48 protein-coding genes and 1 pseudogene are annotated in these 57,671 nt (G+C 72.0%); 21 read left to right on the forward strand and 28 right to left on the reverse strand.

Features of this window, described 5'->3' with window-relative positions:
• Positions 1-225: 225 nt before the first annotated feature.
• The 3 genes from NCCP_RS09910 to ybaK are packed head-to-tail and all read left to right on the forward strand — an operon-like array spanning position 226 to position 2,087.
• Positions 226-1,134 carry a sulfurtransferase gene (locus tag NCCP_RS09910; protein WP_149957085.1) on the forward strand — a complete coding sequence of 303 codons (909 nt, stop codon included), beginning with the start codon at positions 226-228 and terminating at the stop codon, positions 1,132-1,134.
• On the forward strand, positions 1,131-1,580 hold the full coding sequence (locus NCCP_RS09915) for a SufE family protein (protein WP_149957086.1): 450 nt from the start codon (positions 1,131-1,133) through the stop codon (positions 1,578-1,580). Before NCCP_RS09910 ends, NCCP_RS09915 begins: the two co-directional genes overlap by 4 nt.
• On the forward strand, positions 1,581-2,087 hold the full coding sequence (gene ybaK, locus NCCP_RS09920; RefSeq protein ID WP_149957087.1) for a Cys-tRNA(Pro) deacylase: 507 nt from the start codon (positions 1,581-1,583) through the stop codon (positions 2,085-2,087).
• Between the two features lie 41 nt (positions 2,088-2,128).
• Here ybaK and NCCP_RS09925 read toward each other — a convergent pair whose 3' ends face one another.
• Complete coding sequence (locus tag NCCP_RS09925) at positions 2,129-3,370, reverse strand: alpha/beta hydrolase family protein (protein ID WP_149957088.1); 1,242 nt, start codon at positions 3,368-3,370, stop codon at positions 2,129-2,131.
• A gap of 136 nt (positions 3,371-3,506) precedes the next feature.
• Here NCCP_RS09925 and msrB point away from each other — a divergent pair, with 136 nt between their 5' ends.
• The 5 genes from msrB to NCCP_RS09950 all read left to right on the forward strand — a co-directional run bounded on the left by msrB (position 3,507) and on the right by NCCP_RS09950 (position 8,355).
• A complete protein-coding gene (msrB, locus tag NCCP_RS09930; RefSeq protein ID WP_149957135.1) occupies positions 3,507-4,004 on the forward strand; it encodes a peptide-methionine (R)-S-oxide reductase MsrB in 498 nt (165 codons plus the stop codon).
• A 344-nt stretch (positions 4,005-4,348) separates the two neighbouring features.
• A complete protein-coding gene (locus NCCP_RS09935; RefSeq protein WP_149957136.1) occupies positions 4,349-5,731 on the forward strand; it encodes a DUF6421 family protein in 1,383 nt (460 codons plus the stop codon).
• Between the two features lie 9 nt (positions 5,732-5,740).
• Positions 5,741-6,496, forward strand: a complete 756-nt coding sequence (locus NCCP_RS09940; RefSeq protein WP_149957089.1) for an SDR family NAD(P)-dependent oxidoreductase — start codon at positions 5,741-5,743, stop codon at positions 6,494-6,496.
• 67 nt (positions 6,497-6,563) lie between these two features.
• Complete coding sequence (locus NCCP_RS09945; protein WP_149957090.1) at positions 6,564-7,634, forward strand: threonine aldolase family protein; 1,071 nt, start codon at positions 6,564-6,566, stop codon at positions 7,632-7,634.
• Between the two features lie 79 nt (positions 7,635-7,713).
• Entirely contained in the window at positions 7,714-8,355 is a 642-nt protein-coding gene (locus NCCP_RS09950) for a DUF3000 domain-containing protein (protein WP_149957091.1), read from the forward strand.
• Here NCCP_RS09950 and NCCP_RS09955 read toward each other — a convergent pair.
• Positions 8,352-9,344, reverse strand: a complete 993-nt coding sequence (locus tag NCCP_RS09955) for an IS481 family transposase (RefSeq protein ID WP_149957092.1) — start codon at positions 9,342-9,344, stop codon at positions 8,352-8,354. The two genes, NCCP_RS09950 and NCCP_RS09955, sit on opposite strands and share 4 nt — an antisense overlap.
• Before the next feature lie 198 nt (positions 9,345-9,542).
• Between NCCP_RS09955 and NCCP_RS09960 the strand changes: the two genes are divergently transcribed.
• Positions 9,543-10,802 carry an HRDC domain-containing protein gene (locus tag NCCP_RS09960; protein ID WP_149957093.1) on the forward strand — a complete coding sequence of 420 codons (1,260 nt, stop codon included), beginning with the start codon at positions 9,543-9,545 and terminating at the stop codon, positions 10,800-10,802.
• Positions 10,803-10,946: 144 nt separating this feature from the next.
• Here the strand turns inward: NCCP_RS09960 and NCCP_RS09965 are convergent, their stop codons facing one another.
• Positions 10,947-11,183, reverse strand: a complete 237-nt coding sequence (locus NCCP_RS09965; RefSeq protein ID WP_149957094.1) for a DUF6480 family protein — start codon at positions 11,181-11,183, stop codon at positions 10,947-10,949.
• 626 nt (positions 11,184-11,809) lie between these two features.
• Positions 11,810-12,880: a GTP-binding protein gene (locus tag NCCP_RS15445; RefSeq protein ID WP_149957095.1), complete on the reverse strand. Its 1,071-nt coding sequence runs from the start codon at positions 12,878-12,880 to the stop codon at positions 11,810-11,812.
• 258 nt (positions 12,881-13,138) lie between these two features.
• On the opposite strand from NCCP_RS15445, the gene NCCP_RS09975 reads away from it, so the two are divergent.
• Together NCCP_RS09975 and NCCP_RS09980 are read left to right on the forward strand one after the other, a co-directional pair.
• On the forward strand, positions 13,139-13,606 hold the full coding sequence (locus NCCP_RS09975) for a Rieske (2Fe-2S) protein (protein WP_149957096.1): 468 nt from the start codon (positions 13,139-13,141) through the stop codon (positions 13,604-13,606).
• A gap of 52 nt (positions 13,607-13,658) precedes the next feature.
• A complete protein-coding gene (locus NCCP_RS09980) occupies positions 13,659-14,075 on the forward strand; it encodes a QcrA and Rieske domain-containing protein (RefSeq protein WP_149957097.1) in 417 nt (138 codons plus the stop codon).
• A gap of 86 nt (positions 14,076-14,161) precedes the next feature.
• Here NCCP_RS09980 and NCCP_RS09985 read toward each other — a convergent pair whose 3' ends face one another.
• The 5 genes from NCCP_RS09985 to acnA form a co-directional block, all read right to left on the reverse strand.
• Positions 14,162-15,136, reverse strand: a complete 975-nt coding sequence (locus NCCP_RS09985; RefSeq protein ID WP_149957137.1) for an aldo/keto reductase — start codon at positions 15,134-15,136, stop codon at positions 14,162-14,164.
• Positions 15,137-15,244: 108 nt separating this feature from the next.
• Positions 15,245-15,817, reverse strand: coding sequence for a hypothetical protein (locus NCCP_RS09990; protein ID WP_149957098.1), 573 nt, complete (start codon positions 15,815-15,817; stop codon positions 15,245-15,247).
• Positions 15,814-16,509, reverse strand: a complete 696-nt coding sequence (locus NCCP_RS09995) for a ribonuclease FAU-1 family protein (RefSeq protein WP_225873779.1) — start codon at positions 16,507-16,509, stop codon at positions 15,814-15,816. Before NCCP_RS09995 ends, NCCP_RS09990 begins: the two co-directional genes overlap by 4 nt.
• Positions 16,506-18,494 (reverse strand): 1-deoxy-D-xylulose-5-phosphate synthase, encoded by a 1,989-nt coding sequence (gene dxs / locus NCCP_RS10000; RefSeq protein WP_149957099.1) that lies wholly within the window; start codon positions 18,492-18,494, stop codon positions 16,506-16,508. The genes NCCP_RS09995 and dxs overlap by 4 nt, the downstream gene beginning before the upstream one ends.
• Before the next feature lie 130 nt (positions 18,495-18,624).
• Positions 18,625-21,330 carry an aconitate hydratase AcnA gene (gene acnA, locus NCCP_RS10005; protein ID WP_149957100.1) on the reverse strand — a complete coding sequence of 902 codons (2,706 nt, stop codon included), beginning with the start codon at positions 21,328-21,330 and terminating at the stop codon, positions 18,625-18,627.
• Between the two features lie 251 nt (positions 21,331-21,581).
• Here acnA and NCCP_RS10010 point away from each other — a divergent pair, with 251 nt between their 5' ends.
• A complete protein-coding gene (locus NCCP_RS10010; RefSeq protein WP_225873780.1) occupies positions 21,582-22,076 on the forward strand; it encodes a MarR family winged helix-turn-helix transcriptional regulator in 495 nt (164 codons plus the stop codon).
• A gap of 17 nt (positions 22,077-22,093) precedes the next feature.
• On the opposite strand, the gene NCCP_RS10015 is transcribed toward NCCP_RS10010, so the two are convergent.
• Positions 22,094-23,485 (reverse strand): class I SAM-dependent RNA methyltransferase, encoded by a 1,392-nt coding sequence (locus NCCP_RS10015; RefSeq protein WP_149957101.1) that lies wholly within the window; start codon positions 23,483-23,485, stop codon positions 22,094-22,096.
• Positions 23,482-25,500, reverse strand: coding sequence for an APC family permease (locus tag NCCP_RS10020; RefSeq protein WP_225873781.1), 2,019 nt, complete (start codon positions 25,498-25,500; stop codon positions 23,482-23,484). The genes NCCP_RS10015 and NCCP_RS10020 overlap by 4 nt, the downstream gene beginning before the upstream one ends.
• 167 nt (positions 25,501-25,667) lie before the next feature.
• Here NCCP_RS10020 and NCCP_RS10025 point away from each other — a divergent pair, with 167 nt between their 5' ends.
• Positions 25,668-26,348 (forward strand): potassium channel family protein, encoded by a 681-nt coding sequence (locus NCCP_RS10025; protein WP_149957103.1) that lies wholly within the window; start codon positions 25,668-25,670, stop codon positions 26,346-26,348.
• A 58-nt stretch (positions 26,349-26,406) separates the two neighbouring features.
• On the forward strand, positions 26,407-27,111 hold the full coding sequence (locus NCCP_RS10030) for a potassium channel family protein (RefSeq protein WP_149957104.1): 705 nt from the start codon (positions 26,407-26,409) through the stop codon (positions 27,109-27,111).
• 122 nt (positions 27,112-27,233) lie between these two features.
• Here NCCP_RS10030 and NCCP_RS10035 read toward each other — a convergent pair whose 3' ends face one another.
• From NCCP_RS10035 to pxpA, 5 genes are all read right to left on the reverse strand, one after another.
• The gene (locus tag NCCP_RS10035) at positions 27,234-28,208 is read right to left on the reverse strand and encodes a 5-oxoprolinase subunit C family protein (protein ID WP_149957105.1); all 975 of its coding nucleotides are present in this window, start codon (positions 28,206-28,208) and stop codon (positions 27,234-27,236) included.
• Positions 28,198-29,103: a 5-oxoprolinase subunit B family protein gene (locus NCCP_RS10040; RefSeq protein ID WP_149957106.1), complete on the reverse strand. Its 906-nt coding sequence runs from the start codon at positions 29,101-29,103 to the stop codon at positions 28,198-28,200. Before NCCP_RS10040 ends, NCCP_RS10035 begins: the two co-directional genes overlap by 11 nt.
• Positions 29,100-30,452, reverse strand: coding sequence for an acetyl-CoA carboxylase biotin carboxylase subunit (locus tag NCCP_RS10045; protein WP_149957107.1), 1,353 nt, complete (start codon positions 30,450-30,452; stop codon positions 29,100-29,102). Before NCCP_RS10045 ends, NCCP_RS10040 begins: the two co-directional genes overlap by 4 nt.
• Positions 30,453-30,457: 5 nt before the next feature.
• Complete coding sequence (locus NCCP_RS10050; protein ID WP_149957108.1) at positions 30,458-30,697, reverse strand: acetyl-CoA carboxylase; 240 nt, start codon at positions 30,695-30,697, stop codon at positions 30,458-30,460.
• A gap of 94 nt (positions 30,698-30,791) precedes the next feature.
• Positions 30,792-31,553, reverse strand: a complete 762-nt coding sequence (pxpA, locus tag NCCP_RS10055; protein WP_149957109.1) for a 5-oxoprolinase subunit PxpA — start codon at positions 31,551-31,553, stop codon at positions 30,792-30,794.
• A gap of 98 nt (positions 31,554-31,651) precedes the next feature.
• Between pxpA and NCCP_RS10060 the strand changes: the two genes are divergently transcribed.
• Complete coding sequence (locus tag NCCP_RS10060) at positions 31,652-33,121, forward strand: PucR family transcriptional regulator (RefSeq protein ID WP_149957110.1); 1,470 nt, start codon at positions 31,652-31,654, stop codon at positions 33,119-33,121.
• Positions 33,122-33,267: 146 nt separating this feature from the next.
• On the opposite strand, the gene NCCP_RS10065 is transcribed toward NCCP_RS10060, so the two are convergent.
• From NCCP_RS10065 to dut, 4 genes and pseudogenes are all read right to left on the reverse strand, one after another.
• Positions 33,268-34,020, reverse strand: a complete 753-nt coding sequence (locus NCCP_RS10065; protein WP_149957111.1) for a DUF3159 domain-containing protein — start codon at positions 34,018-34,020, stop codon at positions 33,268-33,270.
• Entirely contained in the window at positions 34,017-34,361 is a 345-nt protein-coding gene (locus NCCP_RS10070) for a hypothetical protein (protein WP_149957112.1), read from the reverse strand. Before NCCP_RS10070 ends, NCCP_RS10065 begins: the two co-directional genes overlap by 4 nt.
• Before the next feature lie 5 nt (positions 34,362-34,366).
• Entirely contained in the window at positions 34,367-35,056 is a 690-nt protein-coding gene (locus NCCP_RS10075; RefSeq protein WP_149957113.1) for a DUF3710 domain-containing protein, read from the reverse strand.
• Between the two features lie 145 nt (positions 35,057-35,201).
• Positions 35,202-35,684: pseudogene (gene dut, locus NCCP_RS10080) on the reverse strand (dUTP diphosphatase); the annotation flags it as partial.
• Positions 35,685-35,777: 93 nt separating this feature from the next.
• Here dut and NCCP_RS10085 point away from each other — a divergent pair.
• Positions 35,778-36,278 carry a DUF3093 domain-containing protein gene (locus NCCP_RS10085; protein ID WP_149957115.1) on the forward strand — a complete coding sequence of 167 codons (501 nt, stop codon included), beginning with the start codon at positions 35,778-35,780 and terminating at the stop codon, positions 36,276-36,278.
• 99 nt (positions 36,279-36,377) lie between these two features.
• On the opposite strand, the gene NCCP_RS10090 is transcribed toward NCCP_RS10085, so the two are convergent.
• Complete coding sequence (locus NCCP_RS10090; RefSeq protein ID WP_149957116.1) at positions 36,378-36,677, reverse strand: DUF4193 domain-containing protein; 300 nt, start codon at positions 36,675-36,677, stop codon at positions 36,378-36,380.
• A 352-nt stretch (positions 36,678-37,029) separates the two neighbouring features.
• Between NCCP_RS10090 and sepH the strand changes: the two genes are divergently transcribed.
• Positions 37,030-38,220, forward strand: a complete 1,191-nt coding sequence (sepH, locus tag NCCP_RS10095) for a septation protein SepH (protein ID WP_149957117.1) — start codon at positions 37,030-37,032, stop codon at positions 38,218-38,220.
• A gap of 127 nt (positions 38,221-38,347) precedes the next feature.
• Here sepH and NCCP_RS10100 read toward each other — a convergent pair whose 3' ends face one another.
• The 3 genes from NCCP_RS10100 to NCCP_RS10110 form a co-directional block, all read right to left on the reverse strand.
• Positions 38,348-39,517 carry an alkaline phosphatase family protein gene (locus tag NCCP_RS10100; protein ID WP_149957118.1) on the reverse strand — a complete coding sequence of 390 codons (1,170 nt, stop codon included), beginning with the start codon at positions 39,515-39,517 and terminating at the stop codon, positions 38,348-38,350.
• A 3-nt stretch (positions 39,518-39,520) separates the two neighbouring features.
• Complete coding sequence (locus NCCP_RS10105; protein WP_225873782.1) at positions 39,521-40,183, reverse strand: DUF5998 family protein; 663 nt, start codon at positions 40,181-40,183, stop codon at positions 39,521-39,523.
• A 65-nt stretch (positions 40,184-40,248) separates the two neighbouring features.
• Positions 40,249-43,068, reverse strand: coding sequence for a bifunctional acetate--CoA ligase family protein/GNAT family N-acetyltransferase (locus tag NCCP_RS10110; RefSeq protein ID WP_149957119.1), 2,820 nt, complete (start codon positions 43,066-43,068; stop codon positions 40,249-40,251).
• Positions 43,069-43,195: 127 nt separating this feature from the next.
• Between NCCP_RS10110 and NCCP_RS10115 the strand changes: the two genes are divergently transcribed.
• Positions 43,196-45,889 (forward strand): DNA topoisomerase (ATP-hydrolyzing), encoded by a 2,694-nt coding sequence (locus NCCP_RS10115; protein WP_149957120.1) that lies wholly within the window; start codon positions 43,196-43,198, stop codon positions 45,887-45,889.
• Positions 45,890-45,932: 43 nt separating this feature from the next.
• Here the strand turns inward: NCCP_RS10115 and NCCP_RS10120 are convergent, their stop codons facing one another.
• From NCCP_RS10120 to NCCP_RS10130, 3 genes are all read right to left on the reverse strand, one after another.
• The gene (locus tag NCCP_RS10120) at positions 45,933-49,385 is read right to left on the reverse strand and encodes an ATP-binding cassette domain-containing protein (protein ID WP_149957121.1); all 3,453 of its coding nucleotides are present in this window, start codon (positions 49,383-49,385) and stop codon (positions 45,933-45,935) included.
• A 70-nt stretch (positions 49,386-49,455) separates the two neighbouring features.
• Positions 49,456-50,478: a cytochrome d ubiquinol oxidase subunit II gene (gene cydB, locus NCCP_RS10125; RefSeq protein WP_149957122.1), complete on the reverse strand. Its 1,023-nt coding sequence runs from the start codon at positions 50,476-50,478 to the stop codon at positions 49,456-49,458.
• 36 nt (positions 50,479-50,514) lie between these two features.
• Positions 50,515-52,101 (reverse strand): cytochrome ubiquinol oxidase subunit I, encoded by a 1,587-nt coding sequence (locus NCCP_RS10130; RefSeq protein WP_149957123.1) that lies wholly within the window; start codon positions 52,099-52,101, stop codon positions 50,515-50,517.
• Between the two features lie 259 nt (positions 52,102-52,360).
• Between NCCP_RS10130 and NCCP_RS10135 the strand changes: the two genes are divergently transcribed.
• On the forward strand, positions 52,361-52,735 hold the full coding sequence (locus tag NCCP_RS10135; protein ID WP_149957124.1) for a BlaI/MecI/CopY family transcriptional regulator: 375 nt from the start codon (positions 52,361-52,363) through the stop codon (positions 52,733-52,735).
• 26 nt (positions 52,736-52,761) lie between these two features.
• Positions 52,762-53,703: a M56 family metallopeptidase gene (locus NCCP_RS10140; RefSeq protein WP_149957125.1), complete on the forward strand. Its 942-nt coding sequence runs from the start codon at positions 52,762-52,764 to the stop codon at positions 53,701-53,703.
• Between the two features lie 18 nt (positions 53,704-53,721).
• On the opposite strand, the gene NCCP_RS10145 is transcribed toward NCCP_RS10140, so the two are convergent.
• Positions 53,722-55,824, reverse strand: a complete 2,103-nt coding sequence (locus NCCP_RS10145; RefSeq protein WP_149957126.1) for a DNA gyrase/topoisomerase IV subunit B — start codon at positions 55,822-55,824, stop codon at positions 53,722-53,724.
• Between the two features lie 215 nt (positions 55,825-56,039).
• On the opposite strand from NCCP_RS10145, the gene NCCP_RS10150 reads away from it, so the two are divergent.
• Complete coding sequence (locus NCCP_RS10150; protein ID WP_149957127.1) at positions 56,040-56,264, forward strand: DUF7455 domain-containing protein; 225 nt, start codon at positions 56,040-56,042, stop codon at positions 56,262-56,264.
• Positions 56,265-57,671 lie beyond the last annotated feature (1,407 nt).

Below are 57,671 nucleotides of genomic sequence, written 5' to 3' on the forward strand. Positions count from 1 at the left end.
GGGGGGGGGGCCGGGGGGGGGGGGGGGGGGGTGGGGGCCGGGGGGGGGGGGGGGGCCGGGGGGGGGGGGGGGGGGGGGGGGGGGGGCCCCCGCCCCCCCCCACCACCTTACGCCTCCGCACGCCCCCGCGCGGAACCGGCGCACCCCGCATGACGGCGCGACATCCGGGGGCCGGTGTGGCTACGCTGGGGGATGAATCTTCCCGACCCGCGCCTGAGGACATCCATGAGCATCGCCACCGATCCGCACCCCAAGTTCGCCGCCTACGCCCACCCCGAACGGCTGGTGTCCACCGGCTGGCTGGCCGCCCACCTGGGCGAGCCGGGCCTGGTGGTCGTCGAGTCCGACGAAGACATCCTGCTCTACGAGACCGGCCACATCCCGGGCGCGGTAAAGATCGACTGGCACACGGACCTGAACGACGAGGTCACCCGGGACTACGTCGACGGGGCGGGCTTTGCGCGGCTGATGTCCGCCAAGGGCATCACCCGCGACTCCACCGTGGTCATCTACGGCGACAAGAGCAACTGGTGGGCGGCCTATGCCCTGTGGGTGTTCACCCTTTTCGGCCACCGTGACGTGCGCCTGCTCGATGGCGGCCGCGACAAGTGGGTCGCCGAGGGACGGGAGCTGACCCGTGCCAAGCCGGCGCCGGCCGCCACGGACTACCCGGTGGTGGAGCGCGACGACGCGTCCATCCGCGCGTTCCTGCCGGACGTGCTGAAGCACCTGGGCAAGCCGCTGATCGACGTCCGCTCCCCCGAGGAGTACACCGGCGAACGCACCCACATGCCGGCCTACCCGGAGGAAGGCGCGCTGCGCGGCGGCCACATCCCCACCGCGGCGTCCGTGCCGTGGGCCCGGGCCGCGGCCGAGGACGGGACCTTCCGCGAGCGGGCCGAACTGGAGGCCATCTACCGGGACGGGGCCGGCCTGGCGGAGGGCGACGACGTCATCGCCTACTGCCGCATCGGCGAACGCTCCAGCCACACCTGGTTCGTGCTGACCCACCTGCTCGGCTTCGGGAACGTGCGCAACTACGACGGCTCCTGGACCGAATGGGGCAACGCGGTGCGGGTCCCGATCGCCAAGGGCGCCGAGCGCGGCGAGGCGCCGGCGGTGCCCGCACGATGAGCGCCCTGCCGCCGGCCCTGGCCGGGATCGTCGAGGACTTCGCCGCCCTGGAGGAATCGCAGCGCCTGGAGTTGCTGCTGGAGTTCTCCGACGCGCTGCCGGAACTGCCCCCGCGCTTTGCCGACCACCCGGAACTGCTGGAGCAGGTTGCCGAATGCCAGTCCCCCATCTTCCTGGCCCTGGAGGTGGACCCGGAGGGCGAACGCGCGGTGCACCTGTTCTTCTCCGCCCCGCCGGAGGCGCCGACCACCCGCGGCTTCGCCTCGGTGCTGCACGAGGGCCTGGACGGGGCGCCCGCGCAGGCCGTGCTGGACGTTCCGGACGACATGCCGCACCTGCTGGGACTGACCCGGGCGATCACCCCGCTGCGGATGCGCGGCATGTCCGGCATGCTCGTCCGCATCAAGCGCCAGGTCCGCGAGGCGCTGGCCGCGGGGACGGCGTAGGTGCCCAAGAGGTCCGGGGCCAAGGGCGGCACGCCGGCGACGGCCCTGCTGGACAGGACCGGCACGCCCTACCGGCTCCACGCCTACGGGCACGACCCGGGAACCGCCTCGTTTGGGCTTGAGGCCGCCGCGGCGCTCGGGGTGGCACCGGCGGCCGTGTTCAAGACGCTGCTGGTGGCCACCGGGCTGCCCGGCGCCGAGGCGCTGGCCGTGGGCGTCGTGCCGGTGGACCGCTCGCTGGACCTGAAGGCGATGGCCGCGGCGCTGGGCGTGAAAAAGGTGGAGATGGCCGACCCGGCCGCGGCCGAGCGGCGCACCGGCTACGTGGTGGGCGGAATCTCGCCGCTGGGCCAGCGCAACCCCTCCCGCACCGTGCTGGACGCCTCGGCGTTCGCCCTGGAGACGGTGTACGTCTCCGGGGGCCGCCGCGGGCTGGACATCGAACTGGCCGCGGGGGACCTCGCGGCGCTCACCGGGGCCGTGTCCGCCCCCATCGCCTCCGCCTGACCCGGTCCCGGAGCCCGCGGAAGCGGCCCGGCGCCGGCGCCCTAGGCCTCTGCGGGCGCCTGTCCGGGATGGGGGGCGCGCAGGACGGCGCCGAGCCACGCGCCGACGGTGCGGTCCCAATGCTCGGGGTCCACGTTCCATTCGCGGGTGTGGCGGGCCTGGGTGAAGCGCTCGAAGGTGACCATCGCCGGGTTCAGCTCCGCCAGTTCGGCGGAGGGGCCCATGGGGACGAAGTCGTCGTCCTCGCTGTGGATGATCAGCGTGGGCACCAGCAGCCGGTCCGCCTTCGCCACCCAGTTCAGCTCCTTCAGGTCCACCGGGGAGGCCAGCCCGGTCACCCAGCGCCCGGCCCGGTTGGAGAGCATCCACTGCCCGAACCGGCCGGCCAGTTCGGGGATGCGGTTGATGCGCGCCTGGTGGGCGAGCACGTCCATCCAGTTGACCACCGGTCCGTCCAGGACCAGGGCCCGCAGGCGGGTGCGGTGCGCGGTGAGTTCGGCGACCTGGAGGCACACCGCCCCACCCATGGACCAGCCGAACAGGACGATGTCCCGGGCGCCGTGGTCCACCGCGTAGTCGATGGCGGCCTCGACGTCGCGCCATTCGGTGCTGCCGAGTCCGTAGCGGCCGTCGACGGCGTCGGGCGCCAGGCCGTCGTTGCGGTAGGAGACCAGCAGGCTGGTCAGGCCCAGCTGGTGCGCCACCGGCAGGGCCCTCAGCCCTTCACGCCGGTTGGCGCCGCGTCCGTGGACCATGACCGCCCACGTGGAGGCCTGCGCGCCGCCGGGCACCAGCCAGGCCGGGGCGGTGCCGCCCTCGACCGGAATGCCCACCTCCCGCGCCGCAAAGCCCAAGTCGGCGGGCGTTTCGAAGGCGACCCCCGACCACCAGCCGCGCACCGCGGACGCCAGGTTGCCGGCGTGGACGTGCTCGACGCGGCGGGCAATGGTGCCTTCGGCCGGGCTGAAGGAGGTGATGGCCCCGATGCGCGCATGTCCGCGCCCGCCGTCGAAAAAGAGGGAGTAGGTGCCGGGGACGGTGGTTTCGGAGTTGGCCGGCAGGATCACCTCCAGCCCGTCGGCGGTGCGGGTCACCGCCAGGATGGCCAGGTCCTCCACCCGAACCTTGGCCGGGGTGACGACCTGCCGGGCAAAGTAGCCGGCGAGCGCCGACACGCTGGCGGCCAGCAGGGATCCGGCCACCACCCCGGCGCTGGTGCCGAGCACGGCCCAGCGCAGAAGGGGCGCCTTTCCGGCGGGCAGGGACGCGTCGTTGTTCCGCATGGCCCCATCATCCCAACTGGCGGGGGGCGATGCCGAATCCGCGGCGTGTCCGCTGCGGCCCGCGCCCAAAACGACGCCGGGCAGCCCCTTGCGGGAATGGCCGGGGGCTCCCGCTCGTTGTGGTGTCGTGAGCGAAATCCAGGACAACCTGCCCCAGACCACTGCCCCCGCCGGCCCGGCCGCCAAGACGGACGAGGAATGGCGGCGCGAACTGACCCCGGAGGAGTTCCACGTGCTGCGCCGGGCCGGCACCGAACGGCCCTACACCGGCGAGTACTGGGACACCCACCAGGAGGGCGTCTACGCCTGCCGCGCGTGCGGCGCCGAACTGTTCACCAGTGCGGAGAAGTTCGATTCGCACTGCGGCTGGCCGTCCTTCTGGGCGCCGCTGGCGGAGGGGTCGGTGCGGTACCTGCACGACAACACGCTGGGCATGCGCCGGATCGAGGTGCGGTGCGCATCCTGCGACTCGCACCTGGGCCACGTGTTCGAGGGTGAGGGCTACCCGACCCCCACCGACCAGCGCTTCTGCATCAACTCCATTTCCCTGCGCCTGCGCCCCGCCCGGGAGCAGGATGCCGGGGACCCAAATGCCGGGAACCAGACCGCCAAAGACCAGCCCACCGGGGCTTAGGATCCACCGGGGCGAGGCTCCGGTAACCGGCGAGCGCCAGGGCGGGCCGCTGCCTGCCGGCCGCTTTAAGGCCCCCAAGCGTAAGTATCCCTGTTGCTTGTGGAGTGGATGGGCAAGGATTGCTCCCGCGTGCCTACGCTGGAGCCACATCCGGGGGCCGCATGGCCCTCCCTCCGGCGCGGCGGGCATTCCGGTGCCGCTCCTGCCGCCGGGTCATCCACGGAAAGCAGGTGCCCATGTCCCCTACCCCCACCGCACGGCCCGTGCGCGACGCCCAGCCTCCCCGCGGCACCCAGCCTCCCCTCAGTACCCGGCTTCCCGGCGATGCCCGGGCCGGCACCGGCATGACCCCCGGCCCGGGCGCGCCGCGGGAGAAGGCCACGGACCCGGCCGCCCTGCCCGCCTGGGAGCGCCTCAAGGAAGCCGCCACCGTCCTGCAGGGGCTGCAGGCGAAGGACGGCTCGGTGCCGGACCCGGCGCACCGCCCCCGCGCGGCTGCCCTGGTGGACACGGTCATCGCCTCCGTCGCCGAGCTGGCCCCCTTTTTCCCGCACGACGCGTGCTACCTGGAGCTCGTGGCCGCGGACCTGCGCCGCTGGAGCGGCGGCGGTTTCGGCGTGCCCGACTTCCTGGATTCGCTGCTCGCCTTCCAGCCCCAACTGCACCGCACCAACGGGCTGCGCCACCTGGTGCTCTTCCCGATGTACACGCAGAACGGCTCCACGAACCGCTTCCTCGAGGCCGTCCTCGTTGAGACCATTTGGCCGGATTTCATCGCCACCCTGGAAGCCGGGCCCTACGCAAACCCGCTGTTCGTGCCGCTGCGGTTCCTGGACTTCACGCCCGGCTACGACACCAATTCGGCGGTGCTCTTCCCCGAGTCGGTCGCCGTGCGCCGGACCCCCGCCTTCGCCTGGGGCGCCATCTTCCAGGACCGGGAGGCGGCACGCTTCCGCCGCGTCCTCTCCGCCGCGGCGGAGACCACCCGGCTGGAACTGCCCCCCGAGTCGCTGGCCCTGCTCGCGGACCAGTCCCTGGCCGAGGCAGCATTCGTGATGTGGGACCTGATCCACGACCGCACCCACATGCGCGGAGACTTGCCGTTCGACCCGTTCATGGTCAAGCAGCGCATGCCCTACTTCCTGTATTCGCTGGAGGAACTGCGCTGCGACCTGACCGCGTACCGCGAATGCGTCCGGATCGCTGCGGACACCGGCGCCGATCCGCAGGCGCGCACCCACGCCGGCCTGGTCCAGCAGGCCATCGTCTTCGACCGGATTTTCCGCTTCGCGATTACCGGCACCCGGGTGCGCAACTACGACGGCCTGGGAGGGCAGCTGCTCTTCGCCTGGATGCACCAGCGCAGGGTGCTGCACTGGACCGACGGCCGGCTGTCCATCGACTGGGACGGGGTCCCGGGCGCGGTGGCCGCACTCGGGGACAGGATTGACGAACTGTACTGGCGCTCCATCGACCGGCCCAAGCTGGCCCACTGGCTGGCCGCCTACGAGCTGGTCTCCGCCACCGTCACTCCCCACCCGGCCTCCGCCTGGGCGCGGGGCAGGGACACGCTGGCGCTGGGCGGTCCGCTGGGCGCACTCACCGACCAGGTCCTTGACGACGAGTTCCCGCTGTCGATGTTTTACGAGGCGCTGGAGAAGAAGCTGCGCCCGGTGATCGAATCCACCGTCGGGATCACCGGCGCACCGGATGCGGCGCGCAGCTAGAATCGCCCCATGACGGACCTCACCGCAGCTCCGGCGGCCGGGGCCACTGTCCTGGTCGCCGGGGCCACCTCCGCGTCCGGCGTCGCCACGGCCCGGGCCCTGCACGCCGCCGGCGCCACCGTCCTGGCCGCCGCCACCGACCCGGGACGGCTGGAGGCCCGGCTGCCCTTCGCCCACGGACGCTATGCGGTGGACCTGGCCGATCCGGAGGCCGTGGCCGGCCTGGCCCACCGCCTGCACGGGGACCACGGGCCGCTGGACGGGCTGGTCCACCTGGTCGGCGGCTGGCGCGGCGGCGGGGGCCTGGCCGGGCAGAACGACGCCGACTGGGCGTTCCTGCACCGGAACCTCGTGGCGACCCTGCGCAACACCACGCGAGCCTTCCACGCGGACCTCGCCGCCTCCACACGCGGACGGCTCGCGATCGTCTCCGCCACCGCGGTCGACTCCCCCACCGCCTCCACGGCCAACTATGCCGCGGCCAAGGCGGCCGCGGAGACTTGGACCCGGGCCGTCGCCGCGGCGTTCCGCGCGGCCCAGGCCGGCCGGAAAGCGGCCCCGGAGCCGCAGCGTTCAGCTGCGGTCGTGTTCGTCGTCAAGGCCCTGGTGGACGACTCCGCCCGGGCCGCGGACCCCGGCAACCCCTTCACCGGACACACGGACGTGGCGGACCTGGCCGACGCCGTCGTACGCCTCTTCGGCGGCGACGCCGGCACCCTCAACGGGGCCCGGCTGCCGCTGCCGCCCGCCCCGGCCGCCCCCTGAACCGGCCCCGCCACCTGAACCGGCCCCGCCCCACAGTTTCCCGCTCCACACCCTTCGAGAGGACCCGATGAGCACCTCCCTGCACCACCCCTCCGTCCTGCACGATCCCTCCGTGCGGGGCTTCGCCTCGGACAACTACTCCGGGGTCCACCCGGAGGTCCTCGCCGCGCTGGCCTCGGCCAATGGGGGCCACCAGGTTTCCTACGGCGAGGACGCGTACACGGCCCGGCTGCAGGAGGTGACCGCCGAACACTTCGGGCCCGGCGCGGAGGCGTTCCCGGTGTTCAACGGCACGGGAGCGAACGTGACCGCCCTGCAGTCGATGCTGCCGCGCTGGGGCGCGGTGGTGTGCGCCGCGGGCGCCCACATCAACGTGGACGAGAACGGTGCCCCGGAGCGGGTGGGCGGGATGAAGCTGCTTCCCGTCCCCACCGGGGACGGAAAGCTGACCCCGGAGCTGATCGACCGCGAGGCCTGGGGATGGGGGAACGAGCACCGCGCCCAGCCGCTGGTGGTGTCCATCACCCAGTCGACCGAGCTGGGGACGCTCTACACCGCCGGGGAGGTCCGGGCCATCGCCGACCACGCGCACTCCCTGGGGATGAAGGTGCACATGGACGGGGCCCGGCTGTCCAACGCGGCCGCCGCGCTGGGGGGCCGCTTCCGGGACTTCACCACCGATGCCGGCGTGGACGTGGTCAGCTGGGGGGGCACAAAGAACGGGCTGATGTTCGGCGAGGCGGTGGTGGTCCTGGACCCGCGGGCCACCGAGGGGCTGGGGTACCTGCGCAAGATGAACATGCAGCTGGCCTCGAAGATGCGCTTCGTCTCGGCCCAGCTGGTGGCGCTCTACGGCAGCGACCTGTGGCTGCGCTCGGCGTCCCACGCCAATGCGATGGCCACGCGGCTGCGCGAGGCCGTGGACGCGACCGAGGGCGTGCGCGCGGTGCATCCGACCCAAGCCAATGCGGTGTTCGCAACGCTGCCGACGGACGTGGCGGACCGCCTGCGCGAGCGGTTCCGCTTCTACGACTGGGACCGGGACGCGGGACAGGTGCGGTGGATGTGTTCCTTCGACACCACCGAGGACGACGTGGACGCGTTCACCGCGGCGCTGCGGGAGGAAATGGCCCGCTGACAGGCCACGGCGCGGCCCCCGGCGTGTCGAAGCTGGGGGGTCGGCGGCGCCGGCCCGGCCGCGGCCTACACTCGGGACTGTGAAGCCCAACGGCGACCTGACGCAGGTTCCCCCAGATTTCCAGACGGCGCTGTCTGCCCTGCGGCGGGCGCAGGGCCGCCCCGAGGTGAGGCTGGCCGAGATCCCGGCGCCGGTGCGTCTGGCCCCGTTCGCGGCGGCGCTCTCCGCCGATGTCCGCGCCCGTCCCCACCGCCGGCCCCAAGGTCCGCGCCTGGTGGGGGCCCTGGAGCGTCCGCAGGTCCCCGAGGCGCCCGCGCTGGCCACCGGCAGGTTCGTGCTGCTTTACCATCCGGACGGTTCGGCTGCCTGGAACGGGAACTTCCGCATTGTCACGTACATGCGGGCCCAACTGGAGCCGGACATGGGCAACGACGCGATGCTCGGATCGGTCGCGTGGACGTGGCTGGTGGAAGCACTGGAGGACCACGGGGCACGCTACAGCGACGCCGGGGGCACCGCCACCCGCGTGCTCTCCGAAAGCTTCGGCAGCCTGGACGGGCGCGAGGACGACATCGACATCGAGTTGCGCGCCTCCTGGACCCCGCGCGAGGCCGATGTCCGCGCCCACCTGGAGGCCTGGGGCGACATGCTGTGCGCCTTCGCGGGCCTTCCGCCGCTTCCGGCGGAGGTCGCCCATCTGCCCGGACTGCCGCGGTCCTAGGTGTACTGCTCGGGGACGTTGGTTAAGCGGCTGATGGGTGGTTTGTTCCCGATGGCGGTGTGGGGCCTGTGGTGATTGTATTCGTGGAGCCAGGCCGGTAGCGCGTTGCGGCGGGCGCTTTCGCTTTCGTAGAACCTGGCGTAGGCCCATCCGTCGTTGAGGGTGCGGTGGAAGCGTTCGATCTTGCCGTTGGTTTGGGGCCGGTAGGGGCGGTTCCTCTTGGGCTTGATGCCCAGCTGCGCGCACGCGTCGCGCCAGGCGTGGGAGCGGTAGGCGGAGCCGTTGTCGGTGAGCACCCGCTCGGTGCTGACGCCGCGGGCGGCGAACCACGCCACGGCGCGTTCGAGCACGCCGATGGCGGTGGCGGCCGTTTCGTTCCCGTGGATCTCCGCGTAGGCCACGCGGGAATGGTCATCCACGACCGTGTGCACGTAAGCGGTCCCCATGCGGGGGTTGTGGTGGATGGTGCGCGGCTTGTCCGGGGTGCCGGCACGGTTCCTCTTGCCCTGGATCCGGCCGACGAAGCGGTGGCCTCCGCCGTCGGGGATGTTGCCGAACTTGGTCACGTCCACGTGCAGCAGCGAGCCGGGGTGGGGGTGTTCATAGCGGCGGATCACCTCGCCGGTGGCCCGGTCGATGCGGCGCAGCCGGTTGATCCGGCACCGGACCAGGACCGCGTGCACGGTCGAGGCGGCCAGACCCAGCCGGTAGGCGATCTGGACCGGGCCGAGGCGTTGGCGCCAGCGCAGGGCCACGATCCGCTTCACCACCGCGGGCGGAGTCCGGTGCGGGCACCGGTGCGGCCTGCTGGATTTATCGGCCATGCCGGCTTCCCCGTGTTCCCGGTACCGGTCAGCCCAGCGCTTGGCGGTGGGCCAGGACACCATGAACATCTTCGCGGCAGAGGAAATGCTCCACCCGTCCTCGACGATGAGCTTGGCCAGTCTCAAACGTGCTTTCGGGGTCAGGGCTGCATTAGCGTGGGACACGAAGGCCTCCTGTGTGTGAAGCGGTTTCTTAGACAGCTCCACTCCACACCGGGAGGCCTTCGTCATCCCCTCGCTTCAAACCGTGTCGTCACACGGATTCAACCAACCTGCCCGGGCAGTACACCTAGGCCCGCGGCGAAGCCCCGTCCGGCCCGGATCGGGCACATGCGCCGGAAGTCGAACTAGAATGTACCCATCATGACCCCATCGAATGCCAGCGCCGTGCAGACCCAAGAAACCGCAGCCACCGAGGAGGCGCGGGAACCGGCCCCGCTGGAGGAGCCGCGCGACGGGGTTCCCCTGGTGGTCAATACCGCCTCCGGCCTGCGCCGGGCCGCCGCGGCCCTTGCTGCCGGAACCGGCCCCGCGGCCGTCGACGCCGAACGCGCTTCCGGTTTCCGCTACGGTCAGCGCGCCTTCCTGGTCCAGGTCCGCCGCGAGGGTGCCGGAACCTGGCTGATCGACCCCGAGCCCTTCCCCGACCTGGCTCCGATCAACGATGCCCTCTCCGGCGTCGAATGGATCCTGCACGCCTCCACCCAGGACCTTCCCTGCCTGGCGGAGGTCGGCATGCGTCCGGACCGCCTCTTTGACACCGAGTTGGCAGCCCGGCTGGCCGGGCTGCCGCGCGTGGGCCTGGCCGCCGTCGTGGAATCCCTGCTGGGCCTGCGCCTGGCCAAGGAGCACTCGGCCGCGGACTGGTCCACCCGGCCACTGCCCGAACCGTGGCTGCGCTACGCGGCGCTGGACGTCGAAGTCCTCGCCGAGCTGCGCACCGAACTGGTCCGCCTGCTGGAGGACTCGGGCAAGCTCGGGTTTGCCGAGGAGGAGTTCGAAGCCATCCGCACCGCCCCGCCGGCCGGTCCGCGGACCGACCCGTGGCGGCGGACCTCCGGGCTGCACCAGCTGCGCGACCGGCGCCAGCTGGAGGCGGTGCGCCTGCTGTGGGAGGAGCGCGAGGCCCTGGCCGAAAACCGCGACGTCGCCCCCGGACGCCTGATCCCGGACTCGGCCCTGGTGGCCGCCGCGAAGGCGATGCCCACCTCGGTCCCGGCCCTGCTGAAGACCCCCGGCTTCCACGGGCGCGCCGCCGCCAAGGAGGCGCCGCGCTGGCTGCGCTGCCTGGCGGCCGCCCGCAACGCCACCGACCTGCCGCCACTGCACCTGCCTTCTTCCTCTCCACCCCCGCCACGCGTCTGGGCGGAGAAGGACCCGGCGGCCGCGGCGCGCCTGAACACGGCCAAGCCGCGCATCGCACGGGCCGCCGAAGCCCTGGACATGCCCACGGAGAACCTCCTCACCCCGGACTACCTGCGCCGGATCTGCTGGCGCCCGCCGGCTCCGATCGATCCGGACACGGTCGCCGGGGCGCTCGCCGCCCTGGGGGCGCGCCCGTGGCAGGTGCGCATCGCTGCGCCCATCCTGACGGTCGCCTTCCTGGACCCGGACCCCGCCTAGCGGCCCCGCCTAGCGGCCCGCGACGGCGCGGGGCCCGGACGGATTCGGGCACAGCGCCAGCCGATGGCCATCCCGGGCAGAGGGCGCGCCAGCCGAAGGTGAGGACGGGCGCCGGCCGGGGGCGGGGCGGGGCGGGGGCCTACGCTACCCGAAGGCGAGGATGCCCGCGTAGAGCAGGAAGAAGAGGGCCATGAACAGGGCCCCGCCCACTATCAGCGACAGCCATAACCAGGGCACCCACCGTTTCGGGCCGCCCTCTTCATGGCCTTGGGTGAGGCTGGTCTGCGCCTCGGCCGGCGGCGTTTCACCCGGAGGAACGCCACCCCCGGGTTCCAGGCCGGTAATCTTGTGCTCCATCGGATCGGGATTCTGGCCGGTCATCGTCGGCTCCTGCCATAGGCGGAATCTTCCTGGGCGGTCCTTAGAGAGCCCGCGGTTCAGCGTAGGTCGCCGCTCAATCCGCTGTCTAGGTTCAGCGGCGCGCCCCGCCCCCCTGCACCGGGTGGATTCCTTCGGTTCCTTCGGCCAGCCCGCGCCCCGGCCGCCGACGTCGTGCTGCCCACGCTGGGCAGCAGGCCCGCCCGGGAGCCGGGAAGCGGGCCGGCCGGCGGGCCGGAGCATGGCCGAACGGGGCCACCCGGCTTACGGCCTGCTCGCCCACCTTGGCGTGTCCACCGGCTGCCCCGCCCGGGTGGCCCGAAGCCGCGCTGAGGGTGATGCTCGAGGACCCGCTCCACCGGCAACCACTCCCTGGACGCCCCTGCCGCGCCGGACGGAACCTCGCCCCGGCCGAATCGGCGCACTGCGGGCCACAGTCCCCCGGCTGCGTGCTGGCCACCCACACGTCCTCTCGCTCCCGGTCGCGGATCTTGGCCTCCACTCTGGCGCTGCTGCCCTTCGGCGACAGCCCCAGCACCCCGGAGCAGCTGCTGGAGAGGACCCGGGCGCCTTGGCCGGGAAGGTCGGGCTGGCGCTGGCCAAGGGGCGCGGTGGCCGGCCCGAGGCGCCTACCGCCGCGCCAGTGCCTGGAACGGTCCCAGCTCGATGTTCGCGATCCCCGCGGCCAGTTCGCCGTCGCCCAACTCGCAGGCGGCCAAGGAGGACTGGAGCAGCTCCGCGTCCAGGCCCTCGCCGGTCAGGACCAGCACGGTTTCGGCGGCTTCGCCCCGGTCCTGCCAGGTGCCGGAGGCGTCGATGCGCAACCGGGGCCCGGCCCCCTGGACGACGACCTTCAGCGTCGGGCACCCGCCCAGCCACACCTGCCCGCGCGTCCACAGCGCCGAGCGGGAGAGCAGCTGCAGCAGGTGGTGGAGCCGGCCGGGATGGAGCGGGCGGTCCGAGCGCAGCTCCAGGGTCGCAAACGTCGTCCCCCCGCCTCCCCCGCGGACCCCGCCCGGCGCGGTGCGCCGCGCGGCAGCCTCCCGGTCGAAGCCGCCCAGCCCGGAAACCGGCCCCGGGGCATTCACCACGGCGTGCGGAGCCAGCTCGCGCAGCAGTTCCAGCCCGCGCCCGGAGGCCGCCCGGTAGTGGTCCGCCCCGGAGTCCCCCAGCAGCGCCCATACCCCGTCCTCGGCCCCCAGCACGGTGTCCGCGTGGGCCAGCGCGGCGGTGACGAACTCCCCGCTGCCGATGCACTCGGAGCCCTCCGGCAACAGCCCGGCGCTGCGCAGCAGGTAGGGGGAGGCGATGACCTGCTCCACTTCGGACGGATCGATCGCCAGGGCCACCGAATCGACGGCCACGGGCTCCCCGGCGGCCCTGGCTTCGAGGACGCGCTGGGCCTTCACGCTGGAGGCCCCCGGCGGCAGCCCAAGCACCGCGTGTTCCGGCCCGCCGCCGGCCAGGGAGGCCAGCACGGCGGCCGCGTCGGCGGCCGCGGTGCACGCCAGGCAGGCATGCTCCAGGGCCAGCATCCGCGTCTGCGGCGGGCGGCCGGGGCGGAAGAGTTCGGCGGCCAGGGTGCCTGGACCTGCCAGGTCGTAACGCAGCACAACGGCGCCGGGGAAGGATGGGCGCAGGCCCTCCAGGGCGGCATCGCGCACCCGGGCCGAAAGCGAGGAGATGAGGGTGACGAACACGGGTCCCTTTCCGGCGGGCTGGGGACCCGCGAGTTCCTGAGATCCCTTCCAGCTTATTTACGCACCCTTGGCATCACCTAATGTACATAGCCATACCTCAGTTGCCCGGCCGGGCCCGCATGCCTTCCGGCGCACGTCGGGGCGGGGTTGGTGGTTCCCGCGTGGAATGCAACACACTGTAACGTTCCCGGAGCGGGGTCCATTTTTCCCGGCCATCAAGTCTGCCCGGCCCGCCGGAGGGTCTGTAAGAATGTGCCCATGGACAACCTTCCCTCCCCCGCGCCCCGCTGCGGACTCTCCAGCCCCGTGACCCGCCGCGCCGTCCTGGGTGGCGTCGCCTCCGCCGGTGCCGTTGCCGGGTTGAGCGCCTGCGCCGATCCTTCGACGGTCGCGGCCTCCTCCACCCCGGTCTCCCCGGCGCCCGGCGGGGAAGGCACGGTGGCGGCGACGACCGCGGAACTGCCCGTCGGATCGTCGAAGTCGGTGAAAATCGGCAAGCGGACCTACCTGCTGTTCCGTCCGGCCGAGACCACCGTGCTCGCTTACCGCGCGGTCTGCACCCACGCGGGCTGCGAGGTCAGCGTGGGCGAGGGCGAATTCGTGTGCCACTGCCACGGATCCCACTTCACCCGCGAGTCCGGGGAGGTCACCGCGGGCCCGGCCCGGGGCCCGCTGGAAAAGTTCCCGGCGGAGATCTCCGGGGAGGACGTGCTGGTCTACCTTTAGGGAACCGTCTCCTCTCTGGGATTTGGGTGCCGGCGGGCCCACAATGGCGTGCATGAACGCATCCTCCTGCCCCAGCCGGCGGACCGTGCTCGCCGGAGGCGTGGCGGCTGTCCCCGCGCTCGCCGCCTGCAGCCCCGGTCCGTCCGGCCCGCCCAGCATCCCCGCCTCGGGAAGCGGGACCGTTGCCGCCACCACGGCGCGCCTGCCCGTGGGTGCGGCGGCCTCGGCGAACGTCGGCGGCCGCACCTACCTGCTCTACCGGGCCGCCGCGGACCGGGTCCTGGCCTACAGCGCGGTGTGCACGCACCAGGGCTGCACGGTCGGTGTCGGTGCGGAGGACTTTGCGTGCCCCTGCCACGGATCCCGGTTCAGCAGGGAGGACGGTTCCGCCACCCACGGGCCGGCACAGAAGCCCCTGGCCCGCTTCCCGGCGGCGGTCGACGGCGGGAACATCCTCATCTACCCCTGAGGCCCGGCGCCGGGCGCCCCGGGTACCCCGCCCCGGCTTCCCCACCAAAAAGGGGGCGCCGGAGCAGGGCCCGCAACCCACCGGCACTAGAAGAGGGCGACCTTCGGGGCTTTGGGGAAGATCTCCTCCAGCGCCGCCTCGTCCTGCGGGGTGGGGACCCAGCCCGCGGCGGCCGCGTTCTCGCGGACCTGCTCGGGGCGGGTGGCCCCGGCAATGACGCTGGCGACCGTCCGGCGCGAGGCCAGCCAGGAGAAGGCCACCTGCACCTCCGTCAGTCCGCGTTCGCGGGCAAAGCCGCCGAAGGCGCGCAGCTGCTCCAGGTCGGACTGCTCCAGCAGGTGGGTGCGCGAATGGGTCAGGCGGCTGCCCTCCGGAGCGGTGCCTGCCGAGTATTTGCCGGTGAGCAGGCCGTTCGCCAGCGGGAAGTAGGGCAGCACGCCCAGCCCGTAGGCCTCCGCCGCCGGGGTTACCTCCAGCTCCGCCCGCCGGTCCAGCAGGTTGTAGTGGCTTTGGCTGGAGATGAAGCGCGTGGTGCCGCGGGCGCGGGCGGTGAACTCGGCCTCGGCGATCTGCCAGCCCGCCCGGTTGGAGTGCCCGATGTAGCGCACCTTTCCGGCGCGGACCAGGTCATCCAGGGCGGAGAGGGTTTCCTCAATGGGCGTCAGCGGGTCCAGGGTGTGGAACTGGTACAGGTCGATGTAGTCGGTGCCCAGGCGGCGCAGGGAGGCCTCGGCGGCGGCCACGATGTAGCGGCGGGACCCGCGGGCCCCGAAGTCGCGCCCGTTGGCCCCGTGCATGTCCATGCCGAACTTGGTGGCCACCACCGCGTCGCCGCGCCGGGCCCCGAGCGCCCTGCCCAGCAGGGTCTCGGACAGGCCCGGTTCGGCGCCGTAGCTGTCGGCGGTGTCGAACAGCGTCACCCCTGCCTCGAGCGCGGCGTGCACGACGGCGTCCGTGCCCTCCTGCGTGAAGGTGGCGGTTCCGGCGCGGCCCAGGTTGTTGCAGCCCAGCCCCACGGCGGAAACGGTCAGTCCGGAGGCGCCCAGGCGCCGGTAGTCCATGTCAGTCACCCGCCCACGCTACACCGGGGGCCATCCCGGCGGGCGCACCGGAGTCCAGGCCGGATCGGCGCCGCCGGCGAAAGGTGCCTGGTCCAGGGTAAAGGGTGCCTAGTCCAGGGTGAAGGGCGCCTTGGCCGGCAGCGGGTGCTTCTGCTTGAGCGCGGACAGGTCCGAATAGGGGGCGACGCCGATGGAGAGCTTGGTGACGTCCAGGTCCGCCTCCTTGATGCAGACCCTGACCGCCGCGACGGCCTTGGCCGGCTCCGGCGAGAGGATGCGGATGTTCAGCTTGCGGGGGGCGAAGTCGGTGGATTCGACGGTGCCCAGGCCGCGCCAGCCCAGGAATCCGCGCAGCGCCTCGGCGGCCTTGGCCTCCAGGTAGCGGTCGCGCTGGGTGCCTTCCACGGACTTCAGCGCGAACTGGGCGATGACCCAGTGCTGGTCCTCGGGGCGGATCTCGGCGTATCCGTCCTCGAGGCACTGCTCCACGAAGGCGTCCAGCAGGGCCTCGCCCGCCTCGGCGGCCACGTCCTTGACCTCCTCGGTCTTGGACTGGTGGCCGGCAATGCCGCGGTTGACGACGAACTGGCCGGTCTCGCCGCCGTCCTCGGCCTCGAACCAGGCTTCGCGGAATTCCAGGACGCCCTCGGCGTCGCGTCGGTACAGGCGGGCAATGCTCACGGTGTCTCCCGGGGGGTGGGTGGGGCTGTGGGTGGAATGGTGGGGTGGTTGGTCCGGGCGCGGGCGGCGTCGAACCAGGCCGCCGCGGTGCCGCGGGCCGGGTGGGGCCCGTGGGGCGGAGCGGGGGGCGCCGGCGCTTCCGGGTGGTCCAGCTGGTCGATACCGTCGAAGGGGGCCTCCCCGGCAGCCACGCGGGCGTGGACGGCGGCGCAGGCTTCGCGCATGGCCGCGACCAGGGCCTCGGGGTAGCCCTTGGCCGGCGCGTGCGCGGCAAACTCGTCCTCGTCCTCCACACAGGCCCCGCCCCCGGCGTAGCGGACGACGTCGAGGTCCATGTCGATGGAGCTGGCCTCCCACCCGGCCGGACGCAGCGCCTGCCAGCCAAGCCCGGTGGAGATGTCCACGTACACGCGCAGCCCCTGCGGGTGGGCGGCGTCGTAGAAGGTCGCCACCCAGTCCCCGGCCCGGGGGAAGAGGCAGAGCGCATCGGATGCGGCCAGGAACGCGTGGCCCGGGCGGGACACCAGCGATCCGCGCGGCTGGAAGACCCAGTCGCCGTGCCGGTCGGCGCCCAGGTACCAACCCGGCACCACCCAGTGCGCCGCGCCGTCGTACTTCCACGCCCGGGCCACCACCAGGTCCCCCGGCCGCGCGCCCGCGGGCGCGCGCGGCAGGCCGCGGGGCGCGCTCACAGCCGCGGAATCTGGCCGGTGGGCGTTTCCCGCCCCGGCAGCGGGCGCGCGAAGGGGACCTTGGTCCCGAGCACCTGGGCGACGGTGTCCTGGGCGATGCGCTGGGCCGTGAGGCCGACGCGGGCCAAAACCTGGTTGCGCGATCCGTGCCGGAGGAACTCCACGGGCAGGCCCACCTCATTCAGGGGCGTGTCCACGCCGGCCTCGCGCATCTCCTGGCGGATGCGCGAGCCCACGCCGCCGGCCTTGACGCCGTCCTCGATGCACACCACGATCCGGTGGCGGGCGGCCAGGCCCACGATCGAGCGCGGCACGGGCAGCACCCAGCGCGGATCCACCACGGTGGAGCTGATGCCCTGGGCCATCAGGCGCTCGGCAACATCCAGGGCCATGGCGGCCATGGATCCAATGCCGACCAGCAGCACGTCACGGTCGCCCCCGCTGTTGCCTCCGCCGTTGCCCGCGCCGTGGCGGGCCAGGACGTCCACGCCGTCGCGGAGCCTTTCGAGGGCCTCGATCTCGTTGCCGACCGACCCCTTGGAGAATCGCAGCACGGTGGGAGCGTCGGCGACCGCGACCGCCTCGCGCAACTCCTCCCGGAGCCGGGTGGCGTCCCGCGGGGCGGCCAGGTGCAGCCCCGGGATGATCTGCAGCAGCGACAGGTCCCACATGCCGTGGTGGCTGGGTCCGTCCGGGCCGGTGACTCCGGCGCGGTCCAGGACCACGGTGACGCCGGCCTTGTGCAGGGCCACGTCCATCAGCAGCTGGTCGAAGGCGCGGTTCAGGAACGTCGCGTAGACGGCCACCACCGGGTGCAGCCCGCCGAAGGCCATCCCTGCGGCGCCGGCGAACGCGTGCTGCTCGGCGATGCCGACGTCGAAGACGCGCCCGGGGTGGCGCTCGGCCATTTCTTTCAGGCCCACCGGGATCAGCATGGCCCCGGTGATGCCCACGATATCGGGGCGCTCGTCGGCGATGTCGGCGATTTCCTGGCCGAAGACGCTGGTCCAGGACTGGGCGTCGGGGCGGTCCACGGGCTCGCCGGTCTCGGGATCGATGATGCCCACGGCATGGAACTGGTCGTCCTCGTGGGCCCGGGCGGGTGCGTAGCCGCGCCCCTTCTCCGTCAGGGCGTGCACGATCACCGGTCCGCCGTAGCTGCGCGCCTGGGCCAGGGCCTCCTCCACGGCGGCCATGTTGTGCCCGTCGATGGGGCCGATGTACTTCATGCCCAGGTCCTCGAAGAGGCCCTGGGGGGCCCACCAGTCCTTGATGCCCTTCTTGGCCGCATGCAGGCTCTTGTAGGCGAAGCGGCGGGCCGGGCCGCCGTTCTGCAGCCTGGTCTTCCACCACTCCATGGCGCCCTCATAGGCCCGGTGGGTGCGGACCTTGTCCAGCGTCTGGCGCAGCCGGGCCAGCTGGTCGGCCAGCCCGCCGATGGTGGGGGCGTAGGAGCGGCCGTTGTCGTTGACCACGATCACCACCCGGCGGTCCTTGTCCGCGGCGATGTTGTTGACCGCCTCCCAGGCCATGCCCCCGGTGAGCGCGCCGTCGCCGACCACGGCCACGACAAAGCGGTCCCCTTCCCCGGTCAGCTGCCGGGCCCGGGAGATTCCGTCGGCCCAGGACAGCGAGCTGGAAGCGTGCGAGCTTTCGACGATGTCGTGCACGGACTCGGCGCGCTCGGGGTAGCCGGCCAGCCCGCCCTGCTGGCGCAGCGTGGAAAAGTCCTGGCGCCCGGTGACCAGCTTGTGCACGTAGGACTGGTGGCCCGTGTCGAAGACCACGGAGTCGCGCGGGGAGTCGAAGACGCGGTGGATGCCCAGCGTCAGCTCCACCACGCCGAGGTTGGGTCCGAGGTGCCCGCCGGTCCGGGACACGTTGGCCACCAGGAATTCGCGGATCTCCTGCGCGAGGTCCTGCAGCTGGACCATGCTCAGCCCGCGCAGGTCGCGCGGCTCGTGGATGGTCTCAAGCAGTGGCACAGGAAAGGTCCTTTCGATGCGGGAAGCGATGGTTAAATCCTACCGCCTGTGCGCGGGCCGCCCCCGCGGACGCCGCAGGGGCGGGCAGCCGGTGGTCCGGCCGCCCGCCCCTGCGGGTGTGGATCGACGCCTAGGAAGCGGAGATCTGGCGCAGCACGTACTGCAGGATGCCGCCGTTGCGGTAGTAGTCGGCCTCGCCGGGGGTGTCGATGCGCAGGACCGCGTCGAACGTGGTGGCGGTGCCGTCCTCGGCGGTGGCGGTGACCTTGAGCGTCTTCGGCGTGGTGCCGTTGTTCAGCTCGGTGACACCTTCGACCGCGAAGGTCTCGGTGCCGGTCAGGCCCAGGGTGGCGGCCGACTGGCCGGCCGGGTACTGCAGCGGCAGGACGCCCATGCCGATGAGGTTGGAGCGGTGGATGCGCTCGTAGCTCTCGGCGATGACGGCCTTGACGCCCAGCAGCGCGGTGCCCTTGGCGGCCCAGTCGCGGGACGAGCCGGAGCCGTACTCCTTGCCGGCCAGGACCACCAGCGGGGTTCCGGCGGCGGCGTAGTTCTGGGCCGCGTCGTAGACGTAGGCCTGCGGCGCGCCCTCCTGGGTGAAGTCGCGGGTGAAGCCGCCCTCGACGCCGTCCAGGATCTGGTTCTTAATGCGGATGTTCGCGAACGTGCCGCGGATCATCACCTCGTGGTTGCCGCGGCGGGAGCCGTAGGAGTTGAAGTCCTTGCGGTCCACGCCGTTGGCCAGCAGGTACTGGCCGGCCGGGGTGTCGGACTTGAAGGAGCCCGCCGGGGAGATGTGGTCGGTGGTGACCGAGTCGCCCAGCTTCAGCAGGACGCGGGCGCCCTGGATGTCCTTGACCGGCTCCGGCTGGGCCTTCATGCCCTCGAAGTACGGGGGCTTGCGGACGTAGGTGGAGTCCTCGGCCCAGGCGAAGGTGTCTCCGGCCGGGGTGTCCAGCGCGCGCCAGCGCTCGTCGCCTTCGAAGACGCCGTCGTAGCCCTTGGCGAACATCTCCTCGTCGATGGAGGAGTCAATGGTCGCCTGGACCTCGATCGGGCTGGGCCAGATGTCCTTCAGGAAGACGTCGTTGCCGGCCTGGTCCTGGCCCAGCGGGTCCTTCTCGAAGTCGAAGTCCATGGTGCCGGCCAGGGCGTAGGCGATGACCAGCGGCGGGGACGCCAGGTAGTTCATCTTGACGTCCGGGTTGATGCGGCCCTCGAAGTTGCGGTTGCCCGAGAGCACGGCGGTCGCGGCGAGGTCATGGGCCTGGATGGCCTCGGAGATCTCGGCCTCCAGCGGGCCGGAGTTGCCGATGCAGGTGGCGCAGCCGTAGCCGACGATGTAGAAGCCCAGCTTCTCCAGGTACGGGGTCAGACCGGACTTCTCGTAGTAGTCCGTGACGACCTTCGAGCCCGGGGCGACGGAGGTCTTGACCCACGGCTTGGAGGTCAGGCCCTTCTCGACCGCGTTGCGGGCCAGCAGCGCGGCGGCCAGCATCACGGACGGGTTGGACGTGTTGGTGCAGGAGGTGATCGAGGCGATCGACACCAGGCCGTGGTCCAGCGTGAACTCGCGGCCGTCGGCCATCTTCACGTCCACGCCCTTGGACGGGCGGCCCAGGCCCAGGGCATCGGCGTCGCCCGGAGCGTAGGTGTGGATGTCCTGGCGGAACTGCTCCTTGGCCCGGCTCAGCTCGATGCGGTCCTGCGGACGCTTGGGGCCGGCGATGGAGGGCACCACGGTGGACAGGTCCAGCTCGAGGAACTCGGAGAAGCGCAGCTCGCGGGAGGGGTCGTGCCAGAGGCCCTGCTCCTTGGCGTAGGCCTCGACGAGGGCGATGCTCTCCTCCGAGCGGCCGGTCAGGCGCAGGTAGTCCAGGGTGATGCCGTCGATCGGGAACATGGCGGCGGTGGAGCCGAACTCCGGGCTCATGTTGCCGATGGTGGCGCGGTTGGCCAGGGGCACCTCGGCGACGCCCTCGCCGTAGAACTCGACGAACTTGCCCACGACGCCGTGCTTGCGCAGCATCTCGGTGATGGTCAGCACGACGTCGGTCGCGGTGGCGCCGGCCGGGATGGAGCCCTTGAGCTTGAAGCCGACCACGCGCGGGATCAGCATGGAGACCGGCTGGCCGAGCATCGCGGCCTCGGCCTCAATGCCGCCCACGCCCCAGCCCAGCACGCCCAGGCCGTTGACCATGGTGGTGTGGGAGTCGGTGCCGACGCAGGTGTCCGGGTAGGCGCGCAGCTTGCCGCCGATCTCGCGGGTCATCACAGTGCGGGCCAGGTACTCGATGTTGACCTGGTGCACAATGCCGGTTCCCGGCGGGACGACCTTGAAGTCGTCGAAGGCGGTCTGGCCCCAGCGCAGGAACTGGTAGCGCTCGCCGTTGCGCTGGTACTCGATCTCCATGTTGCGCTCAAGCGCCCCGGCGTTGCCGAAGGCGTCGATCTGCACGGAGTGGTCGATGACCATTTCGGCCGGAGCCAGCGGGTTCACGCGGGTCGGGTCCCCGCCCAGGTCCTTCACGGCTTCGCGCATGGTGGCGAGGTCCACGACGCAGGGCACGCCGGTGAAGTCCTGCATGATGACACGGGCCGGGGTGAACTGGATTTCCGTGTTCGGCTCCGCGTTCTCGTCCCACTGGGCCAGTGCGCGCACGTGGTCCGCGGTGATGTTCGCGCCGTCCTCGGTGCGCAGCAGGTTCTCCAGAAGAACCTTGAGGCTGTAGGGAAGGCTTTCTGCGCCCTCCACGGCGTTCAGCCGGAAAATTTCGTATTCGGTGCCATTGACGTCCAGTACGCCCTTGGCCCCGAAGCTGTCCACATTGCTCACAGTGGGACTCCTCTCGCCAGATTCACATCTTTGTTGCCCGCTCGGACGCCCCGCCAGTTAGGCGGGCCTTAATGGCGTGGGTCCGATTGGATTGCGGCAGAGCTGTTCCCAGTCTAGCCGCGCACCCTTGGGGGCCGACCCCCCGCACGGGGATCTCTTGACATCAAGATTTATCTCTACCGTACTTTCCCAATATCTTGATGTCAAGATACCGTGGTGGCCACAGGACCGGCGTGAAGGATCAAGGAGACATGGAGCGGCACATGGATGCGGTGGACGAAATCATCGACGGGTGGCAGCGCGTTATGCCGTCGGAGGACGTCGAGCCGATGGGCGTCTTCAGCCGGATCGGGCGGCTGGCCCAGCGCTTCGACGCCCTGCGCCGCAACGCCCTGGCGGCCCACGGCCTGCAGCTGGGGGACTTCGATGTGCTCTCGGCCATCCGGCGCTGCCCGGACGGTGCCATGACCGCCGGGCAGCTGGCCAAGGAAAACCTGGTCACCTCCGGCACCATGACCAACCGCATCGACCGGCTGGTGGCCCGTGGGCTCGTGGGCCGCTCCGCGGACGTGGCCGACGCGCGCATCGTGCGGGTGCAGCTGCACCCGGAGGGGCAGCGGATCGTCGACGCCGCGTTCGTCGAGCTGTTGCGCATCGAGCACGAACTCCTGGGCTGCATCCGCGACGCCGACCGCCAGCCGCTCGTGGACCGGCTGCGCGAGCTGCTCGCGCGCATCGAGGCCTAGGCGCCCTTGGCCACGGATCAGGCGCGCACCAGCAGGCCGACGGTCTCCATGTGGTGGGTGTGCGGGTAGAGGTCCAGGACGCGCACCTTCTCCAGCCGGTAGCCCTCGCGGGCGAAGTCGGCCAGGTCCCGGGCGAAGGACGCCGGGTCGCAGGAGACGTAGCTGATTCGGGCCGGGCCGGCCTGGGCGATCTGGCGCACGGCCATCTTGCCCGCCCCGGTGCGCGGCGGATCCAGCACGACGCCGTCCAGCTTCCCGTCCCCGCCGGCCTCGGCGCGCTCCTGCAGGGCCCGGGCCAGGGTTTTTTCCACCCGTCCCTGCACCACCTGGGCCTGCGGAACCCCGTGGAGGTTGCGCCGGGCGTCGCGGCTGGTGCCGGGAGCCCCCTCGATGGACAGGACCAGTCCCGCGGCGCCCACCGCCTCGGCCAGCGGGGCGGTGAAAAGCCCCGCGCCGGCATAGAGGTCGGCCAGCCGCTGGCCCGGCCGCGGGTCCAGGTCCTGCAGCACGGCGGCGGCCAGGGTGTCCGCGGCGAGCCGGTGGATCTGCCAGAAGCCCTCCCCCGTGACCCGGTAACTGTGCCCCGCGGCCCGCTCCCCCAGCCAGGTGCGCCCGCGCAGCCGGCGCAGCGTTCCCCGCCCGTCGGAGGCCGAGCCGCCCTTTTGCGTGATGGCGGCCGCGGAGACCCCCTCGGCCAGGCGCTTGGCGGCGCGGTCGGCCAGGCCCGGGGCCCCGCCGTCGTGCTCGACGAACAGCACCAGCGGCGCGCCGCCGTCGGACGGCACGGCGACCTCCACGCGGGCCAGGCCGCGCAGCGGCAGCTCCCACAGGCGCAGCGCGTTCACCGCGTCCACGGCCAGCGGCATCTCGCGCACCGGCACCAGCTCGTTGGAGCGGAAGGCGTTCATTGCCAGCCGGCCCGCCTCATCCACGGAGAAGGCGGCGCGGGTGCGCCAGCCCAGGCCGTCGGCACGTTCGCCGGCAGGAACCTCGACGCCGGCGAAGCCGGCCCCGTCCGGGTCGGTGCGCCCGAGCCGGACGAGCTGTTCGCGGAAGATGCGCCCCTTGAGCTCGCGCTGGTGTCCAAGCTCCGCGTGGCCGAACTCGGCCCCGCCCACGGGTGCCCGCCCCGCGGCGGCCGCGGCCAGGGCGTCCGCCGCGGCCCAGAAGTGCGGGACCCGGTGCTCGGAGGCCTCCAGCACCTCGACAGTGTCGGCCCGCCAGAAGCGGGCCTCCTCGGCGGACTCGGTCAGCCGCGCGCGCACCAGCTCCCCGGGCAGGGCGTGGCGGACGAAGACGACGCGCCCCTCGTGGCGGGCCACGCAGTGGCCGCCGTGCGCGGGCGCGCCGATCCGCAGTTCGACGATGCGCGGTTCGGCAGCGCGCTGGTCGATGGTCGAGTGGGTCATTCAAGGGCCTTTCGCCGGTCTGGGGCGGGGGCGCCCGCGGCGCCCCCGCCGGGTTCGGCCACGGTGTCCGCGCTGGAGGCCAGGCGCCAGGGCACGCTGGCGACCACCACGCCGGGCTCGAAGTGCAGCCGCGCCTTAATGCGCAGCGCCGTCTGGTTGTGGACCAGCTGCTCCCACCAGCGGCCCACCACGTATTCGGGAATGTAGACGACCACGAGGTCGTGTGGGGATTCGCGGCGGATGGCCTTGATGTAGTCCACGATCGGGGCGGCAATCTCGCGGTAGGGCGAGGCCAGCACGGTGATCGGCACCGGCAGCTGGAGCCGGTCCCACGCCTCGAGCGTGCGGGCGGTCTGCTGCGGGTCGATGTCCACGATCACCGCGTCCAGCTTCGAGGGGCGGCTGGCCCGGGCAAAGGCGACGGCGCGCAGCACCGGCTTGCGCAGCGTGGACACCAGGATCAGCGCGTGGACCCGGGAGGGCAGCGCGGTCGCGGCCGAGTCGGGGTCGATCGCCAGGTCGCGGTCGACGGCCTCGTAGTGCCGGTGGATGGAGTCCATGGCCAGGTAGAGCACCCCGATGCCGAGCACGGCCAGCCACGCCCCGTGCGTGAACCGGGTGACCAGGACGATTACCAGCACAATGGCGGTGAGGACGAACCCCACCAGGGTGAGCGCCCGCGAGCGCATCACCCGCAGCCTGACCCGGCGGTCGGCGGTCCCGTTCAGCACCACGCCCCAGTGGCGGAGCATGCCGAGCTGGCTAAGGGTGAAGGAGACGAACACCCCCACCACGTAGAGCTGGACCAGCGAGGCAACGTTGGCCCCGAAGGCCAGGACCAGCGCCAGGGCGGCGATCCCCAGCGCCACGATTCCGTTGCTGAAGCCCAGCCGGTCCCCCCTGGTGCGCAGCTGGCGGGGCATGTAGCCGTCGGCGGCCAGGTGGGAGGTGAGGTTGGGAAAGGAGGTGAAGCTGGTGTGGGCGGCCATCAGCAGGACCAGGACCGTCGCGGCCACGATCAGGTGGAAGGCGGCGCTGCCGGGACCGAAGACCGAGTGGGCCAGCTGCCCCAGCACGGGGTTCTGGATGTAGCCGGGCGGAATCGGCCCCCCGTCCAGCCGCAGGTCCTCGGCCGGGTCCTCGACGACGTGCACGCCGGCGGCCCGGGCCAGGAACATGGTGCCCAGCGTCAGGACGGTGGCCACGGCGCCGATCAGCACCAGGATCCGGCCGGCGTTGCGGGCACGCGGCGGGGCCAGCGTGGGCACGTTGCTGATCGGGGCCTCGATGCCCGTCAGCGCGGCGGAGCCGGTGGAGAACGCGCGCAGCACCAGCAGCGCGCCCAAAAAGCCGGTCAGTCCGGCTTCGTAGCCCTCCTCCGGAACGATCTCGAAACCCGCGCTCGGGGCGCGTCCGAGCGTTCCCGTGGCCGCCGCGAAGCCGCCGACGGCGATCATGGCCAGCAGGGCGCCCACGAAGAAGTAGGTGGGCAGGGCGTTGCCCAGGCGGGAACGGCCCAGGCCGCGCAGGTTCGAGAGCACCAGCAGCACCACGCCCGCCGCCGCCAGCAGCCTCTCGTGTCCGGCCAGGCCGGGCAGCGAGGCGACCACGTAGTGGGCGGCCGAGGAGACGGACACCGCGACGGTGAGTACGAAGTCCACCAACAAAGCGGCCGCGACGGTGGTGCCGGCGGTCGGGCCGAGGTTGACGGAGGCGATCTCGTAGTCGCCCTTGCCGGAGGGGTAGGCCCGTACTGACTGGCGGTAAGAGGAGATGATGACCAGCATCACGGCCATGACGGCGATCCCGACCAGCGGCGACAGGGAGATTGCGGCGACCCCGGCGACCGCCAGGGTCAGCAGCACCTCATCGGGCGCATAGGCCACGGAAGACAGCGCGTTCGAGGAGAGCAGCGGAAAGGCCAGCCGCTTGCGCAGGGGCGCCTGCCTGAGGCGTTCGGTGCGGAACGGCCGCCCGACCAGGACGCGCTTGAGCGCGTCGAGAAACGTCAACACCGGACCACGGTACCCGCGTGCACCGTCCCTGTCATACTCGGGCAGCACCGCGGCACGGTCCGGCCCGTGGCGCGGACACCGGCGTTCCGTGGGAGACTGTGAACCGGACCGAAACCGATCCGGCATCAGGGCCGGGCACCTTACCTTGCACGCATTGGGGGCCGACTGTGGCGCACTTCGTCATCATGGGTTGCGGACGCGTGGGCGTCACGCTCGCCCACACGCTGGACGACGACGGCCACACGGTCGCGATCATCGACCAGGACGAGCGCGCCTTCCGGCGGCTGGGCCGCGGGTTCGCCGGACGCAAGGTCACCGGCGTCGGCTTCGACCGGGACACCCTCGAGCGCGCGGACATCGGCAACGCCTATGCCTTCGCCGCGGTGTCCAGCGGGGACAACTCCAACATCCTGGCCACGCGCGTGGCCCGCGAGACGTACCACGTCCCGCACGTGGTGGCCCGCATCTACGACCCCGGACGGGCGGAGATCTACCAGCGCCTGGGCATCCCCACGGTGGCCGCGGTGCGCTGGAGCGCCGACCAGGTGCTGCGCCGGATCCTTCCCGAACGGGGCATCAAGGGAGACTTCCGGGAGGCCTCCGGCCGCCTGATCCTGGGCGAGGTCGGGGTGCACGACGGCTGGTACGGGCACAGCATCAGCGACATCGAGGACGCCGCCGGGATCCGCGTGGCCTACCTGACCCGGTTCGGCGAGGGCATGCTGCCCACCCGGGAGACCCGCCTGCAGCAGGGGGACATCCTGCACGCCATGATGCCGGTCGCGGCCACCGGGGACATCGACCGCATCCTCTCCGGGGCCCCGGCCCCCACCCCCGAGCCGGCATGAACGCCGCGCCCCAAACGAATACCGCGCACCACATTATGGACACACCTATGGAGCAGCCATGAAGGTCATCATCGCCGGCGCCGGAAGCGTCGGATCCTCCATCGCCAAGGAGCTCCTGGCCCACGGGCATGAGGTCCTGCTCATCGACGAAAAGCCCGAGGTCGTCGGCCGCAGCGGGGTGCAGGGGGCGCGCTGGCTGTTCGGGGACGCCTGCGAGCTGAGCATCCTCAAGGACGCCCACATGGACGAGGTCGACGTCGTCGTCTCCGCCACCGGCGACGACAAGGTGAACCTGGTGGTGTCCCTGCTGGCCAAGAGCGAGTTCGGCGTCGGCCGCACCGTGGGCCGGGTGAACAACCCGAAGAATGACTGGATGTTCGACGACGCCTGGGGCGTGGACGTCGCCGTCAGCACCCCGCGCCTGATGACCGCCCTGGTCGAGGAGGCGGTGGAGGTCGGGGACGTCGTGCGCCTGCTGACCCTGCAGACGGGCGTGGCCTCGCTGGTCTCCTTCACGGTCCCCCACGACGCCCGGCTGATCGGGCGCACGATCGGGCAGGTCCTGTGGCCCGCCGACGCCACCGTGGTGGCGATCCTGCGTGATGAGGCGCCCATCACGCCCAGCCCCGACGACGTGATCGAGGGCGGGGACGAACTGTTCTTCATCTCCACGATCGCCGCCGAGGACGAGTTGCGCGCGGTCCTGCGCCCCGGGGGCGCCCAGCCCCAGGGAAGCCACTCGGAAGCCCCGGGGAAGCCTTAAGGAAGCCCCGGGAAAGCGGTGCAGCTCCTCAAACGCACGGCGCCGGCCACCCGGGGTGGCCGGCGCCGTGCGTTTGAGGAGCGCCTGCGCTGCCGCTCAGCCCTGCCGCTCAGCCCTGCCGCTCAGCCGTGCAGCGCTGCCCGCGCCGCCTCCAGGCGGGCCGGGGCTTCGGCGCGGGCGGCGAGCGCCTGTTCCATGGTGACCTCGTCGAAGTGGGTCACGGTGCCGGGGGCGGCGCGCGCCAGCAGGTCCATGTCCGCGGAGATCACGGTGCCCACCATCGCGTAGCCGCCGCCGGAGACCGCATCGCGGTGCAGCACGATCGGCTGGGTGCCGCCGGGGATCTGGATCGAGCCGACGGCGTATCCGGCATCCACGATGTTGGACGGGTCCGAACCGGCGCCGAAGGGCTGTTCGCGCGGCTTCCAGGCCACGCCGGGCCCGTTGTAGCGCAGGCCCATCCGGTCCGCGACCGGGCTGAGCGTCCAGGCCTCGCCCAGCAGGTTCGCCCGCCCGCCCTCGGTGAGCCGGTGGTCGTAGAGCCCCATCAGCACGCGGATGCGCTGTTCCCTGGCGAAGTCCGGGCGCAGGTCCTCGGGGATTGAGTCCCCGGAGGGCAGCGCGGCCGCCGGGCGCCCCACGGGCAACCGGTCCCCCGCCTTCAGGGCCCGGCCCTGGAAGCCGCCTATGGCCCCAATGACATAGGTGGACCTGGAGCCGAGCACTTCGGGCACGTCGATCCCGCCGCGCACCGCCACGTAGAAGCGGGTGCCGCCGGCAATCACGCCGAAGCTGACGCTGTCTCCGGCGGCCAGCTCCAGCCGCCGCCACTGCCCGCGTTCCTCGCCGTTGACCAGCACGCCCACGGGGGCGCCGGTGACGGCCAGGGTCGTGGGCTCGTCGACGGCGAAGGCCGGGCCCATGTAGGTGCATTCCAGCACCGCCTCAGTGCCGGTATTGCCCACCAGCATGTTGGCCAGCTCGGCGGAGTACTGGTCCATGGACCCGCCCTGCGGGATGCCGACGTTGTAGTGCCCGGTGCGTCCACGGTCCTGCACCGTCGTGGACAGCCCCGGGCTGGTGATCTCAATGCCCATTCAGTGCCTCCAGAATCTTGCGGTTGTACCCCTCGGGGTCGGCCAGGGCGGCGTCCAGGTCGAACGTGACCGGCGCCTGCCGGTAGCGGAAGGTGCCGGCGGCCACCTCGTCCTTGATGCGGCGGTATTCGGCCTCCTCCACCGGGCGGAACTTGACCAGGTCCCCGGGGCGGAAAAAGACCATGAAGTCGGCGAAGTCCTCCAGCCGCTGGGACGGGTCGAAGATCGGGGCCGCCACCACCCCGAACATCTGGTAGCCGCCGGCGCCGCGCACGGAGTAGATGCAGGAGAAGCAGCCACCGTGCCCCAGGGTCAGTTCCGGGGTGTCGGTGCGCGGGCTCAGGTACTTGGGCACCTGCAGCTGCTTCTCCTGCTCCACCAGTTGGAAGAGGAACGGCAGCCCGGCCACGAAGCCGACCATGGAGGCTATCCACGGCTGCTCGTGGTGGCGGCGGATGAATTCGGCGGCATCGGCCAGCCCGTTGACTTTCGCGGCGTAGTCCAGGTCGCTGCCTTCGGGCTCCTGGTGGTAGCCCTCGCGGAAGCGCGCGGCCACCTCGGCGGTGTAGGGGTCCTGGTACCACACCGGGACTTCGATGATGCGCGTCTCCAGGCGTGCCTGCCCGGCGCCCTCGAGCCGGGCCTCCAGCTCCCTGACGCGCTCCTCGAGCACCTCGGGCCTGATGAGGTCCGGGTTGAAGCGGACCAGCAGCGAGGCGTTGGCCGGACAGATGTCCACCACGCCCTCCAGTGCCGCATCGGCCAGGGCGCGGGCCAGCGACATCACCTTGAAATTGGCCGCGAGGCTCATGGCCTCGGAGATTTCGACGAAGAGGAACTCGTCCCCGCCCCAGGTGTAGCGGGCCGGGGCGAGTCCGGCGGCGGTGGTGCTCACAGTGCCTCCAACAGTCCGGGGGTGGTCTCAATGAACTTCGAGTGGTGCTCCACGGCGGCGAATTCGGGGCGGGCCAGCAGTGCCCGGTGCAGCGGGAGGGTGGTTTTGACCCCCTCGATGCGCACCTCCTTCAGCGCGGTGAGCATCGCCGCGATGGCCTGGTCGCGGGTGGCGGCGCTGACCACGAGCTTGGCCAGCATCGAGTCGTAGAACGGAGCCACGGTCGAACCGGCGTCCACGCCGGTGTCCACGCGGATCCCCTCGCCCTCGGGCCAGTGCAGCTCCGAAATGGTTCCCGGCGAGGGGAAGAAGTTGTTCGAGGGGTCCTCGGCGTTCAGCCGCACCTCGATCGCGTGGCCGGTGAAGGTGATGTCCTCCTGGGCCACCGAGAGCCCCTGGCCGGAGGCCACCCGCAGCTGCTCGCGCACCAGGTCCACCCCGGTGATGGCCTCGGTGATCGGGTGCTCGACCTGCAGCCGGGTGTTCATCTCGATGAACGCGGCTTCCTGGGCCACCGGGTCGTAGAGGAATTCGACGGTTCCGGCGCCGCGGTAGCCGCAGCGGCGGGCCAGTTCCACCGAGGAGCTGCGGATCCGCTCGCGCACCGCCTCGGGCAGCTCCGGGGCGGGAGCCTCCTCGATGACCTTCTGGGAGCGGCGCTGCATCGAGCAGTCGCGGTCGCCCAGATGCACGAACACCTCGCCGTCGGCCAGCAGCTGCACCTCGACGTGGCGGGCGTGGGGCACGAAGCGCTCCATGTAGACGGTGGGATCGCCGAAGACCGAGCCGGCCTCGCCGCGGGCCATCCCGATGGCCGCGAGCAGTTCCTCCTCGGTGTCCACGAAACGGATGCCGCGTCCGCCGCCCCCGGCGGAGGCCTTGACCGCGATCGGGAAGCCGATGTCGCGGGCGATGGCCAGCGCGTCGTCTTCCTCGCGCAGCGGCCCCTCGGTGCCGCGCAGCACCGGCACGCCGGCCTCGCGGGCCGCCTCGCGGGCCCGGGACTTGTTGCCCATCATCTCGATCGCCTCCGGCGGCGGACCCACCCAGGCCAGGCCGGCGTCGATAACCTTGCGGGCGAAGGCGGCGTTCTCGGAGAGGAATCCGTACCCCGGGTGCACGGCGTCGGCCCCGGCCTCCAGCGCGGCGGCGATGACCGCCTCGTGGTTCAGGTAGCTGGCGGTGGCCGGGGCCGGACCGATCAGCACGGCCTCGTCGGCGGTGCGGGCGGCAAGCGAGTCCCTGTCCGGCTCGCTCACCACCACCACGGTGGCGATACCCATCTGGCGGGCGGTGCGGATGATCCGCACCGCAATTTCGCCGCGGTTGGCGATCAGCAGCTTCTTCATGCAGCTCAGGCCTCGGTGACGGTGACGAGGACGTCGCCGGGGTTGACCATGCCGGCGTCCTCCACGGCGAAAGAGGCCACCACGCCGGCGACGTCGGACTGCACCTCGGTGAACTGCTTCATGATCTCGACGATGCCCACGGTCTGGCCGACGGCCACCGTGTCACCGACCTGCACGAACGGGTCCTTGCCCGGGCCGGGGCAGCGGTAGAAGACGCCGGGGATGGGGGAAATGATGTCGGCCATGGTGTTTCCTCTTTCGGTTGTGCGTTGTGCGTTATACGTGACGCGCTGCCGCTGGGGTGCGGGCACCCCGCGATGGCGGAGGGGCCGGGGAGGGTCAGGCGCCGCGCGGCCCGACGGCGGCGCGCACCGCGGCGGCCACCTGGGGGGAGTTTGGAGCGTCGGAGTGGACGCAGATGCTGCTGAAGGAGATCTCCAGCTCGGTGCCGTCGGTGGCGAGCACCGGCTGGCCGCCCAGCGCCCGGGCAACGCGGTCGGCCGCGGCGGCCGGGTCGGTGATCTCGGGGCGGCGCTGGATGATCAGGGCCCCGTCGGGCCCGTAGTTCAGGTCCACGTACAGCTCGCCGACAAAGTCCACGCCGAGCTGTTCACACACGCGCTGGTGGGCGGTGCCGGCCAGCCCGAAGAACGGAACCCCGTACTGCTTGGCCACTCCCGCGGCCGCGGCCATGAGTTCCTCGTCGGCGGCGAGCATCCCGTAGAGCGAGCCGTGGGGCTTGATGTGGTTCAGCTCCAGCCCGTGCTTGCCCAGGAAGGCGGTCAGGGCGCCGGTCTGGTAGAGGATGATCGACTCCACCTCGGCAGCGCTCAGCGCCATCCTGCGCCGGCCGAAGCCGACCAGGTCGGGAAGGCCCGGATGGGAGCCGACGGCCACGCCGTGCTCGGCGGCCAGGGCTACGGTCCGGTCCATCTCTTCGGGGTCCCCGGCGTGGTAGCCACAGGCCACGTTCACGACGTCGACCAGCTTGATCAGTTCGGCGTCGTTGCCGAAGCTGTGCAGCCCGATGCCCTCGCCCATGTCGGAATTGACCAGAATTTTCTGCGCCGGTGTGGTCCCGGCTACGTCTGTGGCTCGCATGGTTGCCACCGTATCCTGCGTCACTCGCCAATGTAATTGTGCAATATGCTGAATCCCAGCCAACAAATAATGAATACTGCACGAAAAGGAAGCCGGCCATGCGTGTCCTGGACCTCCTCGACGACCCCGCCTTGGGGCTCGTCCCCCATGTCACGGGCGAGCCCGGTCGGCTTGAGCGGCAGGTGACCTGGTGCGCCCCCACCGAGCACATGGACCCCACCCCGTTCCTGACCGGCAACGCGCTGGTGCTCACCACCGCCATGGGACTGAACTTCCGCGACCACCGCACGTGGGACGCCTATGTGGAGCGGCTGTGCGCGGTGCCGGTTTCCGGGCTCGTGGTGGGCCTGGGGGTCGCCCACCAGCAGATGCCGGAGGGGCTGGTGGTGGCCTGCAGGCAGCACAACCTGCCGCTGCTGGAACTGCCGGCGGCGATCCCGTTCGTGGCCCTGATCGGTGCGGTATGGCAGCGGCTGGGGGCCGAGAGGTTCAGGGAGATCCGCTCCGGATGGGACCTGGCCGACGAGTGCACCCGGCTGGCGGCCGGGGGCGCCTCGCTGAAGGCGGTCCTCGAGCGCATCGGTGCGGCGGTCGATGCCCGCGTCACGATCCTGGACTCCGGGGGCTACGCCTTGGTCAGCGCGGGGAAACCGGGGAGCTCCCCGTCCCGCACCCGGCTGACGCTGCCGGCCGGAGACACCAACCGTTTCCGCCTGCTGATCGAAGGGATGGACCAGACCATCGTGGTGCAGCCGCTGCTGGGCCCGGTAGCCGCGGTGCTGGCGATGCAGCTGGCCCACACCCTGGGCTCGAGTTCGCCGCTGCACTCGCGCGAGGCGGCACGCTTCATCGAGGCGCTCTACCGGCGCGACACGCTCAGCGGCCAGGCCCTGGCCGTCCTGGCCCAGGAGGCCGGGTTCGACGACCAGCCCGGGTGGGGCGCGGTGGTGATTGCCTCCACCGCCCCGCCCGCCGGGGCGGCGACGCCGGACCCGGCCGCCCTGCGGGCCAGCGCCTGGCGCACGCGGGTGAGCCTGGGCGGTATCCACACGACGGTGCGCTTCATGGAGGAGGTCGGCCGCACCACGATCGTCCTGCAGCACGCGCACGACGCGGACGAGCTGCTGACCCACGTGAGCCGCTGGCTTTCCGATGCGCCCCAACTGGCCGTGACCGTGGCCACCGCAGACGGCCTGGACGAGCTCTCGCTGGTGCTGCGCATGGCCCGCCGGCGCCGCGAGGCCGGAGTGCACCGCGCCCCCCGGATGGACCTGTTCTCGGTAGTGGACGGGCTGCCCAGCCGCGGGCTGGGAGCCATGGCCGAAAATCTGCTGGCGCCGCTGCGCGAGGAGTCGGCCGGGTCGCTGGTCGAGACGCTGCGGGCCTACCTGCACCACAGTGGCCACATCCGAAGCGTGTGCGAGGAGCTGTTCATCCACCGCAACACCCTCAGTTACCGGCTGCGCCGGATCGAGGAACTGCTCGGGGCCGACCTCTCCGACGGCCGGCTGCGCGCCGTCCTGCTCCTGGCGCTGGCGATTACCGACCCCCGCAGCGCGGCCGGATAGCCCCGCGGAGCGGCCGGATCACCCCGCAGCGCGGCCGGATCACCGCGCCCTGTCCGCACCGCCGTGCCCGGACCCTGCCCTTGGGACCCCCGCCCCTAGACCCCAGCCCCTGGACCCCAGCCCTGGACTTGGACCTGAACCTGGACCTAGACCCGCGGGCCTTCCGCGGCGGCCACCGGGCGGGAAATCAGCCAGGCCAGCCACAGCCCCATCGCGTACAGCGGCAGGCCCATCACCAGCCGCGCGGCCCCAAGGGCCTGGACCTGGTCGGCGAAGTACAGGGGCAGCTGCACGGCCAGCCGGGCGGCGAACACGGCAACGATCGCCCAGGTCGCGGCCGCGTAGGCGCGCTGGCGGCGCCGGTCCCCGCGCCAGTGGGTGCCCTCCCCGCGGATGAACCCGAAAACCAGGCCCATGAACGGCCAGCGCACCGCAATCGAGAGCAGCATCGCCGTCCCGTAGGCGGCATTGGTGTAGAAGCCCGGGACGTAGTAGTCCTTCGCCTCCCCCGTGCTGCGGGCAACAAGGGCGCAGACCACGACGCCGGCCAGGCCCGCCAGGGCCTGGGTCAGCGGCGTGCGCTGGGCCAGCCGGGCCACGGTGAAGGCGGCGGCGACGGCCAGCGCGGCCACCAGCGAGGGGTTCAGGGCCTGGGTGGCGGTGAAGGCGCTGAGGAACACCACGCCCGGAACGATCGATTCGGCCAGCCCGCGCACGCCTCCAACGGTCCTGAGGACATCGACCTGCCCGTCCTCGGTGCGGTGGAATCCCGCTGCGGCGCGCCGGGCCAGGCCGTCCGCGGCCCCCTGCCCCGGCTGCCCCGTGTGCTCCGGACCCGTGGGCTCCGGCCCCGGCTGCTCCGGCCCCGGATTCCCGCCCGCGTCGGTTCGGTCGTTCATGCCTGGGTCTCCGGTTCGTCGGTTTCGGGAAGGATTTCGTAGCGCGGGTTGAAGATGGTGGGCACGCCGTCCACGGGGGCCACCGTTCCCGCAAAGCGCAGCCGGGTGCCGGCGAAAACCCCGGGCACCCGGCGCTGGCCCACCCAGACCAGCCGCACGCGCGGCACCGGGCGGCGCCGCCCGCCCGGCGGCGCGGGCTCGTCGACCACGCTTGCGGTGTACGCGGGGGCCTGGCTGGCCGGCAGGATCGTGATGTTCTCCACGTAGCCGACCGCCCGGACCCGGCCGCGCGGGGGCAAGGCGTCCAGCCTGGGACAGTCGAGCGGGAGGCCTTCGGGCACCGGTTTCAGCCGATCTCGGAAATCTCCGGACCGCGCTCGGGGGCGGCGGGCGGATCCACGGGTTCCTCGCGGCGGGCCACGGCGCCGGAAGGCACGGTCAGCGGCAGCAGCTCCGCCGGCGGCATGGGTTTGTCCCCGCGCACCACGACCAGCCGGGCGATGCAGTCCTCCAGGCGCCTGGCGGCGGCCGGGTCCAGGACGGCCGGGCCGCCCACCACCCCGCGCAGGAACCAGCGCGGACCGTCAATGCCGATGAAGCGGGCCACCATGTAGCCGGTGGTGCCGTCCGGGGCCTGGGAGGGGACGCGGGCGATCAGCTCCTCGCCGAAGCGCCCGGCCACCCGCTCGGTCTTCCCGCCCTGCTCGGCGATGGAGTTGGCGATCTGCGTCGAGATGCCCGGCCACAGGTCCTCTGACTTCGACGCCGCGAAGACCTGCAGCTGCAGGCGCGACCCGTCCAGTTCCAGCGCCACGGCGATGACCCGCTGGCTGCGGTCCTCCACCTCGAGGCGCAGCTGCATGCCCTCGACGGGCTCCACCAGCAGCGCCCCCAAATCGACGTAGCCGGCGCGGTCGGGGACGTCGTCGGCGTCGTACGGTCCCTCGCCCTGCGGCGTGCGGGCCGCTTCCGCGGCGGGGTTTTCCACCGCGGCGTCGGCGGCGGGCACGGTGGACTTGCGTCGCTTGAAAATCATCGGTTTCTCCTTGCGGAACGGGCCGGCGGGTTGGGCCAGGGCTGCGGGACCGCTAGCGGGCGGACGGGCTGGGGGCGGGGGGCGCCGCGCCGGCGGCCCCCGCGGCGGGGGCCAGGGCGTCCGGCGCCACCGCAGTGGAGCTGCCGGTGGAACCGAAGCCGCCGGTGGAGCCGAAGCCGCCGGCCCCGCGGACCGAGTCCGGAAGCTCGTCCACGGGCACGAAGCGGGCCGTCTCCACCCGCTGGATGACCAGTTGGGCGATACGGTCGCCCCGGCGCAGCGCAATGGGCTCGGTCGCGTCAGTGTTGAGCAACGTCACGCAGATTTCGCCGCGGTAGCCGGCGTCCACCGTGCCGGGGGCGTTGACCACGGTCAGGCCGTGGCGCACGGCCAGGCCCGAGCGCGGGTGCACCAGTCCGACGTACCCGAACGGCAGGGCCAGCGCCACGCCGGTGGGCACCAGGGCGCGTTCGCCCGGGGCCAGCGTGACGTCCCGGCGTGCCCGCAGGTCGGCGCCCGCGTCCCCGGGCTGCGCGTAGCTGGGCGGTTCCAGTCCCGGATCGAGCATCTTCAACTGGACGTCCAACGTGGCGTGGTGCTGCTCAGACATGGGCGCGGTGTTCTCCATAGCGATCGCGGGCGGACTTGCCTCAACTCTAGCCGCCGAAGCCGGGTGCCCCCAACGTGAAAACGCGCGCCCGCACCCCATAAGCTGGGAGGCATGCCCGAACCGCAGCCCCCCTCCACCCCTGCCCCGCTCTTCCAGGAACGCCTCTGGCCGGCCTGGTGGGTCTGGCCCCTCGTGCTGGGCACCGGTGCCGCCGCGTTCGTCGCGCTGGCCCCGATCAGCATCGGCGCCGGCATCGCCAGCGGCACCGTCGTGGCCCTTGCCCTCGCGGTGGCGCTGCTGGTGCAGAGCCCCACCATCACGGTCACGGCGGAGACCCTGCGCGTGGGCCGGGCCTCCATCGAACGCCGCCACATCGGCGCCGTCGACGCGCACCGCGGCGAGGCCGCGACATACCAGCGCGGCCGCGGCCTCAACGGCACCGCCTACCTGTGTCTGCGCGGATGGATCGACCCGGTGGTGCGGATCCAGATCACTGACGAACTCGATGCCACCCCGTACTGGCTGGCCTCCACGCGCCGCCCCGAGGAGCTGTCCGCGGCTTTGGGCGGCAAGGCCGAGGCCGCCACCGAGGCTCCGGCGGCGCAGGCCTAGCGGGCCGCAGGCCACCCTCAATACCAACGACGGCGGGACCGCACCCGAAAAAGGTGCGGTCCCGCCGTCGTTGGTGTGGCAGGCGTGGGTGCCGGGGGCCTAGCCCTCGCAGTCCTTGCAGTAGAACAGGCCGTTCTTCTCCTTGGCGACCTGCGAGCGGTGGCGCACCAGGAAGCAGGAGGCGCAGGTGAACTCGTCGGCCTGGGCCGGAAGCACCCGCACCAGGAGCTCCTCGCCGGAGAGGTCGGCCCCGGGCAGCTCATAGCTGTCCGCCGCCTCCGCCTCGTCCTCGTCGACGACGGCGGACTGCTTGTCGGAGCGCCGGCCCTTCAGCTCTTCGAGGGAATCCTCGCTGAGCTCGTCTTCATTCTTCCGCGGCGCATCGTAGTCGGTCGCCATAGTCTCTTAATCACGCTCCGGTGGTAGCTGCTGGTTGTTCCGGGCAAGTCGACCCCGGTCGGCTTGCGTCCGGGCGGCCTGAATATTTCCCAAGGATGCGGCGGCCTGCGCTGCGCGCAGCGGGTGCCTCCGAAACCCTTCGACGTTCAACGCCGAGGCGGGCCGTTTTGTGCCCGTGACGCACAGATTGTTCACCATGGGGGCGAAAAAATCCAATCCTTTCCGCCCGGTGTGGCGGCCGTCTCCCGGGGCATTCGGACCGATCCGCGCCACACCAAGCAATACCGTAGGAAATCGGGGACCGGGATGGCAGAGTCTCCAGCAGTACAAGACGGACGTGTTGGAGGGAATCATGCGTCAACTCCGGCTGGTGGGTGTCCACGAGGACGGCGAGCAACTGCTGTTAAGCGGCGAGGACGGGGCCAGCTTCGCGCTGCGCATCGACGAGGCGCTGCGTTCCGCGGTGGTCCGTCCGATCGGCCGCCCCGCCGCCGGGCAACCGGCCCAACACCTTTCTCCGCGCGAGATCCAGGCGCGCATCCGTGCCGGCGCCACGGCCGAAGAGGTCTCCGCCGCGTCCGGGGTGCCGCTGGCCAACGTGCTGCGCTACGAGGGCCCGGTACGGGCCGAGCGCGAGTTCATGGCCGCACAGGCCCGCGCCGTGGAGGTCAGCGGCCCGCAGGGGCACGAGGGCTACCGCGCCGCGTTCGGCGAGGAGCCGGCAAACCTTGGCGGGATGGTGGCTTTCCGGCTGCGCTCCTTCGGGGTTGATCCGGCCGCCGTCGAATGGGACGCCTGGCGCGCCGCCGACGGGACCTGGGAGGTGGTGGCCGCCTTCGAGCTCTCCGCCGGGGACAGCCGGACCAACATCGGTGAGGAACCGCCCGCCCGCTGGACCTACCATCCGGGGCGCAAGCTGCTGCAGAACCGCAACCGCTGGGCCCAGGTGCTCAGCGAACTGGAGCCGTTGGACCTGCCGCTGCACGGGCGCCGGCTGACGGCGGTGGCCGACCGCCCGTTCGACTTCGAGGTGGACGCGGACGAGGAGGCCCTCCAGGTTTCGGGCCTGGACCCCGAGGAGCTCCTGGAGGTCCTGCGCATGCGCCGGGGCCAGCGCTTGGGCACCGACGAGGAGGCCGACGACACGCTGGCCATGCTGCTCGCCCAGGGCGGGATCCCGGCGGCGCACCCGCGCGGGGGATCCGAGGGCGAGCTCCCCGAGGACGGGGCCCGCTTCGGCTTCGTCCCCGCCGGCCCGGAGGGCGCCGAAGCGGAGGGCCCGGAGCCGATGGACCTGGCCGCGGCCGAACTGGACGATGACGGGCTCCCCCGCCTGTACGACGGGGTGAGCACCCGCACCAGCGAGTTCACCCTGGTGCCGGGCCTGCGCGCGGTGCCCCCGCACGTGGACGACGAACTGCTCGACGAACTCGCGGAGAGCGGCCCCCAGGCCGACCAGGATCCGCAGCCGCGCAAGTCGCGGCCCAAGCGCTCCTCCGTCCCCAGCTGGGACGAGATCGTTTTCGGACGCAAGCCGGACTAGCGGCTCCACCGGACCGGGCAGGCTTCAGCGGACCGGGCAGGCAGCGCCTAACGGTCCGTCCGGCTCCCGGCCCGGTCCTGGCCTGTTGTTGGCCTGGTTTAGGCCGGGTTCCGTCCCGGGGGTCCGGCTAGCGCGGCAGCGCGAGCGTCAGCAGCGGAACCTCGCGCTCGGCGCGGGTCATTGACCCGTGCTGGCCGACCATCTCGAACGCCTGCGCGCTGACCCGGCGGCCGTCGTAGAGGGCGATCTCCGCGGAGGCGAGGACCAGCAGGTCGCCGATGCGCGCTTCCATGGCCGCGTCGGTCCGGCCGAAAAGCCCGTGGGCCACCGCCTCGTCACGGGTCAGGATCCAGGCGCGGGTGCCGAATTCGGCCTTCCAGCGTTCGGCGACCCGGGCACGCACCTCCGCTCCGGCGTCGGGCGCGAAATGCAGCTGCACCGCGCGGGGCTCCCCCGCGGTCAGCTCGACGCCCTCCAGCAGGTCCGGGTAGGTGGAGTAGTCGATGCGCTGGCGCGGTGCGACATCCACCATGCCGTGATCGGCGGTGAGCAGCAGCAGCGTGCCGGCGGGCAGGCGGCCGGCGAGGGTGCGCATGGCGGCATCAAGCTCCTCGAGCTGCTCGCCCCACTCGCGCGAGCCGGCCCCGTAGCGGTGCCCCGCCTTGTCGAGCTCGTTCCAGTACAGGTACATCAGCACCTTCCCGTGGCGCGGCAGGATCTCCTGCGCCGCCCGCACGCGGGCCTGGGGGGTTTGCGCGCCGACGAATTCCCCGCCGCGCAGTGCGGCGGCGGTCAGCGAGGAGCCCTCGAACTGGGGCAGGGACACCGTGGCGACGTGCACGTGCTCCTGGGCGCGTTCGAACACCGTCGGGTGGGGCTGCCAGGCGCGCGGGTCCAGGTCCTCGGGCCAGCCGCCGAGCATGTTCACCACGCGGCGGCCCTGCGGGTCCAGGGCGTCATAGCCGACGATCCCGTGCCGGCCCGGCGGCAGGCCGGTGCCGAGCGAGGCGATCGAGGCCGCGGTCGTGGTCGGGAACGCGGCCGAGAGCGTGCGCGAGCCGGCGGACATGCTGCGCAGGAACGGGGCGTGTCCGCCGCGCGACTTCAGCAGCGACTTGCCCAGTCCGTCGACCATCACCACGCAGATGCGCCGGGCTGCGGGCAGGCCCAGCGAGTTCTCAAAACCGGGGACGCCCAAGACGGCCGCGGCGCTGGGCAGCAGTTCGGCCAGGGTCGCGCTGCCATAGGGCGGGGCGGCGGGCAGCGGCTGGGCGTTCGTCCGGGCGGTTTCGGCCACGGATCAGCCCTGGTGGTGTCCGCGGATAAAGCGGGGAGCCACGCGCGCGGGACGGGTTTCGGGCTGCCAGCGCGGCTCGGCCGGGTTACCGGCGCTGAGCTTGCGCAGCGCGCGGGCGAAGTGGCGGGCATCCTCGACGGCCTGCATGCCGTCGGCCTCGGCGCTGATGCGGACCACCAGGTCTTCCTGCTGCAGGGTGCCGGTGTAGCCGTGGTCGGAATCGCACTGCGGGTCGGCGCACCCGGCCGGGGCGAGGTCCAGGCGCTGCCCCCCGGACCACGCGATCCCCAGGCTCACCTCGCGGACCTTGTCGGTGGAGCGGTAGTTCTGCGGCTGGTGGTACATGTAGCTCAGCACCACGGAACCGATCCGGGCCACCGGCACGGTTTCGGTGGAGACCTGGGCCATCATGTCCTCGCCGAGTTCATCCAGCTGCTGGTCGTCGACGTGGGCGACCACCAGGGCGTCGGCGGTGAGCACCAGGGCGGTGACGTGCCGGTGGACCTCGGTGCGGTCGAAGTGCGTTTCGAGGTGAATCAGGTGGGCCAGCGGCTCGCGCCCGTCGAGGGCGTCCTCAAGGACGTCCGCCACGAGGCGGGGATAGAATCCGGCCCGGTCGAGGGCACTGTGGAGGTCGCGGCCAGGGGCCGAGGCGCGGGAGATCATGCCCCCAGTCTACTTTCCTCCGGGACCGCGGGGCGCCGCCGGGCGTCCCGCCCCGGCGCCGGACCCTATCCGGCCCCGGGCGCCAGGCCGCCCCAGGCGGACAGGGCGCGCCGGGCGCTGTCCGTGCGGACCTCGGGGTTTCCGAGCCGGACGTCCGCGGAGAGCACCGTGATTCCGTCTCCGGAGACCATCACCGGGTTGAATTCGAGCAGCGCGACCTCCGGGTGGTGGTCCTTGAGCGTGGCGACCCGGTTGATGAGGTCCTCGAGCGCGGCGATGTTCACCGCGGGCAGCCCCTGGTAGCCGAAAAGCTTGCGGGCCGCCCGGGGGGAACGCACCAGTTCGGCCAGGTCGGTGGTGGACAGCGGCGGGATCGCGTGGGCCCAGTCGCCGAGCAGGTTCACGGCGTCCCCTGCCAGGCCGAAAGAGAGCAGCGGACCCAGCAGCGGGTCCTCGAGCCCGCGCACCACGCACCCCTGCCCGGAAGGGGCCATGGCCTGGACCTCGAGCCCGCCGGCCCCTGCCGCGGCCAGCACCTGGCGCATGTGGCGGATGTTTCCGCGCAGCGAGGCCTCGTCGATGATGTTCAGCCGCACCCCGCCCAGGTCCAGGCGGTGGCGCAGGTGCTGGTCGGTGGTCTTCAGCGCCACCGGCCACCCGAGCCGCTCGGCGGCGGCAACGGCCTGGTCCTCGGTGTCGAACGGCACGGACTCGAGTACGCGGATGCCGTAGCAGGCCAGCAGTTCGGCGGCTCCGGCCGCATCCAGGGTCAGCAGTTCGGCGCCGCTGATGCGGGCCAGGTGGGCGGCCACCAGGTCCTCGGCGCGGTCCTTGTCGATGCCGGCCGGTTCCACCGTTTCGCCGAAGTCGCGCCGGCGCCACTGGGCATAGCGCACGACGGAGGCCAGGGCGGCGATCGCGTTGCCCGGGCTTGAGTAGGCCGGCACGGTGGCCGGCGGGCCCGCCTCGGCGACCGGGCCGCCGTCGGGCCCGGGGCGTTCCTGGTCCAGGTCTTCCCGGTGGGGGCCTTCCTGCAGGAGGGCGGCGGACTCCGCCGGGGGCTCGGTGCCGACGTGGAATAGCCCCTCGGTGGGGACGGAGGCGTCGAGGATGCCGGCAAACACGGCTAGGACCGGCTTGCCCGCCCGGGCCCCGCAGCGGCCCACCGCGTCGGCGAGCGCCTCAAGGGTGGCGCCCCGGGCCGGCAGCAGGATCACGACCGCCGAATGGACCTCGGAGCGGGCGAGGACGTCATCCAGCAGCGCGCCGAGCCGGGACAGGGCCTGGGACTGGCCGCCGTCCAGGTCCAGCCCGGTCTCCAGCGCGGCGACGGTGAGGCCGTGGCGCTCGGCGTTGTCCGCCAGCACCCGGCCCAGCGCGGCCGAATTGGCGACCAGCCCCACGCCGCCGCCGGCCGGCAGCGGCTGGCTGGCCACGATCTGGGCCACATCCATCAGTTCCTCGTTGGTCGCCACGCGGATGACCCCGGACTGCTGCAGCATCGCGTCCACCGCCTCGCGGGGGGCCTGGGTGGTGCGCACGGCGTGGCCCGGCGGCAGGCGCAGCCCGGTGACGTCGGACTTGGCCACGATGACGGGCTTGTTGCGGGACAGCCGGCGGGCTATGCGGGAGAACTTGCGCGGGTTGCCGAAGGATTCCAGATACAGGCCGACCGCGGAAGTGGCCGGGTCGTCCTCCCAGAACTGCATGGCGTCGTTGCCGGACACGTCCGCGCGGTTGCCCACGGAAACGACGCTGGAGACCCCGAGGTTGCGGCGGCTGCAGGCGGCGTAGAGCAGGACCCCGATCGCGGCCGACTGGCTGAACAGGCCCAGGGACCCCCGCTGGGGCATGCCGGGGGCGACGGAGGCATTGAGGCGGACCGCGGGATCGGTGTTGATCAGCCCCAGCGAGGCCGGGCCGACCACCCGCATCCCGTTGGCGCGGGCGGCACGGACCAGTTCGCGCTGGCGGGCCAGCCCGTCGCCTCCCTCGGCGAAGCCCCCGGTGATCACCAGCAGGCCCTTGGCGCCGGCGGCGGCGCAGTCGGCGACGAGGCCCGGGATCTCCTCCTTGGGCACGGTCAGGACCGCCAGGTCCACCGGTCCGGGCACCTCGGCCAGGGTGGCGTAGGAGCGCACCCCGGCCACCTCCAGGGCTTCGGGGTTGATTCCATAGACGGCCCCGGTGAAGCCGCCCTCAAGGATGCCGGTGAGCACGGTTTGGCCGATACTCCCCCAGGTGCGGCTGGCCCCGATGACGGCGACGGAGCGCGGGGCCAGCAGGTCCCCGAGGCTGCGGGCCTCGGCACGGTGCTCGCGGGACTCCATCACGGCCCGGGAGCGGTCCGTGGGGTCGATGGCGAACTCGACCATCACCACGCCGTCGTCGAAGTGCCGGCGGACCTCGTAGCCGGCCTCGGCGAAAACGGCCAGCATCTTGCGGTTCTCCGGCAGCACTTCGGCGCTGAAGCGTTCGATCCCGCGCTCGCGGGCGGCGGCGGCGAGGTGCTCAAGCAGGATCGAACCCACGCCCATGCCCTGGTACTGGTCCGAGATGTTGAAGGCGACCTCGGCCTCCTCCGGGTCCTCGAGCCGGTCGTAGCGGCCGATCCCGACGATCGCGCCGCTGCGTTCGACGACGAGCGCCACCCGGTCCACGTGGTCGACCTCGGTGAAGCGCTTGAGTTCGGCCGGGGTGAGCCGGGACTTGTAGGTGAAGTAGCGCAGGTAGATCGAGGTCTCAGACTGGCCGGCGTGGAAGCGCTCCAGCGCCGCGGCGTCCTCGGGCCGGATGGGGCGCAGATGCGCCGTCGAACCGTCCCGCAGCACGACATCTGCTTCCCAGCGGGCCGGATATTCGCCCCGAACGCGTCCATCCACCATAGGCTTAGCCTAACGGCCTCCCGGCGTCGCCGGCCGCCCCTCCGTTCCCGGGCGGCGCGGCGCACCGCACCAGGCCCGTCCAGCCGCCGGCTGGACGACAACGATTTTCGAGGACCCGATACCAAGCATGGCCCGCAGGCAGAACACCCCGCCCCCCGCAGACTTCACGGAAAACATCGTCGACATCGACGTGACCAACGAGATGGAAGGGTCATTCCTGGAGTACGCGTACTCCGTGATCTATTCGCGCGCGCTGCCCGATGCCCGCGACGGGCTGAAGCCGGTGCAGCGGCGCATCCTGTACATGATGACCGAGATGGGCCTGCGCCCGGACCGCGGCCACGTCAAGAGCGCCCGCGTGGTGGGCGAGGTGATGGGCAAGCTGCACCCGCACGGAGACACCGCGATCTACGACGCCATGGTGCGCCTGGCCCAGGACTTCTCCCTGCGCCTGCCGCTGATCGATGGCCACGGCAACTTCGGTTCGCTCGACGACGGCCCCGCCGCCCCCCGCTACACCGAGGCCCGCATGGCCGCCCCGGCGATGGCCATGACCGACAACCTCGGCGAGGACGTCGTGGACTTCGTCCCCAACTACGACAACCAGCTCCTGCAGCCGGACGTGCTGCCCGCCGCGTTCCCGAACCTTCTGGTCAACGGCACCACGGGCATCGCCGTGGGGATGGCCACCAACATGGCCCCGCACAACCTCGGCGAGGTGGTCGCCGCCGCCCGGCACCTGGTCGCCAACCCGGACGCCACGCTCGAGGACATCATGGGCTTCGTGCCCGGACCCGACCTGCCCACCGGCGGCACGATCGTGGGCCTGGACGGAATCCGCGACGCCTACGCCACGGGGCGCGGCTCCTTCAAGACCCGGGCCAAGGTGGCGCTGGAGCAGATCAGTGCCCGCCGCAGCGGCCTGGTGGTGACCGAACTGCCCTACATGGTCGGCCCGGAAAAAGTCATCGAGAAGATCAAGGACGCGGCGAACTCCAAGAAGCTGCAGGGCATTGCCGACGTGGTGGACCTCACCGACCGCAAGAACGGCCTGCGCCTGGTGATCGAACTGAAGAACGGCTTCAATCCGAACGCCGTCCTGCAGCAGCTCTACAAGCTGACCCCGCTGGAGGATTCCTTCGGCATCAACAACGTGGCGCTGGTGGAGGGCCAACCGCGGACGCTGGGCCTGCTGGAGCTGCTGCGGGTGTACGTCGGGCACCGCCTCGACGTCGTGCGCCGGCGCACCGCCCACCGGCTGGGACGCAAGAAGGACCGCCTGCACCTGGTCGAGGGCCTGCTGGTCGCCATCGTCGACATCGACGAGGTGATCCGGATCATCCGCGACTCGGATGAGTCCGCGGCCGCGCGCGAGCGCCTGATGCGGGTCTTCGACCTTACCGAGATCCAGGCCAACCACATCCTGGAGCTGCGCCTGCGCCAGCTGACCCGGTTCTCCCGGATCGAGCTGGAGAAGGAACAGGAGCAGCTGCGCCAGGACATCGCCGGGCTCGAGTCGATCCTGGGTTCGGACGCGCTGCTGCGCGAGGTGGTCTCGACGGAACTGGCGGAGGTCGCCGAGCGCTTCGCGACCCCCCGCCGGACCGTGCTCCTGGAAACCGACGGGGCCGCCCCGCTGAAGGGCACCGTCATGCCGGCGCCGGAGGGCAGCGGCACCAAGGCGCCGCTGGCGCTGGAGATCGCCGACGATCCGTGCTGGGTGCTGCTTTCGGCGTCCGGGCAGCTGGCCCGCACCGGCACGCGCGATCCCCTGTCCGACGCCGGGGGGCGGGTCAAGCACGACGTCCTGGTCTCCGTGGTGCCCACCAGTGCGCGCGGCGAGATCGGCGCGGTCACCTCCGCGGGGCGCATGCTGCGCCTGCAGGTGGTGGACATGCCGCTGCTGGCCCCGGCCTCCGGCTTCCCGCTGCTGGCCGGCGGGGTGCCCGTGGGCGAGTTCGTCCAGCTGGCCAAGGGCGAGACGGTGGTGGGAATGGTGCCGCTGGATGCCGTCTTCGCGCTGGGCACCGCGCAGGGCACCGTCAAGCGGGTGGCCCCGGACTACCCGCTGAACCGCGACGAGTGGGAGGCGATCACGCTCAAGCCCGGGGACCGGGTGCTGCACGCGGCGGTGGCCCCGGACGGGACGGACCTGGTGTTCGTTTCCGCCCAGGCGCAGCTGCTGCGCTACGCGGCCTCCGTGGTGCGCCCGCAGGGCCGCGCCGCGGGCGGGATGGCCGGCATCAAGCTGGCCGCCGGCGATGAGGCGATCTTCTTCGGGGTGACGGCGGAGGAGGACCCGGATGCCGTGGTGGTCACCGTGGCCACCGGGGCGGAGACCCTCACCGGTTCGGCCGCGGGCACGGTGAAGGTGACCCCGCTGTCCGAGTATCCGGCCAAGGGCCGGGCCACCGGCGGCGTGCGCGCCCACCGCTTCCTCAAGGGCGAGGAGAGGCTCTTCCTCGCCTGGGCCGGGCACGGCCCGGCGAAGGCCGCGTCCGCAGCCGGCGTCGCCCGGGCCCTGCCCACCGAGCACGGCCGGCGCGACGGGTCCGGCGTACCGCTGGCGCAGTCCGTCGCCGCGGTCGGTCCGGCCCTCGGCGGGACCCCCTCCGTGTCCGCCGCATCCGTCCCTGCCCCGTCCGTGCCCGCCGCGCCCCGCGCCTCCGGATCCCGAGCCTCCGGATCCCGAGCCTCCGGATCCCGAGCCTCCGGATCCCGCGCCGCCGCACCGCGTGTGGCGCCGGATCCGGAGACCGAGGCCAAGCCGTTCGGGCAGGTGGCGGACACCAGTTCCGGCGATGGGACGCTCTTCGACTAGTCCCCCGGTACACGGCTCATGGCAGGCCCGCGCCGGCCCCCGGTCAGCCGACGGGGGCCGGCGCGGGCCTGCCGGACAGGTGCACCACGGCGTCGGCGAGCGCGGCGAGGCGTTCGTCGTGGGTCACCAGCACCACGGCCCGATCCGCGAGGGCCACCCGCAGGTCCTCCATCAGGTCCAGGGCCTCGTCCTCGCCCAGGTGGGCCGTCGGCTCGTCCAGCAGCACCACCCGGGCGCGGGCGACCAGGGCCCGCGCCACCGCAACGCGCTGGCGCTGGCCGCCGGAGAGCTTGTGGCCCCCGGGGCCGACCCGCGTGGCCAAACCCTGCGGCAGCGCCCCGAACCAGCTGCCCAGGCCCACCATCCGCAGCGCATCTGCCATCTCCCGCTCCGTGGCCGGGTCCCCGGCGGCCCTGCCCAGCCCCAGGTTGGCCGCCAGGGAGGAGTCGAACAGGTGCGCTTCCTGCGGGCACCAGGCGATCTGGGCGGCCAGTGCGGCGCCCCGCGCGCGGTTTCCCGGCGTCCACGGATCCACCCCTCGGGGGCCCTCCAGCAGTTCCAGCGCCCCGGCGCGCGGACGCAGGATCCCCAGCATCCCGGCCACCACGGTGGACTTGCCCGCGCCCGAGGGTCCGGCCACGGCCAGCCAGCGCCCCGGCAGGACCTCCGCCTCCAGTGGCCCGGCGACGTCGGGCCCGGCGCCCCAGCCCAGCGTCGCCGCACGCAGCCGCAGGCCTCCCAGCGGCCCGGAAGCCCCGGCCTCCTCCATCGGGCCGGCGGCGAGCGGGGCCTCTTCCCCAGCGGTACCGAGCAGGTCCCCCACCCGGCGCAGCCGGTCCCGCAGCACCGGCAGTTCGCGCACGGATTCGGCCACGGATCCGAAGGGCTCCCCCAGCGCGAGCAGCAGCAGGGCTGCGACCGCTGCCATCTCCCCCGCCCCCGCCCCGGAGCCGCGGGCGGCGCGGCGCAGCGGCAGGGAGGCGCGGGCGTCCGCGGCACGGAAGCGGCGCACGGCCTCCTCCCCGGCGCCGTTGGCGGCCAGGTCGGGGGCGGCGGCGAACAGGGCCGCCACGCGTTCGGCCAGCCACGAGCGCTGCGCAGCGGCGGCGGCCCCGGCACGGCGTTCGATGCGCAGCACCACCAGCGGCAGCGCCAGGAAGCCCAGGGCCCCCGCGGCCAGGGCGGCGGGAAGCGCGGCCGGGGCCGCCACGTGGATGGCGGTGGCGGTGGCCGCCCACGCGAGCAGCGCGGCCGGAAGCGGAACGACGGCGCGCGGGGCGGCGTCGCGGACCTCGTCGACGTCGCCGACCAGGTGCCCCAGGACGGCTCCGCCCCGGGCCAGCCGGCCCCACTGGGAGGGCCGGCATGCCAGGGCGTCCCACACCCGCACGCGCAGGTCGGTGGACCAGCGGAGCACGGCGTCGTGGACCGCGATCCGCTCCAGGTAGCGCAGCAGCGCACGGCCGATCCCGAAAAAGCGCACCCCCACGATCGCGACCATCAAGTGCAGCACCGGCGGCTGGTGGCTTGCGGAGACGATCAGCCAGCCGGACACCCCGGAGAGCCCTGCTGCGGCCAGCGCCGCGGCGGCGGCCAGCAGCACCTCGCGGAGCAGGCCTCCGCTGCGCCACGGCAGCGCGGCCAGCGCGGCCAGCGCGGCCAGCGCGGCCAGCGCGGAACGCCATGACCCCAAAGGCGCGGATTCGGCGGCGGTGGCCACGGGCGCCTGGACGCCCGCGCCCTCCTGCGGCACCGGATCCGGCGTCGACGGCTTCCCCGGCGCATGGAATTCCGGCGTCTGCTGCTCCGGCGTCCGGTGCTCCGGCGTCGGGCCCTGGAGCAGGCGGGCCAGGGCGGAGTCGTGGCTGGCGGCGAGCACGGCCACCCGGCCGCGCACCCCTGCCAGGGCCTGCCGCACCGCCTGCGCGGAAACGGGGTCCAGGTGGGCCGTGGGCTCGTCGGCGAGCAGCAGGTCCACGGCCGGGTCGGAGGCGACCACCACCAGGGCGCGGGCGACGGCGGCCCGGCGCAGCTCGCCGGGGCTGCAGTCGGCGATCCGTGCCTGCGCCAGGTGGGCGCCGTTTACCCGCTCCAGCGCCGAGGCGACGGCCGCGACGGCGGCCGTCGCCGCGCCGCCGGTTCCGGCGGGTGCCCCGGATGCGGCCGCCGCGTACAGCTCAAGCTCCTCCCGCACCGTGGCCTCGGAGAACGACGGGTGCTGGGGGATCCACGCGGTACGGGACCCGGGACGGCGCCGGACCGTGCCTTCGACCGTGGCCCGGGAGGCTGCGTCCATCCGGTCCGGGCCCAGTTGTCCCGCCACCGCGCGCAGGACGCTCGTCTTGCCGGTGCCGCTGGCGGTGGACAGCACGGCTGCGCCCCCTGCGGACAGCGCCAGCGAGAACCCGGCGACAGCGGGGGCCGGAGCGCCCTCGTAGCGCACCTGCAGGGACTCAAGGGCCAGCACGCAGGGGCCCGGCGCCGTGGTGCCCGCGTCCGGGGCCCCGGAAGCCTCCAGGAGCCGGCGGGCGCGGCGCAGGGCCTCGCGGCCGTCCTCGGCGGAGTGGAAGGCCGAGCCGAGCTCGCGCAGCGGGGCAAAGCACTCCGGGGCCAGCATCAGCACCAGCAGGCCCGGCGCAAGCGCCATGTCCCCGTGGACCAGGCGCAGGCCGATGAAGACGGCGACCACGGCCACCGAGATGGTGGCGATCAGCTCCAGGGCCAGCCCGGAGACGAAGGCCGTGCGCAGCGTGCCCAGCGTGCCGGCGCGGTAGGCCTCGGAGACCTGGTGCAGGGCGCGGCGGCGCGGGCCCGCGCGGCGCAGCCCCACCAGGGCGGGCAGGCCCCGGGCCAGCTCGATGAGGTGGTTGGAGAGCCGGTCCAGCCCGGCTGCGGCCTGGGCCACGCGCTCCTCGGTGTGCTTTCCGATGAGGACCATGAACACCGGAACCAGCGGCACGGTGAGCACCACCACCAGGGCGCTGACCCAGTCGGCGAGGAGGATGCGCAGGCCGACCACCAGCGGCACGACGGCGGCGGAGACCAGGGCGGGCAGGTAGGTTGCGTAGTGGTTGTCCAGCGCGTCCAGCCCGCGGCTGGCCAGGGCGGCCACTGCCCCGGGCCCCTCGGGCGCATCCGCGCCAGGTCCCCGGGGCGTGTTCGGGCCGGAGCCTTGGGGCGTGTTCGGGCTGCGGCGCAGCCGGCCCTCCAGCGCGGCGGCCACCAGATCCCCGCGCAGGCGTTCCTTGGCCCCCAGCGCCGCCCGGCGGGCCAGCGTCTTGGCGCCCCAGGCCGCCACGGCGCGCAGTCCCGTGCCGCCCAGCCCCAGGAGCAGCAGGCGCGGAGTGTCCGCGGTTCCGCCGGCGGCCAGTTGGGCGACGGCGGTGGCGATCGCCTCCGCGACCAGCACCAGGGCGACCGCCTTGAGCGCGGCCAGCGCCGCAAGTCCGGCAAGGGCTGCGCGGCCGGCCCGGCCGGAGGGGAGTTCGGGCTTCACGGGTGGGTCCTCCCTTGGCGGCGGGATTCAGGGGGCAGGGGTTCAGACGGCCGGGTTCAGACGACCGGGTTCAGACGACCGGGCCCACCACGTGGGGCTCGGGGATGTGCTGCTCGGCGAGGCGGCGGCGGAAGACCCAGTAGGTCCAGGCCTGGTAGGCCAGCACCATTGGCAGGCCGAAGGCGGCCACGAAGCTCATCAGCCGCAGCGTGTACGGATAGGAGGAGGCATTGTCCACGGTCAGGTTGAACGCGGCGTCAATGGTCGAGGGCAGCACGTTCGGGTACGCGGCCAGGAAGACGGCTGCGATCCCGAAGACCAGGAACATCCCCAGGCCGATGAAGGTGCGTCCCTCGTGGTGCGCGCGGGCTGCTGCCCAGGCCCAGCCCGCGGCCAGCACGGCGGCGGCCAGCAGCATCCACGGCAGCGCCTTGCCGTTGGCCTCCGCGACCACGAACGCCCAGGCGGCCATCGGCAGCAGCGCCGCCGGCAGCCAGCGCGCCAGCAGCAGGCGGGCCCGCACGCGGAGGCCGCCGTCGGTCTTCAGGGTCAGGAAGGCCAGGGCGTGGACCAGCGCGAACAGGACCACGGCCAGGCCGCCGAGCACCGCGTACCCGGTGAACCAGGCAAAGGGCCCGCCGACGCGGTCGCCGTTGGCGTTCAGCGGCAGTCCGGTGGTGGTCAGGGCCAGCATCGCGCCGACGCCGAAGGCCGCGGCGAAGGAACCGAGCGCGATCGCCCAGTCCCAAAGATCCCGGGAGGACTGCCGGTGGGCCTTGCCGCGGTATTCGAAGGCCACAGCCCGGAGGATCAGGGCCAGCAGCACCAGCACCAGCGGGACGTAGAGGGCGGAGAACAGGGAGGCGTACCAGTGGGGGAACGCCGCGAACGTCGCCGCGCCGGCGGTCAGCAGCCAGACCTCGTTGCCGTCCCAGACCGGGCCGACGGTGTTCAGCAGCACGCGGCGCTGGGGCTCGCTGCGGGCCATGAGCTTCATGAGCATGCCCACGCCCAGGTCGAAGCCCTCCAGGAACAGGTAGCCGACCCACAGCACAGCGATCAGCACGAACCACAGGGTGGGGAGAAAATCCATCGTCGATCCTTTGTTGATCTGTCCGGTGCCGGTCCGTCAGTAGGCGAAGGCGAGCACGTCGCCGCCGTCCCGGGCGCCGCCGGCGGCGCCGTCGTCGTGCCCGGCCAGTTCGGGCATGGCTGCCGGGACGCCGCCGCGGACGTAGCGCACCAGCATGACCACCTCGACCACCAGCAGGACCGCGTACACCGTGGCCAGGGCGATCGTGGAGAAGAGCAGCTCGCCCGCGCCAACGCCCGGGGATACGGCCGCGGCGGTGAACATGAAGACCTGGTCGATGCCGTCGAAGGTCGGGTTGGGGACCACGACGAACGGCTGGCGGCCCATTTCGGTGAAGATCCAGCCGGCCGAGTTGGCCGCGAACGGGGCCAGGATGCCCAACACGGCCAGCCGCGAAATCCACCTGTTGTCCGGAACTGTGCCCCTGCGCGTCATCCACAGCGCCACCAGCGCGGCGAACGCGGCCAGGCCGCCGAAAGTGATCATCAGGCGGAAACCCCAGTAGGTGACCTCCATCAGCGGCAGGTAGTTGATTTCCTCCCCGGCCCGCTCCCCGTACATCGGGTCGTCCGGCAGGTGCGTCCCATACTTCTCCTGGTACTCGGGCAGCAGCGTGTTCACGCCCTTGACCTCGGTGGTGAAGTCGCCATTGGCGAGGTAGGACAGCAGGCCGGGGACTTCGTACACGCCCACGACGTCCTCGCAGGTGGTGGCCCCCTCGGAGGCCAGGTTGCCCAGGGACAGGACGGAGAAGCCGGTGCCGTCGTGGCAGGCGGCCTCCGCCGCCGCCATCTTCATCGGCTGCTGCTCGAACATCAGCTGCGCCTGGTGGTGCCCGCTCAGCGCCACCCCCGCAAAGGACACCATCGCCACGGCCGCGCCGATGCGCAGGGACTTGATCCAGACCAGGTAGTCAGTCCGGTCACGGCCCCTCCCGCGCGCGGGATCCTCCCCGGCGACGACGCGCCCCTGGGCGTCCACGGTGTCGATGCCCAGGGCGCGGCGCCGGTACAGGTGGTACCAGGCCAGGCCCAGCAGGAAGCCCCCGGCCACGGAGAAGGCCCCGAAGACCGTGTGGGGAAACGTCACCAGTGCGGTGCTGTTGGTGAACACCGCCCAGGCATCCGTCATCACGGCCCGGCCCCCCACCATGTCCACGCCCACCGGGTGCTGCATCCACGAGTTGGCCACCAGGATGAAGTAGGCCGAAAGGATCGAGGCGAGCGAGGCCATCCAGATGCACCCCAGGTGGAGGATCCGCGGCAGCCTGTCCCAGCCGAAGATCCACAGGCCAAGGAAGATGGACTCGACGAAGAAGGCCAGCAGCGCCTCCATGGCCAGCAGCGCCCCGAACACGTCGCCGACAAAGCGGCTGTACTCGCTCCAGGCCATGCCGAACTGGAACTCCTGGACGATGCCGGTGGCCACGCCCATGATGAAGTTGATCAGGAACAGCTTGCCCCAGAACTTGGTCATGCGGAGGTATTCCTCCCGGCCGGTGCGGTGCCACGCGGTTTGGAGCACCGCCACGGTCAGGCCGAGGCCGATCGTCAGCGGCACCATCAGGAAGTGGTACACGGTGGTGATGCCGAACTGCCAGCGGGCAATCTCCAGCGGATCCAAACGAGTCCTCCCAGGGGGCGGGGCCTGCGGGCCCGGACTGTGTTTTCTACACGTCGTAGAACACAAACAAGCCTACTCCTGCGGAGAAACAATTTCTACTTGTCGTAGAAGTGGCAAAAACCACCTCCTTCTACCAGTGGTAGAAAGTTGGACCAATGCGCGGTACATTTGATATGGAAGCCGGCACGGAGCACCGCCCAGCGGACACCGCCGACCCTTCCGCACCACTGTTGGTTTTGTACCCCATAAGGAAGTCCCTTTGGCCACTCTCGGCGAACTCGAACGCACTGTCATGGATCTGCTCTGGGACAGTCCCGATGCGCTGACCGCAAACGACCTGCGCGACCGACTGGCCCAGGCCGAAGGCGAAGCCGGCAAGGAACTGGCCGTCACCACCGTGCTGACCGTCCTGGCCCGCCTCGAAAAGAAGCACCTGGTCACGCGCGAGCGCAGCAACCGGCCGCACCGCTACCGCGCGGTGATGAGCCGCGAGGAACACACCGTTGACCTCATGAACGAGGCCCTGGGCACGGTGCTGGACCGCGAAGCCGTACTGACCCGGTTCATTGGCGGGATCTCCGCCGACGAGGCCCAGGCGCTGCGGCGCATCCTCAACGACGCCCAGTCGGCCTAGCCCGCGGAGGGGGACCACCCGCCCTCGTGCTCACCGCTTCCTACCTGCTCGCGGCCCTCGCCGTCGTGCTGGCCTGGCCAGCCCCGGTGGCCCTTTCGCGTGCCCGGTGGACGGCCCGCTCCCCCTTCACGGCCCTGGTCCTGTGGCAGGCGATCGCACTGGCGGGCGGGCTGTCCATGATCGGGGCGATGCTGGTGTGGGGGCTGGAACCGCTGGGCAGCAGCCTGCTGGACGCCCTGGGCGGGCTGTGGCTGCTGGTCTTCGGGCTGCCCGGGGCCGCCGGGCTCGGGATCGTGCACGTGTTCGCGCTCAGCGCCGCCGCCCTGCTGGGGGCGCACCTGGTCTTCACCCTGCTGATCACCGCGGCCAAGGTCACCCGCCAGCGGGTCCGCCACCGGCGGCTGCTGAACCTGCTGAGCGACCCCTCCCCCTCCGACCCGAAAACGGTGGTCCTGGAACACGAGATCCCGGTGGCCTACTGCCTGCCCGGATTCACCGGCCCCGTCACCGTGCTCTCCCGCGGACTGGTCGATGCCCTGGACGCGGAGGGGCTGCGGGCGGTACTGGCCCACGAGCGCGCCCACCTGGAACAGCGCCACGACCTGCTGGTGCTCGCCTTCGAATCCTGGCACCAGGCCCTGCCCTGGCTGCCCACCTCGCGGCTGGCCCGGCTGGCAGTGCAGGACCTGATCGAGATGCTCGCCGACGACGCCGCCCTGGAACAGGTCAGTGCCCCGGTGCTGCTGCGGTCGCTGCTCACCGCCGCCACCGGCACGGCCGAGGCGCTGTCGACCCCGGGCAGCATGGCCGCGGCCCCCACCGAGGAACTGTCCTCACGGCGCCTCAAGCGCCTGCTGTCCCCGGGGGGCATGCTGCCGGCGCCGGTGCGCGCCGGCGTGCTGTGCCTGGCGCTGCTGCTGCTGTGCATCCCGACGCTGCTGCTGGTCGCGCCCGGCCTGCTCGGCTGAGCGGCCGGGCGCGCCGCCTCAGGCGTCGATGCGCTCGCGGTCCAGGAGTTCGGCACCGCTGACGATGAACTCCTTGCGCGGGGCCACGTCGCTGCCCATCAGGAGGTCGAAGACCCTTTCGGCCCGCTCGGCGTCGGCGATGTTCACCCGGCGCAGCGTGCGGTGGCGCGGATCCATGGTGGTCTCCGCCAGCTGCTCGGCGTCCATCTCGCCCAGGCCCTTGTAGCGCTGGATGGGCTCCTTGTACTTGCGGCCGGTGTTCTCGAGCTCTTTCAGGACCCGGTGCAGCTCCGCCTCGGAGTAGGTGTAGACCATCTCGTTGGCCTTGCCGGGATGGACGACCTCGACGCGGTGCAGCGGGGGCACGGCGGCGTAGACGCGGCCGGCCTCGACCATGGGGCGCATGTAGCGGAAGAAGAGGGTCAGCAGCAGGGTCCTGATGTGGGCACCGTCGACGTCGGCATCGGTCATCAGGATGACCTTTCCGTAGCGGGCCGCCGCAAGGTCGAAGCTGCGCCCGGAGCCGGCCCCGACCACTTGGATCAGGGCGGCGCATTCGGCGTTGGAGAGCATGTCCCCCACCGAAGCCTTCTGTACGTTGAGGATTTTGCCGCGGATCGGCAGCAGCGCCTGGAAGTCCGAGGAGCGGGCCAGCTTCGCGGTCCCGAGCGCCGAGTCCCCCTCGACGATGAACAGTTCGGACCGCGCCACGTCATCGCTGCGGCAGTCAGCCAGCTTGGTGGGCAGCGACGAGGTTTCCAGGGCGTTCTTGCGGCGCTGGGTCTCCTTGTGCACGCGCGCCGAAACGCGCGACTTCATCTCGCTGACCACCTTTTCCAGCAGCAGGGCCGCCTGGGCCTTGTCCCCGCGGGCCGTGGGGTTGAGCCGGGCGGCGAGTTCCTTCTCCACGACCCGGGAGACGATCTGGCGCACTGCCGAGGTGCCAAGGATCTCCTTGGTCTGGCCCTCGAACTGGGGCTCGGCCAGGCGCACGGTCAGGACGGCGGTCAGGCCGGCCATTACGTCGTCCTTCTCGAGCTTGTCGCTGCCGGCCTTGAGCTTGCGCGCATTCGCCTCGACGACCTTGCGGAAGGTCTTGACCAGCGCCTGCTCGAACCCGGCCTGGTGGGTGCCGCCCTTGGGGGTGGCGATGATGTTGACGAAGCTGCGCAGGGTGGTCTCGTAGCCGATGCCCCAGCGCAGCGCGATGTCCACTTCGCAGACGCGCTCCACATCGGTGATGCGGCTGCGCCCGTTCTCGTCCAGCACCGGGACGGACTCCTTGAACGTGCCCGAGCCGTGGATCCGCCAGATGTCGGTGACGGCCGAGTCGGAGGCGAGGAAGTCGACGAACTCGGAGATGCCCCCGTCGTGGTGGAAGACCTCCTCGAAAGGCCCGGCCTCGCCCGGGGTTCCGGGCAGGCCGCGCTCGTCGCGCAGGACGATGCGCAGCCCCGGGACCAGGAAGGAGGTCTGGCGGGCGCGCTTCTGCAGCTCCTCGTAGGAGAACTTGGCGTCCGGGGTGAAGATCTGGCGGTCGGCCCAGTAGCGGATGCGCGTGCCCGTAACGCCGCGCTTGGCCTTGCCGACCACCTCCAGCGCCGAGCTGTCCAGGAACGGCTCGAAGGGCGCGTCCGGCCCCGGGCGGCTGGTTGCCGCGAAGCGGCCCGGTTCGCCGCGGCGGAAACTCATCCCGTACGTCTTGCCGCCACGGTCCACCTGCACGTCGAGGCGGGCGGAGAGGGCGTTGACGACGGATGCGCCGACGCCGTGCAGGCCACCGGAGGCGGTGTAGGAGCCTCCGCCGAACTTGCCCCCGGCATGCAGCTTGGTAAAGACCACCTCGACCCCGGTAAGCCCCGTCTTGGGCTCGGTGTCCACCGGGATGCCGCGCCCGTCGTCGTGGATCTCGACGGAGCCGTCCGGGTGCAGGATGACGTTGATGTTCTGCCCGAAGCCCGCCAGCGCCTCGTCCACCGAATTGTCGATGATCTCCCACAGGCAGTGCATGAGTCCGCGCGAGTCCGTGGAGCCGATGTACATGCCCGGGCGCTTGCGCACGGCCTCGAGGCCTTCGAGGACGGACAGGTGCCGGGCGGTGTAGTCAGAACTCGGTGCCACGGATGATGCACTCCTTGAAAAAAAGGGGGTGGGGAACCATCTAAGGTTAGTCCCCCGCACCGACATTCGGGGTCCGCGGCCCTCCGCGCGGGGCCGCCAGGGGCCCGCAGCACAGGTTTTCGCTACGCGTAGAGCGAAAGCGGACCCTTTCCACGAAGGAAACGGGCCAAAAGCTGGTTTTATTGATGTACCTGGATCGACAGAGGGAGGTCGTCATGACAGCGACAGTGGCAACGCGGGAACTGAATGCCTTGGACCGTTGCGATCGCTGCGGGGCACAGGCATACGTGCGGGCAGTCTTGGGGGCCTCGGGCGGGGAACTGCTCTTCTGCGGCCACCATGCGCGCGCGGTGGAGCCGAAGCTGCGTCCCCTGACCATCGAATGGCAGGATGAAACGGGCCGTCTCCACCAGAAACCGACCTACAACGACGAGGACTGAGGTTCCCCCCGCGGATGCGGGCAACCACGCGGAAAGGCCCCGGCGGTTTTCCGCCGGGGCCTTTCCGCATGCCGGGCCCTTTCCGCATGCCGCGACTGCCAGCGCAGGGCCGGGAACCCAAAAGGCCACGGAGCTCACGCCGCGGGGTTCAAAGTGCAGGGGTACCAGGGCGGTGCAGGGGTACCAGGGCACAAAAGCACAGGGCCGGCGCCGTGGACCACTCCAGGCAGTCGCGCTCTTACCGGCTATACGCTGTGCGGTTTCCCCGGTCAGCCGGGAATTGTCGGGACCAGCCCGACACGCTGTGGGCAAGATTTCGTGGACTCAAAGAACGCGGACTTAGAGAAAAGGCCCCAGCCGGTGCTCGAACACCGGCCGGGGCAACGGCCCAGGGCCTAAGCGAGAGGTCCGAACCATGCCACACCATGCAGCCCGGCCGACGATTCCGGCAGGCTCCCGCGGTCGCGACCCCCATCACCGAGCGCCTTCACCTCGCCCGAGCAGGGCAATTCTCCGCCCGCCCGGGCGCATTCGATAGCAGCGTCATAGTTGCCGGACTGGCTGAATTGGGCCTTCGAACACGGGCCGTCCCTTGCCGTGGGCGCGCAGGCATGGGGAGAGTACCGCGACGAACGGCAGGCCAGCAATCGAGCCGGGTCCTCACGTCCGGGCGCTGCTGCGGCGGCGCGGCCCTGTTCCAGGTCGCGGCCTGGGCGCCGTCCCTCATCCCCGGCACCCAAGCCCTGAAAGCCCTGAAAGCAACGATCGAAGCCAATCCCGCCCCCTGACGTGCGCTTACCGGCACTGTATGACCCGCCCTCAATCGTAAGGACGGGGCAGGCATTTATTTCAACTCATTTTGTTATGTCCGTAACCATTTCTGTTATTGACGCTGCCCGGCTCCGGTGTCATGGTGTTGGTGGGGCGTTCGGGCCCTGTCGTCGCTTCCAGGCAGGATGTCAACCGAACACAGGCCGCCTCCCCCAGGTGACAGGGCGGCCGGACGGGCCAGGTCTGGACACCACCCCCGGAGACCCACCCGTTATCCCCAGCTGGCGGGGCCGTCCCCCAAGAGGCCCCGCCAGCCCTTAAGCCGCGAAAGGCCCCTAGGGTGGCTGGGTGGGGATTCCGCGTTTCACCACGCAGGTGCCATAGAGAGCTCGGCGAAAGGGACTGTCCCGAGTTGCGTTGACTCCCTGACCTGCCCCAGGGATCGGTTACCCGAAAGGGCCTGAGGAGCGGGCCTCCCTTGAGAGGCCCGCAGACATGCCAAGACCCTGTCCACCGGAATTCCGCGCCCGTGCCGTGGCCGTGGCGCGCGCCGGCAAACCCATCAGCCGTGTGGCCGCCGAACCGGGCCTCAGCTAAGCATCAGCGAAGGCGGGCTGCACGACGGGGTCCCCTGAC

This window comes from Zafaria cholistanensis (assembly GCF_008580665.1).
Lineage (GTDB): Bacteria > Actinomycetota > Actinomycetes > Actinomycetales > Micrococcaceae > Zafaria > Zafaria cholistanensis.

Excerpts from the sequence above, each read along its gene's own strand:
- NCCP_RS09910 (WP_149957085.1), top strand. The coding sequence starts at position 226 with ATGAGCATCGCCACCGATCCGCACCCCAAGTTCGCCGCCTACGCCCAC.
- NCCP_RS09915 (WP_149957086.1), top strand. The coding sequence starts at position 1,131 with ATGAGCGCCCTGCCGCCGGCCCTGGCCGGGATCGTCGAGGACTTCGCC.
- NCCP_RS09925 (WP_149957088.1), bottom strand. The coding sequence starts at position 3,370 with ATGCGGAACAACGACGCGTCCCTGCCCGCCGGAAAGGCGCCCCTTCTG.
- NCCP_RS09935 (WP_149957136.1), top strand. The coding sequence starts at position 4,349 with ATGACCCCCGGCCCGGGCGCGCCGCGGGAGAAGGCCACGGACCCGGCC.
- NCCP_RS09940 (WP_149957089.1), top strand. The coding sequence starts at position 5,741 with ATGACGGACCTCACCGCAGCTCCGGCGGCCGGGGCCACTGTCCTGGTC.
- NCCP_RS09945 (WP_149957090.1), top strand. The coding sequence starts at position 6,564 with ATGAGCACCTCCCTGCACCACCCCTCCGTCCTGCACGATCCCTCCGTG.
- NCCP_RS09960 (WP_149957093.1), top strand. The coding sequence starts at position 9,543 with ATGACCCCATCGAATGCCAGCGCCGTGCAGACCCAAGAAACCGCAGCC.
- NCCP_RS09965 (WP_149957094.1), bottom strand. The coding sequence starts at position 11,183 with ATGACCGGCCAGAATCCCGATCCGATGGAGCACAAGATTACCGGCCTG.
- NCCP_RS09975 (WP_149957096.1), top strand. The coding sequence starts at position 13,139 with ATGGACAACCTTCCCTCCCCCGCGCCCCGCTGCGGACTCTCCAGCCCC.
- NCCP_RS09980 (WP_149957097.1), top strand. The coding sequence starts at position 13,659 with ATGAACGCATCCTCCTGCCCCAGCCGGCGGACCGTGCTCGCCGGAGGC.
- NCCP_RS09985 (WP_149957137.1), bottom strand. The coding sequence starts at position 15,136 with ATGGACTACCGGCGCCTGGGCGCCTCCGGACTGACCGTTTCCGCCGTG.
- NCCP_RS10010 (WP_225873780.1), top strand. The coding sequence starts at position 21,582 with ATGGAGCGGCACATGGATGCGGTGGACGAAATCATCGACGGGTGGCAG.
- NCCP_RS10015 (WP_149957101.1), bottom strand. The coding sequence starts at position 23,485 with ATGACCCACTCGACCATCGACCAGCGCGCTGCCGAACCGCGCATCGTC.
- NCCP_RS10030 (WP_149957104.1), top strand. The coding sequence starts at position 26,407 with ATGAAGGTCATCATCGCCGGCGCCGGAAGCGTCGGATCCTCCATCGCC.
- NCCP_RS10035 (WP_149957105.1), bottom strand. The coding sequence starts at position 28,208 with ATGGGCATTGAGATCACCAGCCCGGGGCTGTCCACGACGGTGCAGGAC.
- NCCP_RS10045 (WP_149957107.1), bottom strand. The coding sequence starts at position 30,452 with ATGAAGAAGCTGCTGATCGCCAACCGCGGCGAAATTGCGGTGCGGATC.
- NCCP_RS10050 (WP_149957108.1), bottom strand. The coding sequence starts at position 30,697 with ATGGCCGACATCATTTCCCCCATCCCCGGCGTCTTCTACCGCTGCCCC.
- pxpA (WP_149957109.1), bottom strand. The coding sequence starts at position 31,553 with ATGCGAGCCACAGACGTAGCCGGGACCACACCGGCGCAGAAAATTCTG.
- NCCP_RS10060 (WP_149957110.1), top strand. The coding sequence starts at position 31,652 with ATGCGTGTCCTGGACCTCCTCGACGACCCCGCCTTGGGGCTCGTCCCC.
- NCCP_RS10065 (WP_149957111.1), bottom strand. The coding sequence starts at position 34,020 with ATGAACGACCGAACCGACGCGGGCGGGAATCCGGGGCCGGAGCAGCCG.
- NCCP_RS10075 (WP_149957113.1), bottom strand. The coding sequence starts at position 35,056 with ATGATTTTCAAGCGACGCAAGTCCACCGTGCCCGCCGCCGACGCCGCG.
- NCCP_RS10085 (WP_149957115.1), top strand. The coding sequence starts at position 35,778 with ATGCCCGAACCGCAGCCCCCCTCCACCCCTGCCCCGCTCTTCCAGGAA.
- NCCP_RS10090 (WP_149957116.1), bottom strand. The coding sequence starts at position 36,677 with ATGGCGACCGACTACGATGCGCCGCGGAAGAATGAAGACGAGCTCAGC.
- sepH (WP_149957117.1), top strand. The coding sequence starts at position 37,030 with ATGCGTCAACTCCGGCTGGTGGGTGTCCACGAGGACGGCGAGCAACTG.
- NCCP_RS10105 (WP_225873782.1), bottom strand. The coding sequence starts at position 40,183 with ATGATCTCCCGCGCCTCGGCCCCTGGCCGCGACCTCCACAGTGCCCTC.
- NCCP_RS10110 (WP_149957119.1), bottom strand. The coding sequence starts at position 43,068 with ATGGTGGATGGACGCGTTCGGGGCGAATATCCGGCCCGCTGGGAAGCA.
- NCCP_RS10115 (WP_149957120.1), top strand. The coding sequence starts at position 43,196 with ATGGCCCGCAGGCAGAACACCCCGCCCCCCGCAGACTTCACGGAAAAC.
- cydB (WP_149957122.1), bottom strand. The coding sequence starts at position 50,478 with ATGGATTTTCTCCCCACCCTGTGGTTCGTGCTGATCGCTGTGCTGTGG.
- NCCP_RS10150 (WP_149957127.1), top strand. The coding sequence starts at position 56,040 with ATGACAGCGACAGTGGCAACGCGGGAACTGAATGCCTTGGACCGTTGC.